Origin of the sequence: Leucobacter musarum subsp. musarum (assembly GCF_001273845.1) — a bacterium.
In the GTDB taxonomy this organism is placed as follows: Bacteria; Actinomycetota; Actinomycetes; order Actinomycetales; family Microbacteriaceae; genus Leucobacter; species Leucobacter musarum.
Window position 1 is genome coordinate 1 of record NZ_JHBW01000110.1, and the last position, 57671, is coordinate 57671.

The 57671-nt window shown below is 67.6% G+C and carries 46 protein-coding genes (1 of these 46 running past the window's edge); 28 read left to right on the plus strand and 18 right to left on the minus strand.

The window, feature by feature from the left end:
- Window positions 1–138 precede the first annotated feature (138 nt).
- Window positions 139–1389: a glutamyl-tRNA reductase gene (locus CH42_RS14810; protein WP_053353981.1), complete on the minus strand. Its 1251-nt coding sequence runs from the start codon at window positions 1387–1389 to the stop codon at window positions 139–141.
- A 114-nt stretch (window positions 1390–1503) separates the two neighbouring features.
- Here CH42_RS14810 and hemE point away from each other — a divergent pair, with 114 nt between their 5' ends.
- The 7 genes from hemE to CH42_RS14845 all read left to right on the plus strand — a co-directional run bounded on the left by hemE (window position 1504) and on the right by CH42_RS14845 (window position 8973).
- A complete protein-coding gene (gene hemE / locus CH42_RS14815; RefSeq protein WP_053353982.1) occupies window positions 1504–2616 on the plus strand; it encodes a uroporphyrinogen decarboxylase in 1113 nt (370 codons plus the stop codon).
- Window positions 2606–4075, plus strand: a complete 1470-nt coding sequence (locus tag CH42_RS14820; protein ID WP_053353983.1) for a protoporphyrinogen/coproporphyrinogen oxidase — start codon at window positions 2606–2608, stop codon at window positions 4073–4075. The genes hemE and CH42_RS14820 overlap by 11 nt, the downstream gene beginning before the upstream one ends.
- A 68-nt stretch (window positions 4076–4143) precedes the next feature.
- Window positions 4144–5148: a hydroxymethylbilane synthase gene (hemC, locus tag CH42_RS14825; protein ID WP_082309476.1), complete on the plus strand. Its 1005-nt coding sequence runs from the start codon at window positions 4144–4146 to the stop codon at window positions 5146–5148.
- Complete coding sequence (locus CH42_RS14830) at window positions 5145–6074, plus strand: uroporphyrinogen-III synthase (protein ID WP_053353984.1); 930 nt, start codon at window positions 5145–5147, stop codon at window positions 6072–6074. Before hemC ends, CH42_RS14830 begins: the two co-directional genes overlap by 4 nt.
- A complete protein-coding gene (gene hemB, locus CH42_RS14835) occupies window positions 6071–7060 on the plus strand; it encodes a porphobilinogen synthase (RefSeq protein WP_075205422.1) in 990 nt (329 codons plus the stop codon). The genes CH42_RS14830 and hemB overlap by 4 nt, the downstream gene beginning before the upstream one ends.
- Window positions 7057–8403, plus strand: coding sequence for a glutamate-1-semialdehyde 2,1-aminomutase (gene hemL / locus CH42_RS14840; RefSeq protein WP_053353985.1), 1347 nt, complete (start codon window positions 7057–7059; stop codon window positions 8401–8403). Before hemB ends, hemL begins: the two co-directional genes overlap by 4 nt.
- Window positions 8404–8448: 45 nt before the next feature.
- Window positions 8449–8973, plus strand: a complete 525-nt coding sequence (locus CH42_RS14845) for a GNAT family N-acetyltransferase (RefSeq protein WP_053353986.1) — start codon at window positions 8449–8451, stop codon at window positions 8971–8973.
- Between the two features lie 198 nt (window positions 8974–9171).
- Here CH42_RS14845 and purQ read toward each other — a convergent pair whose 3' ends face one another.
- The 5 genes from purQ to CH42_RS14870 all read right to left on the minus strand — a co-directional run bounded on the left by purQ (window position 9172) and on the right by CH42_RS14870 (window position 13192).
- Window positions 9172–9879, minus strand: a complete 708-nt coding sequence (gene purQ / locus CH42_RS14850) for a phosphoribosylformylglycinamidine synthase subunit PurQ (RefSeq protein WP_156316569.1) — start codon at window positions 9877–9879, stop codon at window positions 9172–9174.
- Complete coding sequence (gene purS / locus CH42_RS14855; RefSeq protein WP_053353988.1) at window positions 9876–10154, minus strand: phosphoribosylformylglycinamidine synthase subunit PurS; 279 nt, start codon at window positions 10152–10154, stop codon at window positions 9876–9878. The genes purQ and purS overlap by 4 nt, the downstream gene beginning before the upstream one ends.
- Before the next feature lie 85 nt (window positions 10155–10239).
- Window positions 10240–11160, minus strand: a complete 921-nt coding sequence (locus tag CH42_RS14860) for a phosphoribosylaminoimidazolesuccinocarboxamide synthase (RefSeq protein ID WP_053353989.1) — start codon at window positions 11158–11160, stop codon at window positions 10240–10242.
- Between the two features lie 39 nt (window positions 11161–11199).
- Window positions 11200–11910: a metal-dependent transcriptional regulator gene (locus tag CH42_RS14865; protein ID WP_053353990.1), complete on the minus strand. Its 711-nt coding sequence runs from the start codon at window positions 11908–11910 to the stop codon at window positions 11200–11202.
- Window position 11911: 1 nt separating this feature from the next.
- Window positions 11912–13192 (minus strand): sodium:proton exchanger, encoded by a 1281-nt coding sequence (locus CH42_RS14870; protein ID WP_053353991.1) that lies wholly within the window; start codon window positions 13190–13192, stop codon window positions 11912–11914.
- Between the two features lie 428 nt (window positions 13193–13620).
- Between CH42_RS14870 and CH42_RS14875 the strand changes: the two genes are divergently transcribed.
- Entirely contained in the window at window positions 13621–14607 is a 987-nt protein-coding gene (locus CH42_RS14875) for an SRPBCC family protein (protein WP_082309478.1), read from the plus strand.
- Window positions 14608–14766: 159 nt separating this feature from the next.
- Here the strand turns inward: CH42_RS14875 and purD are convergent, their stop codons facing one another.
- Entirely contained in the window at window positions 14767–16023 is a 1257-nt protein-coding gene (purD, locus tag CH42_RS14880; protein WP_053353993.1) for a phosphoribosylamine--glycine ligase, read from the minus strand.
- A gap of 37 nt (window positions 16024–16060) precedes the next feature.
- Here purD and CH42_RS14885 point away from each other — a divergent pair, with 37 nt between their 5' ends.
- From CH42_RS14885 to CH42_RS17045, 4 genes are read left to right on the plus strand one after another with little or no spacing between them, the layout of a single operon-like run.
- Window positions 16061–16450, plus strand: a complete 390-nt coding sequence (locus tag CH42_RS14885) for a sterol carrier family protein (RefSeq protein WP_053353994.1) — start codon at window positions 16061–16063, stop codon at window positions 16448–16450.
- The gene (locus CH42_RS14890; RefSeq protein WP_053353995.1) at window positions 16447–16872 is read left to right on the plus strand and encodes a hypothetical protein; all 426 of its coding nucleotides are present in this window, start codon (window positions 16447–16449) and stop codon (window positions 16870–16872) included. Before CH42_RS14885 ends, CH42_RS14890 begins: the two co-directional genes overlap by 4 nt.
- 31 nt (window positions 16873–16903) lie before the next feature.
- Window positions 16904–17131: a twin-arginine translocase TatA/TatE family subunit gene (locus CH42_RS14895; RefSeq protein WP_053353996.1), complete on the plus strand. Its 228-nt coding sequence runs from the start codon at window positions 16904–16906 to the stop codon at window positions 17129–17131.
- A gap of 33 nt (window positions 17132–17164) precedes the next feature.
- Window positions 17165–17608, plus strand: coding sequence for a Sec-independent protein translocase subunit TatA/TatB (locus CH42_RS17045; RefSeq protein ID WP_053353997.1), 444 nt, complete (start codon window positions 17165–17167; stop codon window positions 17606–17608).
- An 85-nt stretch (window positions 17609–17693) separates the two neighbouring features.
- On the opposite strand, the gene CH42_RS14905 is transcribed toward CH42_RS17045, so the two are convergent.
- Window positions 17694–18143 carry a MepB family protein gene (locus CH42_RS14905; protein WP_053353998.1) on the minus strand — a complete coding sequence of 150 codons (450 nt, stop codon included), beginning with the start codon at window positions 18141–18143 and terminating at the stop codon, window positions 17694–17696.
- A 34-nt stretch (window positions 18144–18177) separates the two neighbouring features.
- Window positions 18178–19638 carry an amidophosphoribosyltransferase gene (purF, locus tag CH42_RS14910; protein WP_053353999.1) on the minus strand — a complete coding sequence of 487 codons (1461 nt, stop codon included), beginning with the start codon at window positions 19636–19638 and terminating at the stop codon, window positions 18178–18180.
- A 127-nt stretch (window positions 19639–19765) separates the two neighbouring features.
- Between purF and purM the strand changes: the two genes are divergently transcribed.
- Window positions 19766–20875: a phosphoribosylformylglycinamidine cyclo-ligase gene (gene purM, locus CH42_RS14915; protein WP_053354000.1), complete on the plus strand. Its 1110-nt coding sequence runs from the start codon at window positions 19766–19768 to the stop codon at window positions 20873–20875.
- A gap of 49 nt (window positions 20876–20924) precedes the next feature.
- Here the strand turns inward: purM and ispF are convergent, their stop codons facing one another.
- Genes ispF through CH42_RS14930 form a run of 3 tightly spaced genes read right to left on the minus strand, consistent with a single transcriptional unit; the run spans window position 20925 to window position 22731 of the window.
- Window positions 20925–21443 (minus strand): 2-C-methyl-D-erythritol 2,4-cyclodiphosphate synthase, encoded by a 519-nt coding sequence (gene ispF, locus CH42_RS16670; RefSeq protein ID WP_075205423.1) that lies wholly within the window; start codon window positions 21441–21443, stop codon window positions 20925–20927.
- Entirely contained in the window at window positions 21440–22213 is a 774-nt protein-coding gene (gene ispD / locus CH42_RS16675; RefSeq protein WP_053354001.1) for a 2-C-methyl-D-erythritol 4-phosphate cytidylyltransferase, read from the minus strand. Before ispD ends, ispF begins: the two co-directional genes overlap by 4 nt.
- On the minus strand, window positions 22210–22731 hold the full coding sequence (locus CH42_RS14930) for a CarD family transcriptional regulator (RefSeq protein ID WP_053354002.1): 522 nt from the start codon (window positions 22729–22731) through the stop codon (window positions 22210–22212). Before CH42_RS14930 ends, ispD begins: the two co-directional genes overlap by 4 nt.
- Before the next feature lie 167 nt (window positions 22732–22898).
- Between CH42_RS14930 and CH42_RS14935 the strand changes: the two genes are divergently transcribed.
- Window positions 22899–23504: a hypothetical protein gene (locus tag CH42_RS14935; protein ID WP_053354091.1), complete on the plus strand. Its 606-nt coding sequence runs from the start codon at window positions 22899–22901 to the stop codon at window positions 23502–23504.
- Window positions 23505–23621: 117 nt separating this feature from the next.
- Here CH42_RS14935 and CH42_RS14940 read toward each other — a convergent pair whose 3' ends face one another.
- Window positions 23622–24317, minus strand: coding sequence for a response regulator transcription factor (locus tag CH42_RS14940; protein WP_053354003.1), 696 nt, complete (start codon window positions 24315–24317; stop codon window positions 23622–23624).
- Window positions 24317–25588 carry a sensor histidine kinase gene (locus CH42_RS14945; RefSeq protein ID WP_053354004.1) on the minus strand — a complete coding sequence of 424 codons (1272 nt, stop codon included), beginning with the start codon at window positions 25586–25588 and terminating at the stop codon, window positions 24317–24319. Before CH42_RS14945 ends, CH42_RS14940 begins: the two co-directional genes overlap by 1 nt.
- Window positions 25589–25727: 139 nt before the next feature.
- Between CH42_RS14945 and phoU the strand changes: the two genes are divergently transcribed.
- From phoU to rlmB, 3 genes are all read left to right on the plus strand, one after another.
- On the plus strand, window positions 25728–26369 hold the full coding sequence (phoU, locus tag CH42_RS14950; protein ID WP_053354005.1) for a phosphate signaling complex protein PhoU: 642 nt from the start codon (window positions 25728–25730) through the stop codon (window positions 26367–26369).
- A 158-nt stretch (window positions 26370–26527) separates the two neighbouring features.
- On the plus strand, window positions 26528–27979 hold the full coding sequence (gene cysS, locus CH42_RS14955; protein WP_053354092.1) for a cysteine--tRNA ligase: 1452 nt from the start codon (window positions 26528–26530) through the stop codon (window positions 27977–27979).
- Entirely contained in the window at window positions 27976–29004 is a 1029-nt protein-coding gene (rlmB, locus tag CH42_RS14960; protein WP_053354006.1) for a 23S rRNA (guanosine(2251)-2'-O)-methyltransferase RlmB, read from the plus strand. The genes cysS and rlmB overlap by 4 nt, the downstream gene beginning before the upstream one ends.
- A 132-nt stretch (window positions 29005–29136) precedes the next feature.
- Here the strand turns inward: rlmB and CH42_RS14965 are convergent, their stop codons facing one another.
- Window positions 29137–30120, minus strand: a complete 984-nt coding sequence (locus tag CH42_RS14965) for a hypothetical protein (protein ID WP_053354007.1) — start codon at window positions 30118–30120, stop codon at window positions 29137–29139.
- 116 nt (window positions 30121–30236) lie between these two features.
- On the opposite strand from CH42_RS14965, the gene CH42_RS14970 reads away from it, so the two are divergent.
- The 3 genes from CH42_RS14970 to CH42_RS14980 all read left to right on the plus strand — a co-directional run bounded on the left by CH42_RS14970 (window position 30237) and on the right by CH42_RS14980 (window position 36841).
- Complete coding sequence (locus CH42_RS14970) at window positions 30237–31079, plus strand: glycosyltransferase (protein WP_053354008.1); 843 nt, start codon at window positions 30237–30239, stop codon at window positions 31077–31079.
- 151 nt (window positions 31080–31230) lie between these two features.
- Entirely contained in the window at window positions 31231–34881 is a 3651-nt protein-coding gene (locus CH42_RS14975) for an FG-GAP-like repeat-containing protein (protein ID WP_162231101.1), read from the plus strand.
- A gap of 139 nt (window positions 34882–35020) precedes the next feature.
- On the plus strand, window positions 35021–36841 hold the full coding sequence (locus CH42_RS14980; RefSeq protein ID WP_162231102.1) for an S-layer homology domain-containing protein: 1821 nt from the start codon (window positions 35021–35023) through the stop codon (window positions 36839–36841).
- Between the two features lie 65 nt (window positions 36842–36906).
- Here the strand turns inward: CH42_RS14980 and CH42_RS14985 are convergent, their stop codons facing one another.
- Window positions 36907–39018, minus strand: a complete 2112-nt coding sequence (locus CH42_RS14985) for an acyltransferase family protein (RefSeq protein ID WP_075205425.1) — start codon at window positions 39016–39018, stop codon at window positions 36907–36909.
- Window positions 39019–39169: 151 nt separating this feature from the next.
- Here CH42_RS14985 and CH42_RS14990 point away from each other — a divergent pair, with 151 nt between their 5' ends.
- Window positions 39170–41014 (plus strand): S-layer homology domain-containing protein, encoded by a 1845-nt coding sequence (locus CH42_RS14990; RefSeq protein WP_082309481.1) that lies wholly within the window; start codon window positions 39170–39172, stop codon window positions 41012–41014.
- 27 nt (window positions 41015–41041) lie between these two features.
- Here the strand turns inward: CH42_RS14990 and CH42_RS14995 are convergent, their stop codons facing one another.
- On the minus strand, window positions 41042–43729 hold the full coding sequence (locus tag CH42_RS14995; protein ID WP_075205424.1) for a bifunctional glycosyltransferase/CDP-glycerol:glycerophosphate glycerophosphotransferase: 2688 nt from the start codon (window positions 43727–43729) through the stop codon (window positions 41042–41044).
- 203 nt (window positions 43730–43932) lie between these two features.
- Here CH42_RS14995 and CH42_RS15000 point away from each other — a divergent pair, with 203 nt between their 5' ends.
- The 6 genes from CH42_RS15000 to CH42_RS15025 all read left to right on the plus strand — a co-directional run bounded on the left by CH42_RS15000 (window position 43933) and on the right by CH42_RS15025 (window position 55851).
- Window positions 43933–47154 carry a polysaccharide pyruvyl transferase family protein gene (locus CH42_RS15000; RefSeq protein ID WP_053354014.1) on the plus strand — a complete coding sequence of 1074 codons (3222 nt, stop codon included), beginning with the start codon at window positions 43933–43935 and terminating at the stop codon, window positions 47152–47154.
- Window positions 47155–47297: 143 nt separating this feature from the next.
- Complete coding sequence (locus tag CH42_RS15005; RefSeq protein WP_053354015.1) at window positions 47298–49154, plus strand: glycosyltransferase family 2 protein; 1857 nt, start codon at window positions 47298–47300, stop codon at window positions 49152–49154.
- 1 nt (window position 49155) lies between these two features.
- Complete coding sequence (locus CH42_RS15010; protein WP_053354016.1) at window positions 49156–49989, plus strand: hypothetical protein; 834 nt, start codon at window positions 49156–49158, stop codon at window positions 49987–49989.
- A gap of 5 nt (window positions 49990–49994) precedes the next feature.
- The gene (locus CH42_RS15015; protein WP_156322609.1) at window positions 49995–52199 is read left to right on the plus strand and encodes a glycosyltransferase family protein; all 2205 of its coding nucleotides are present in this window, start codon (window positions 49995–49997) and stop codon (window positions 52197–52199) included.
- A gap of 11 nt (window positions 52200–52210) precedes the next feature.
- Window positions 52211–53296 carry a non-hydrolyzing UDP-N-acetylglucosamine 2-epimerase gene (gene wecB / locus CH42_RS15020; protein WP_053354018.1) on the plus strand — a complete coding sequence of 362 codons (1086 nt, stop codon included), beginning with the start codon at window positions 52211–52213 and terminating at the stop codon, window positions 53294–53296.
- Window positions 53293–55851, plus strand: coding sequence for a glycosyltransferase family 2 protein (locus CH42_RS15025; protein WP_053354019.1), 2559 nt, complete (start codon window positions 53293–53295; stop codon window positions 55849–55851). The genes wecB and CH42_RS15025 overlap by 4 nt, the downstream gene beginning before the upstream one ends.
- 91 nt (window positions 55852–55942) lie before the next feature.
- Here CH42_RS15025 and CH42_RS15030 read toward each other — a convergent pair whose 3' ends face one another.
- Window positions 55943–57214 carry a nucleotide sugar dehydrogenase gene (locus CH42_RS15030; RefSeq protein ID WP_053354020.1) on the minus strand — a complete coding sequence of 424 codons (1272 nt, stop codon included), beginning with the start codon at window positions 57212–57214 and terminating at the stop codon, window positions 55943–55945.
- 110 nt (window positions 57215–57324) lie between these two features.
- On the opposite strand from CH42_RS15030, the gene CH42_RS15035 reads away from it, so the two are divergent.
- Window positions 57325–57671, plus strand: partial view of a glycosyltransferase family 2 protein gene (locus CH42_RS15035; RefSeq protein WP_053354021.1) — the 5' end (the start) only. Its footprint extends 1537 nt past the window's final position; only the first 347 of its 1884 coding nucleotides appear in the window; it begins with the start codon at window positions 57325–57327; its stop codon lies off the right edge, out of view.

The following is a 57671-nucleotide window of genomic DNA, read 5'->3' on the forward strand; positions in this document are numbered from 1 at the left end:
CAACGACCACCTGAAACCGCCTCGAGATCGGTCCGCGATCTGGTGAATCTCCGCTCACAGGTTCGTGGTGCGCCAGAGTGCGTGCGCAGGGTGCCGCGTGCGGTGCTCAGCTCGCGCAGTCAACCCGCGCGGCTCCGCCTACGCCCGCTCGGCGGATTCGAGCCCGAAGAGCGCCGACAGCGCCTCCGAGGCCTCGTTCGCGCGGCCCTCGCGCCCGAGCGAGCGGATGCGCGTGGTCGGGGCGTGCAGCAGGCGGCCGGTGAGGCGACGCAGGGCAGCCTCGACGTCGGCGACGGAATCGGCGTCTGCGAGTTCGCCGTCGGTGCGGCGCGCGCGGCAGAGCTCCTCTTCGAGGATCGCGTTGACGTGACCGCGCAGCGCGAGCAGCACCGGCAGTGTGTCTCTCTCGGCCTGGGAAGCACCGAATTCGACGGCGGCGTCGTGCACGATTTCGAGGGCCTCGTGTTCGGCTCCGAGTTCGGTGACCGGGGCGTGCTTCGCGATGGTCTCGAGGTCGAGCAGTTCGATGCCGTCGATCTGTGTGACCCCGGGGTCGATGTTGCGCGGCATGCCGAGGTCGATGAGTAGTCGGGGGCCTCGCGGAGCCGCACCCGTGAGCGGGGTGACGTCGGCCGCGGTGAGTAGCGGCTCTTCCGTGCGGCTGCAGGCGATGATGACGTCGGCGGCGTCGAGGGCGTCGCGCAGCGAGGCGGGGTCGATCGCGATGAGGTCGTGGCTTGCGGCGTAGGCGGCAGCGCGGCCCGAGGGGGAGTGGACGCTGATGTGCTCGGCGCCGCGCGACCGGAGGGCCGCAACGGTCGCGCCCGCGTAGGCGCCGGTGCCGATGAGGAGCACGCGGGTGCCCTCCCACGACGGCACGCGGTGCTCGGCGAGGCGCAGCGCGAGGCGCACCAGGGAGCGGCCCTGCGAGTGGATTTCGGTGCGGTGCTTGACGGTGCGCGAAGTGCGGGTAGCGGTCTGGAAGAGACGCTCAAGGTCGTTCGTGATGGTGCCGCGTTCGACGGCGTCGCTGTGCGCTCGACGCACCTGGCCTGCGATCTCCTCTTCGCCGACCACGGCTGACTTGAGTCCTGAGGCAACGGCGAAAAGGTGCTCGGCGGCGCGGTGCTCGGTTTCGACGTCGACGGCGGTCGAGAGTGACGAGACGGGTACGCCGGCGGTTTCTGATATCTGCTCGATGACCGCGTCGGCGATATCGTGCGGCGACTGCAGGTAGACCTCGAATCGGTTGCAGGTGGAGAGCACGACGGCCCCATCGACCCCTGCATCTTTAGTCAACGCCTCAGTGATTTCCGTGGTGCGAGCGGTCAGTCGCTCGAGCAGCGGGAAAGAACACCCTCGGTGGTCGAAGGAGAGGCACAGCAGCATAGTTTCTCGATACGTTTTCTGATCGGGATTTTGTGGAGAAATCGAGCAGGGTTTCGCCCGAACCTGAGCACATCAGATGTGTCACATCAGATCTATAAGCTAGCATCTCGACCGATGAACTTCCTCCCAGCTTCGCATCCGCTGATCGACGGTCGAACGGTCGATTCGCCATTCGTCCGTGCTCTGCGCGGAGACCGCCCCCAGTTTACGCCTGTTTGGTTCATGCGGCAGGCCGGGCGTTCGCTGCCCGAGTACCGCGAGATCCGGGCAGATCACCGCATGCTCGACGCCTGCCTGAACCCCGAGCTCGCGAGTGAGATCACGCTGCAGCCGGTGCGGCGCCACGGCGTCGACGCGGCGGTGTTCTTCAGCGACATCGTGGTGCCGATGAAGCTGGTCGGCATCGATGTCGATCTCGTCGCCGGCCGCGGGCCAGTGTTCGCGAACCCCGTGCGTACGGCCGAAGACGTGGCGCGCGTGCGCGCCGAGTTCACGCCCGAGCGTCTGCATGCCGCGCTCGACCCGGTGCGCGAGGGCGTGCGACTCACGACGGAAGCGCTCGGCTCGACGCCGCTCATCGGGTTCACCGGAGCTCCGTTCACGCTCGCCGCATACCTGGTCGAGGGCGGCCCGTCGCGCGATCACCTGCGGGCGCGCACGCTGATGCACTCCGACCCTGAGACGTGGGCATCACTGCTCGAATGGGTCGCGGATCTCTGCGGCGTCTTCCTGGAAGCCCAGGTCGAAGCGGGCGCGAGTGCCGTGCAGCTCTTCGATTCGTGGGCCGGATCCCTCTCCGTCGCCGATTATCGCGCCCACGTCGCGCCCGCGTCGCGGCGCACTCTCGAGCGCGTGCGCGACCTGAGCTACACCGTCGGCGAAGGGTACTCGTCTGAGACCCGCTCGGTGCCGGTCATCCACTTCGCCGTCGGGTCGGGTCACCTGCTCGAGGCACTGGTCGACGTCGGAATCGACACGCTCGGTGTCGACTGGCGCACCCCGCTCGACGACGCGAGCCGCCGATTCGACAACGCGATCCCGCTGCAGGGCAACCTCGACCCGGCCTACCTGGGCGCGTCCCCCGAGGTGCTCGAAGCGCACCTGCACGACGTGCTGAAGCGCGGACAGCAGGCGCCCGCGCACGTGCTCAATCTCGGCCACGGCGTACCGCCTGAGACCGACCCCGAGGTGCTCACCCGCATCGTCTCGCTCGCCCATGCCTACTGATCGCCCGCGGCCGCGCTTCGCGGTCGTCGGCGGCGGGGTCTCGGGGCTGACGGCGGCGCGCGAACTTGCGCTCGCGGGCGCCCGAGTCGAGGTCATCGAGGGCGCCGCGCAGCTGGGCGGGCGCATCCGCGGTGCCGAGCTCGGGGGCGTCACCATCGACATTGGCGCGGAGTCTTTTGCGACGCGCGGTGGCACGGTTGCCGAGCTGATTCGCGAGATCGGGATGAGCGGCGAGATCGTGCGCCCGTCGGGCCTCGGCTCATGGGTGATCGACGGCCCGCGCGCCCTGCCGCTGCCCGCCGCGGGCACGCTGGGCATTCCGGCAACCCCGCTCTCGACCGCAACCGTTCGCGCCCTCGGCATCACCGGCGCTGTGCGCGCCGCGATAGAGCCCGCGCTGCCGCGCTCGGTCGGGCGCGACGCCGACTCGCTCGCCGCGCTGGTGCGCAGCCGCCTGGGCTCACGCGTGCTCGATCGTCTGGTGCGGCCAGTTTCACTGGGCGTGCACTCCGCCGACCCGGCGCGACTCGGCGTCGCCTCGGTGCCCGGCCTGGCCGCGGCATTCGCCGAGCGCGGATCGCTGATTGCGGCCGCGAAGCCGCTGCGCGACAGCCAGGCTGCGGCCGGCGGCGCGGTCGCCGGGCTGCGCGACGGCATGACGTCGCTCATCGCGGGTCTCGCTCGCGAACTCGATCGGCTCGGGGTCACGGTGCGCACGGGCGAGAAAGTGCGCCGGATCGCCCCCGCGCCCGCAGACACCGCCGCAACGGACACCGGTAGCGCCTGGCAGATCTTCGACGCCGAGGGCGCGACGATCGCGACGGTCGACGGAGTCATTCTCGCGGTGCCGGAGGGTGTGGCGCGACGGCTCCTTGCCGACGACGCGACGGGCACGCCGACCGACCGCGTCGAGGTCGTCGCTCTCGCGATCGACGACGCGCGCTTGGACGCCGCGCCGCGCGGCACCGGTGCGCTCGTGTCGCGCGACGCAGTGGGGTCGGGCGGTGCCGACGGCGGCGCGGGATCGCGACGCGCACCCAGCCAGACCGGTGCGGCGCCGATCCTCGCCAAAGCACTCACGCACGTCACCGCGAAGTGGCCGGAGCGTGCCCGCGATGCCGGCCCGGGTCGCCACCTCATCAGACTGTCGTACGGCCGCGCGGGATCGGCGCCCGAGACGGTCGGGCTCGACGACGCTGAGGTCCGCAGCATCGCCCGCTACGACGCGTCGCGCATTCTCGGCATCGACCTGCGGGCTGACGCGATCGTCGACCTCGCCCGATGCACCTGGCGCATGGGTCGCCCGCCCGGGTCTCGCGACTCGCGTCCGCTCTCGCCCCCGCCCGGGGTGACGCTCGCCGGCGACTGGGTCAGCGGCACCGGCTTGGCCGCGATCGTGCAGGGTGCCCGTACGGCGGCGGCCGAGGCGCTCGCCGCTGCGCCCGGCTCGTCGCAGTAGTTCGACACCCACCGCCTCCGCATCCGTATCATCAGCTTCACCCGCACCACCCCGAAAGGTCCACCGACATGAACGCCATCCTTCCCGCCAGCTCCGGCCGAGTCTTCCGCTCGGACGCGCCGCTCGCCGCCGCCCCCGGGCTGCTGCGCGTGGGCACGCGGGGCAGCGCGCTGGCGGTGTCTCAGACCACGACGGTCGCCGAGCAGATCGCCGAGGCGACCGGCCTCGACGTCGCGCTCGTCATCATCACCACGCACGGCGACGTGAGTCGCGCACCGCTGTCGCAGCTCGGCGGCACCGGCGTCTTCGTCAGCGCGCTGCGCGATGCACTGCTCGGCGGGGAATGCGATCTCGCGGTGCACTCGCTCAAAGATCTGCCCACGGGGGCGTGCCCCGGCATCGCCCTGGGCGCCGTTCCCGTGCGCGCCGATGCGCGCGACGCGTTCTGCGCACGAGACGGCCTCACCCTCGCGGAGTTGCCGGCTGGAGCCCGCGTCGGCACCGGATCGCCGCGCCGCGTCGCCCAGATCCGCTCGCGCCGGCCCGACCTCGAGGTCCAAGATCTGCGTGGCAACGTCGACACCCGACTCGGCCGGGTCGGCGTCGACCTGGACGCCGTCGTGCTCGCCGCCGCCGGCCTCGACCGCATCGGCCGTGCCGAGGCCATCACCGAGCGCTTCCCACTCACCGACGCGCCGGCGGCTCCGGGCCAGGGCGCCCTCGCCATCGAAGTGCGAGAGAGCGATGTGCACTCCGAGCCTTACGTCGCCGCGCTCGCCGCACTCGACCACGCCGAGTCGCGCGCCACGGCCATCGCCGAGCGCGCGCTACTCGCCACGCTGGAAGCCGGCTGCGCGGCGCCGATCGGTGCGTGCGCTGAGCTCGTGGGCGAGACCCTGCGATTGCGCGCCGTCGTCTACCGTGTCGATGGCACCGAGCAGCTCGCGGCGGAGGCAGAACTGCCGTGGAGCGCTGCCGACCCCAACGCCGCGACGGGGCTGGGGCGGCTGGTCGCGGGCGAGCTGCTCGCCGGCGGTGCCGCTCGGCTCGCCCCGCTCGGGAGCCCGGCGTGACGGAGCGCGAAGCGCCTGAGCGCGGTGTGACCGCGACCGGCATCACCGACCCCAGCGCGACCTCGTCGGCCGCCGACGCCGCGTACCGCGGGTCGCTCGCGGGCGCGCGGGTGCTCGTGACTCGCGGCGGTGCCGCGGCAGAGCGCGACGCTGAAGTGATCGCGGAGTTCGGCGGTGTGGCGATTGCAGTGCCCCTGACCGAGATCGTGCCGCCGACCGACCCCGAGGCGCTCGCCGAGGCGGCGGCAGCCTGGAACCGCGGCGACTACGACTGGCTGATCGTGACGAGCGCGAACGCCGCCGACGCGTTCGCGGCGGCCGGTGCGACGGTGTCAGGCAGCGCCGGTCTCATCGCGGCGGTCGGCCCCGCGACGGCGGAGGCGCTCGCGGCGCACGGCCTCGATCCCGCGCTCGTCCCGGCGACCGATTACTCCGGAGCCGGTGTCGCGGCCGCCGTCATCGATCGCATCGCCGCCGAGACGCACACCAGCTCCGCAGCACCTCACGGTGCACGCGTATTGCTGCCGGTCTCGGAGATCGCCGATCGCACCGTTGAGTCTGCGCTCGAAACGGCCGGGCACTCGGTGACGCGAGTGACGGCCTACCGCAGTGTTGCCGCTGCCGCCGGCGAGGTGATCCCGCAGCTCATCGCCGACGGAAAGGTCGACGTCGTGCTCGTGCTCAGCGGCGCCGCGGCGCGCGAGCTGGCGCGGCGGGTGCCCGAACTCGCGGACCCTGTCGACACCACCGCGACGGCGCCCCGGCCGCTCATTGCCGCAATCGGCGGACCGACCGCACGCGCTCTCGCCGAGCTCGGACTCGCCGCAGACGTTGTCGCCGACCCCCACACCGTTGCGAATCTGCTCGCCCGCGTTGCTCACGCCCGCGAATTCCCCCTGCCCCACCTCGGAGGTGCCCCCGCATGATCCCCACCGTTCGCCCGCGCCGATTGCGCACCAGCGCCGCGATGCGCCGGCTGACCGCAGAAACCCGCATTCACCCCGCCGAGCTGGTGCTGCCGCTCTTCGTGCGCGAGGGCATCTCGGAACCGCAGGCCATCACCTCGATGCCCGGCGTGTACCAGCACACCGTCGACTCGCTGCGACGCGCCGCGACCGAGGCCGCGGAACTCGGCATCGGCGGCGTGATGCTGTTCGGCGTACCCGAGGTACGTGACGCGGTCGGCAGCGCCGCAGACGACCCGCAGGGCATCCTCAACGTCGCCACGCGTGCGCTGGCCGACGAAGTCGGCGACGCGCTGGTCGTGCAGACCGACCTGTGCCTCGACGAGTTCACCGATCACGGCCACTGCGGCGTACTCCGCGTGAACGCCGATCGCAGCGACGACCTCGTGGTCGACAACGACGCGACGCTTGAACGGTACCGGGCCATGGCGTTGGCGCAGGCCTCCGCGGGCTCCGCACTGCTGGGGCTCTCGGGCATGATGGACGGCCAGGTCGCCTCCGTGCGCGACGCCCTCGACGCGGAGGGGTTCCAAGACACCGCGATCCTCGCCTACTCCGCGAAGTATGCGTCAGCGTTCTACGGGCCGTTCCGCGAGGCCGTCGACTCGCAGCTCGTCGGCGATCGCCGCACCTACCAGCAAGATCCGGCGAACCGCCGCGAGGGGCTGCGCGAGGCCGAACTCGATCTCGCCGAGGGTGCCGACATCGTGATGGTGAAGCCGGCCATGAGCTACCTCGACGTGCTCGCCGACGTCGCCGCAGTGAGCCCCGTGCCCGTGTGGGCCTACCAGGTGTCGGGGGAGGCTGCGATGATCGAAGCGGCCGCCGGCAACGGGTGGATCGACCGCGAGCGTGCCATCGAAGAGTCGGTGGTCAGCATTAAGCGTGCGGGCGCCGACGCCGTACTCACCTACTTCGCCACCGAGATCGCAGGATGGAACCGATGACCGCACCGCTGATTCCCCACCCCGAGGCCGCCGGTAGCGCGGCCCTCTCCGAGCGCGCCTCACGCGTGATTCCCGGTGGCGTGAATTCGCCGGTTCGGGCTTACGGCTCGGTCGGGGGCACCCCCCGGTTCCTCGTCTCGGGTCGCGGCCCGTTCGTCACTGACGTCGACGGCAACGAGTACGTCGACCTCGTCGCCTCGTGGGGGCCCGCGCTGCTCGGTCACGCGCACCCTGCGGTCGTGCAGGCCGTGCAAGAGGCGGCGGCGCGCGGCCTCGGCTTCGGCGCCTCCGTGCCGCAGGAGGCCGAGCTTGCCGAAGAGATCATCGCGCGCGTGCCGCTCATCGAGCGCCTGCGTCTCGTCTCGACCGGCACCGAGGCGACGATGACGGCGATTCGCATCGCCCGCGGCGCCACCCAGCGCCCGCTGATCATCAAGTTCGCGGGGCACTACCACGGGCACTCCGATGGGTTGCTCGCGGAGGCCGGCTCCGGGCTCGCCACGCTCGCGATGCCCGGATCGGCCGGCGTGACCGCCGAGACTGCCGGGCAGACGCTCGTGCTGCCCTACAACGACGTCGCCGCGCTCGAGGCAGCGTTCGCCGAGCACGGCGACCGCATCGCTGCGGTGATCGCCGAGGCCGCCGCCGCGAATATGGGCGTGCTGCCCCCGCTGCCCGGCTTCACCGAGGCGCTCATCGAGATCGCGCATCGCCACGGCGCGCTGGTCATTCTTGACGAGGTGCTCACCGGGTTCCGTGCGGGCCCGTCAGGGTTCTGGGGCATTGAGCAGTCGCGCGTCTCAGCGGGCGTCGCACCCGACCTGCTGACGTTCGGCAAGGTCGTCGGCGGCGGGCTGCCGCTCGCGGCACTGGGAGGCCGCGCCGAGCTCATGGACCTGCTCGCGCCCCTCGGCCCCGTGTACCAGGCAGGCACGCTGTCGGGCAATCCGCTCGCCGTTGCGGCCGGGCTCACCACCCTGCGTCACGCCGATGCCGCCGCCTACGAGCGTCTCGGCCACGCGGCCGACGTGCTTACGGGTGCGGTCTCGGCCGCGCTGACCGAAGCCGGTGTCGCGCACCGCGTGCAGCGCGCCGGTACCCTCTTCAGCGTGCTGTTCGGCGACTTCCCCGAAGCGCCGCGCGGGTACGCGGAGGTGCAGCAGCAGAATGTCGCAGCGCACCGCGCCTTCTTCCACGCGATGCTCGATCGCGGAGTCAACCTGCCGCCGAGCGCGTTTGAAGCGTGGTTCGTGACGGCCGCGCACGACGACGCGGCGCTCGCCCGCATCGTGGAGGCGCTGCCCGACGCGGCTCGCGCCGCCGCCGCTGTTACGGCAGGTTGAGTGCCCGACTGTCGGGCACGCGCCGGGCAGGAGTAAGCTTCCGGGGTGCATGAAACGATCGATATCCGTCGCGTGCGCCCCGAGGAGTACCCCGCCGTGGGTGCGCTCGTGCGGGCGGCGTATGAGGGGGATTACACGCTGAGCCCGGAGTACCTTGCCGAGATCGAAGACGTCGCCGCGCGCGATGTCGACTCCGAGGTGCTCGTCGCCGCTGACCGCGCAACCGGAGACGTGCTCGGCACGATCACCATTCCGCTCGCCGGTCGTGCACTCATGGACGACACCGTCGACGGAGAATTCGACGTCCGCCTGCTTGGCGTCGCGCACGCGGCTCGGGGTCGCGGCGTCGGCGAAGCGATCATGCAGCATTCGGCTGGCATCGCGCGGTCGCGCGGTCTCGGTCGAATTGTGCTGCACACCGGTGAGCAGATGCGCGCGGCGCAGCGCCTCTACGAGCGCCTCGGGTACACGCGCATCCCTGACCGCGAGTTCGACATTCTGACCCCCACGGGGTCGCGCCGCATCTTCGCGTACGGCCTCGACCTGGAGCCCGCGCCCGCGATGCCGTGAGTGTGAGGGTTACCGACGAGTCTGCGCCGAGATAACCCTCACACTCGTCGGTAACCCTCACATTCACGCTGATGCGCGCGGCGGGCAGGTGCGCTGATGCGCGTGCGGCTGCGGGGCCCCAGCCGCTACCGCACCCCGAACGCACGAGTGGCGGGCAACCCGAAGGTCGCCCGCCGCTCTGCTGTGCAGCAGTGCCGGTTACGCGGCGCGCGCCACGAGAGCTTCGACGGCGCTCTCGAAGAAGCGCAGGCCGTCGATGCCCGACCGCATGGCCTCGGTCGTATCGGGGCCGAACCCGGCCTCGACCGCGTGCTCGGGGTGCGGCATGAGGCCGACCACGTTGCCGCGCTCATTGGTGAGGCCGGCGATGTCGTTGAGCGAACCGTTCGGGTTGACCTCCGCGTAGCGGAACGCCACGAGACCTTCGCCCTCGAGGTACTTGAGGGTCTCGTCGTTCGCGATGTAGCCGCCGTCGCCGTTCTTCAACGGGATGACGATCTCTTCGCCGGGGGCGAAGCGGTGCGTCCACGCGGTGTCGGCGTTCTCGACGATCAGCTTCTGATCGCGGCGAATGAACTGCTGGTGCGCGTTGCGAATGAGCCCGCCGGGCAGCAGGTGCGACTCGACGAGCACCTGGAAGCCGTTGCAGATGCCGAGCACGGGCAGCCCCTGGTTCGCTGCGGCCACGACCTCGGTCATGATCGGCGAGACCGCGGCGATCGCGCCGGGGCGCAGGTAGTCGCCGTAGCTGAAGCCGCCGGGCAGCACGATCGCGTCGACTCCCTGGAGGTCGTGATCCGCGTGCCACAGCGCCACGGGCTCGGCCCCGGCGATGCGGATCGCGCGCTGCGCGTCGCGGTCGTCGAGCGACCCGGGGAAGGTGACGACCCCGATCTTCGGCATCAGCGAGCCTCGCCGACGACCACGTCGACGGGTGCGCCGTCGACGCTGATCGCGACGACGTCTTCGATCACATCGTTCGACAGGATGTCGGCAGCGACCTGACGCACCTCGTCGAGCACCTCAGCGGTGGCCTCGGCGACCTGGAACTCGAAGCGCTTGCCGATGCGCACGTTCTCGAACTTCTCGTGGCCGAGACGAGCGAGCGCCCCCGTGGTGGCCTTACCCTGCGGGTCGAGCAGCTCGGCCTTGGGCATGACATCAACGACAATCGTGGGCACCCGGTCTCCAATTTCTCGTGGTGAAGCTCTGAATATTCTCGCACGGATCGCGCAGGGGCCCGGCACGCTGTCCGGGCGCCCGGCGTCAGACCGCGACGGGGGCGTAGGGCGGCTCGCCGCCGGTGAGGCGCACGTACAGCTCGCGGTACCGCTCGTAGGTCTGTGTGACGATCTCCTCGGGCAGCACCGGGGGCTCACCGGTCTTGTCCCAGTTCGCAGACAGCCAGTTGCGCACGATCTGCTTGTCGAAGGAGGCGAGGCGATCCTGCGCGGCCAGTGACTCGTCGTGGTACACCGCGGCGTCCCAGTACCGCGAGGAGTCGCTCGTGAGTACTTCGTCGGCGAGCACGAGCTCGCCCGTCTCGCGGTCGCGACCGAACTCGAACTTGGTGTCGGCGAGCACCACGCCGCGGGCGGCGGCGAGTTCGCGCGCGGCGGTGAAGATCTGCAGCGAGGCGTCACGCAGTGCCGTGGCGATCTCGAGGCCGACGAGCTCGACGCTGCGCTCGAACGTGATGTTCTCGTCGTGCTCGCCGAGCGGGGCCTTGTAGGCCGGCGTGTAGATCGGCTCGTCGAGCAGGTCGCCGTCGCTGAGCCCGGCGGGCAGCTCAATGCCGCACACGGCTCCCGTGCGCTGGTACTCGGCGAACCCCGAGCCGGTGAGCGCCCCGCGCACCACGCACTCGATCGGATACATCTCGAGCTTGCGCGTCAGCATCGCCCGGTCGCGCACCTCCGCAGGAACCTCGGGGGCGGTGCGCGCGTCGGCGACGAGATGGTTGGGCAGCTCGATGCGCTCGAACCACCAGTTCGACAGCGCGGTCAGCAGCGCCCCCTTGCCCGGGATCGGCGGCTCGAGCACGTGGTCGAACGCGCTCACCCGATTGCTCGCGACGACGAGCAGCGTCGCGTCCGAGCCATCGGCGGGGGTGTACAGGTCGCGAACCTTGCCCGAGTAGATGTGGGTCCAACCGTCGAGCTGCGTGGGTGCGGGGAGATGGGTCACCCGATCATTCTCGCATTTTGTGCGGGATCGCCGCGCTGCTCACGCCTCGCGCGCCCGCAGGCGGATCGCCGCCGCGGCGACCAGGCTGAGCTCGACCCGCTCGCCGCCCGAAGCGGCCCCATCGGTACCGCCCCACAGGAGTACCTCGACGGCGCCCGCGGCCGGTGCCACCGACACGACGCGCAGGGGAGCGCCGACGACGATCCTTCGGCTCTCGAGGTGCCGCAGCAGCTCGGGCGAGCGATCCGACACCCGTGCGACCGACGCGAGGGCACCGGCCTCCGCATCCACGAGCGACACCGTGTCGTCGGCGGGCACGCTGCCGTCGGGTGCGGGGATGGGGTCGCCGTGCGGATCCGCCACCGGATGCCCGAGCACCGCGTCCATGCGCGCCAGCACGAGATCGGAGACCGCGTGCTCCAGGCTGTCGGCCTCGTCGTGCACTTCGTCCCACCCCAGCCCGAGCTGCTGCACGAGGTAGGTCTCGACGAGGCGATGCCGACGCACGATTGCGACGGCGACCTCTCGCCCCGCTTCCGTGAGCTCGATACGACCGTAGGGCTCGTAGGCGAGGAATCCATCGCGAGCGAGCTTCTTGAGGTTCGCCGAGACGGTCGAGGGGGTCACTCCGAGCTGTTCGGCGAGATCGGTGGTCGACGGCTCGCCGCCGGGCCACTCGTACGCCTTCCAGACGAGCGTGAGGTAATCCTCGACCATGCGGGTGACGACGGGGCGGGGCACGCGCCCCATTCTAGGAGTTCGCTCCGACCGGCTCGCGGGAGACCGGGTCGTCGTCCGAGTCGTGCTTCACGGAATTCGATGGCTGCGTTCTGCGGAACGGGGCCGCGAGCGTGGGCAGGATCGCACGGCGGTGCATCACGAGGAACGCGATAGCCAGCACGGCCTGGATCGCGCTCAGCACGTAGCGTCCGGAGGTGTCGGTGATGACGAACTGCAGGGCGAAGAGCGCCGCGAGCCCGATCGCCGAGAACCAGTGGAATCGCAGCGCCAGAATGATCGCGACACCGAGCAGGGTCTGCGTCGCCGTCAGGGTGAACTCCTCGACCTGGCGCGCATCGAGGGCGAGCGCTGCGGGGCCACCGCCGGTGAAGTGGGCGATCGGCAGCGATCCGACGAGCAGGCTCCACTGGTTCACCTTCGACGCGATCAGGGTGCCGATGGCGGCCGCACCCATGCCGCGCAGCGCGAACATGACAGCGATGATGAACTCTGGGGCCTCCGAGGCGAGCGGCGCGAGCCACTGCACGAGGAAGTAGCTGTCGATGCCGAGCGCGGTGCCCGACTCGACGAGTGCTTCAGCGAAGGGCTCGGCGGAGAGCAGGATGATCGCCGCCGACACCACGAACAGCGAGACGACCGTGATGCGGCGGGGGCGCTGCGGCATGTCCGCGATGATCGCGGCGGCACCGACGAACTCTTCCTCCGCGTCATCGGAGTGCGTCTGCCCGGCGCGCCACAGGTACAGGCCGAAGATGACGATCAGTACGACGCCGAACCAGATCGGAATGCTCCCCATCAGTGGAATCGCGAAGGCGATCACGGCGAGGATCGCCAAGAACCCGATATCGAGGCGATTCTCCTTCGGCAGGGTCAGGAAGCCGGCCGCACGACCGCCCGAGCGCTTCGCGATGCGACGGGCGACGAACAGCGCCACGATGACGACGAGCGGCCAACCGAAGCCGAGCAGCAGCCGGTTGGAACCGGTCATGTTCGCAGCGGCGTAGTGGAGGTACTCGGCGTCGGATCCCGAACGGAACGCGTAGTAGAGATCGACGGCGTACTCGGGCAGCACCGCAATGAGGGCGAGGAGCGCGATGGCGAGCGCCCCCGAAATGTCTTTCTGCGCGGCCTCAGCGGCCCACGCCAGGATGAAGGCGGCGGCGACCACCGCGGCCCCGTAGATCAGTAGTTCGAGCACGGCGGGAAGATGGATCCCGCTGAGTCGAAGCACGAGGGCTGGGGTGGCAATGGTGAGGCACAGCACGAGTCTGCGAACCAGTGCGGCTGGCATGTGAGCTCCTGACGACACGCCGTGCCGGAGAGTCTCCGGCCACGGCAAACGGCCGAAGGTCTCGTTCGCCTCAACTCAATCGAGTGAGGTGCCACGCCGGGCGCATCTCCGTGATGGCCAGTATGTCGACGTGCCGCTCGGGCCGAGCCGCGAGGGCTGGGCCGCGAGGAACTACTCCCCTTCGCTCTCCACCCTCCCGGGCGGCCATCGGGTGTGTCTACGCACATCCCCGTGTGTGGCATGCCACACATTGCGACTCGCGCATCATTCCGGGGAGAAATGCCTGAAAAGCTCCGAAATTCCACGTGTTGGGAACCCGGATGTCAGGGGAGCCGGTTACGCTCGTCTCAAGAGGCCGATGCCGCGCGTCTGTGCGCTGCAACGGAAGCCCGATCGAGGCGGTCGGTGCGTGAGTTCGGAGGAGAGCTATGATCCCGCTGGGTCCGGTAGTGGCGCGTAGTCGAGTGGGCGTCGCCCGAGCTGCAGCCTGGTCGTATCTCGTGGAACCCGAGCGTCGTGCCGAGTGGTGGCCCGAGCTGCGGCTTGATGCGCGCGTCGGCGGTGAAGTCGCCGAGCGGTGGTCTGAGGGCGAGGGCGATGATGCCGTAAGCCGCGATGCGTCGGGCACGGTCGACGTTTGGGTCGAGGGGCACGCGGTGGGGTTCACCTGGCGCGAAGCCGGCGACGAGCGCGACACGGCCGTGCTGGTGACGCTGCGCACGCAGGGCCTCGATACGGGCATCACGGTGACCGAGACCGGCTTCGACGCGCTGCCGGCTCCGGCCGAGCGAGCGGCGGCCTCGCAAGAGGGCTGGCAGGTGCTGTTGCGCGACCTCACGTCGGCGCTCGAAGCGGCTCAGGCGGCTGGTGCGTTCGGCGATCGAGAGACCCTGAGCTTCGCTGCGGCCGTCGCCGGGAGCGGCGCGGGTGCCGCGCTCGAAGCGGAAGGTGACGACGATGCCGAGGAGCCCGGTGCTGAACTTGAGCCCGGTGCCGAATTGGAGCTCGCCGAACCCGAGATCGACGGCGAGATCGATGCCGCGAACGACGCCGAGTCAGTCGCCGAGATCGAGGTCGAAGCCGAACCGCAGGTGGGGGATCACCCCGAGCTCGAGACCGGCCCGATCGAGCTTGTGAGCGACGATGAGGCCGAGACGGATGCGGCGGATACTGATGCGGCGGATACCGATGCGGCGGATACCGCAGAGGTGAGTCTCGACCAGACGATTCGTATCGATCGTTCAGAGCTTGACGCGGCGCTCGCCGCAGGAGAAGCGGAAGAGGCCGCTGACCCCACCGAGACCGCTGACGCGGCTGCGAACGAGCACGACGCTGACGCGCACGACGGTGCTGACGAGCAAGACGATGACTCGACGGGTGACCCCGACTTCGACGCGCTGATTCGCGGCAACTAGCCCCGGGCGACGGCCCCGGGCGACGGGCCCAGCGTCCGCCCCGCGACCGCTCGCCCCGCGAACGCCCCTGAAATCGCCGAACGCCCCTCACCTGCGCGTGCAGATGAAGGGCGTTCGGCGATGTTCGTCGCTTTCGGCGCTGATGCGACCCGCGCCGGGCTACTCCGCGACGCGTGCGGCGATGTCGGTGCGCGACTGCCCGCCGGCGAGACCGATCTGCGCGACACCGGCGTAGGCGCGTGAGCGGGCCTCGGTGAAATCGCCCCCGCGTGCCACGACGCCGAGCACACGACCGCCGGTGGCGATCCACCCGCCGTCTTCGGTGCGCGCGGTTGCCGCGTGCACCACGTGTACACCCTCGAGTGCTTCGGCGTCGGCGATGCCGGTGATCTCACGGCCCGTCACGACGTCGCCGGGGTACCCCTCACTCGCCACGACCACGATCACGGCAGGCTCGGGCGAGAACACGGGCTCGGGCTGCGCCGCGAGTTCGCCGTTCGCCGCCGCGAGCAGATACTGGCTGAGCGGTGATTCGAGCCGCGCGAGCACGACCTGCGTCTCGGGGTCGCCGAATCGCGCATTGAACTCGATGACCCGCACGCCCTTCGAGGTGACGATCAATCCGCAGTAGAGCAGGCCGATGAACGGCGTGCCCTCGGACTCGAGCTGGCGCACGGTCGGCAGCGCGACGGTGCGGGTGATCTCGTCGACAAAGTCATCGGCGACCCAGGGGAGCGGTGAGTAGGCGCCCATGCCGCCCGTGTTCGGGCCGGCATCGCCGTCGAAGATGCGCTTGTAATCCTGCGCCGGGCTGAGCGGCAGCACATCGTGCCCGTCGGCGAAGAAGAAGAGCGAGACCTCCTGGCCGTCCAAGAACTCCTCGACGAGCACCTCGCCGTGCGGGGCCCAGGTGGCGACGTGAGCGATCGCTGCGTCGCGATCCTCGGTGACGAGCACCCCCTTACCGGCGGCGAGGCCGTCGGCCTTCACGACGTACGGGGCTCCGAACTCGTCGAGCACTGCGCCGGCTTCTTCCACCGACGTGACCCGCGCGGCGCGTCCGGTCGGGACCTCAGCGGCATCCATGACGCGCTTCGCGAAGGCCTTCGACCCCTCCAGCTGCGCGGCGGCCTGATCGGGGCCGAACACTGCAATTCCCGCCGCACGCAGCGGGTCGGCGACCCCGGCGACGAGCGGAGCCTCTGGCCCGATAACCACGAGGTCGAAGCCGCGCTGCTGCACGAACTCGGCAACCGCAGCCGGGTCGGAGTAGGCGAGCTCGGGCGTCTCGACGCCGCTGGCGGCGATGCCCGCATTGCCCGGTGCGCAGACGATCTCATGTGCACCGCTCTCGGCGAGCAGGGCGAGGACGATGGCGTGTTCGCGGGCGCCGGGGCCCAAGACGAGGATCTTCACGCGGTCCAGACTACCGAAGCACGGATAGGCTGCAGACGTGGCGAAACGGAAGATCTCGATCGAAGACGGGCGTGCAGCTCTTGCGGCGGTGCGCGCGGGCAGCACGGCGCGCAGTGACCTCGCGACGACGGTGCGATATCTCCTCGAAGAACTTGCCGAGCGGGCACCCGGCAACTCGGTAGAGGTGCGCGTGCCCCCCTACGGCGCAACGCAGTGCGTCGCCGGCCCGAGGCACACGCGCGGTACGCCGCCAAACGTTATCGAAACCGATGCGCAGACCTGGATCGGCCTCGCCTGCGGTGACCTTGACTGGGAGACCGCGATCGCCGAGGCGCTCGTCATCGCATCGGGATCGCGCGCCGCGCTGCACGGGCTGCTGCCGCTCGTGCGCTCGCACCCAGCCGGGGCTGAGACAATGGAGGCATGAGTCAGTCCGATCCGTCGTCGGGGCCTGCCGCACAGCAGCCCGTCGAACCCGCCGCCCCTGCGGCGACACCCGCTTCACCCGCAGACGTCGAGGCCGCTGCTATGGCCGCACCTGCCGACCCCACCGCGCACGAGCCGGTCGTGCACGAGGTGCAGCAAGAGGTCACGCTGCAGCGCTCGGTGCGCGTGACGCGCCTGCTGATCGCGGGTCTCGTGATCGGAGCGGTCGTCGCGATGATCGCATGCTTCTTCTTCCCGATCGTCGAGGGCGCGGAGTACACCCTGGCTCAGGTGGTCGGCTTCATGGCCCTCATCGGCGCCGCGCTCGGAGCGGGGGTCGGTGGCATCGTTGCGCTGGTGTTGGGGCTGATCGTGAGGCGCCAGCAGGGCACCGGTGTCGCCATCCAGCACGACGTGCGATAATCCAGACACCTACGAATCGAAAGAAGCAGTCATGCTCGGAAACCTCAGCGGCTGGCACCTCATCGCCATCCTCTTCGTCATTCTTCTCATGTTCGGTGCGCCGAAGCTTCCCGCGCTCGCCAAGAGCCTGGGCCAGTCGATGAAGATTCTCCGCAAGGAGGTCAGCGGCGATTCAGATGCGACGACGCCCGCTGCGACGACGCCCGCTGCAAACACTGAGGTGCAGCAGCCTGCGCCGCAGAAGCCCGACGCGTCCTGATTCTTTCGCGGTAACGAACGGAGACACCACCCAATGCTCGGAAATCTCTCGGGACCGACGTTGATCGTCATCCTGTTCATCGTGCTGCTGTTGTTCGGTGCGCCGAAGCTGCCGGCTCTGGCGAAGAGCCTGGGTCAGTCGATGAAGATTCTGCGCAAGGAAGTGAGCTCCAGCGGCGATTCCGATGCGGCAGCGTCTCAGGCAGCGTCGAACCTCGCGCAGTCGCAGGCGGCCGAACCGCAGTCGCCTGCGGTGCCGGCGAGTCCGGTCGCACCCGAGCAGCCCGCGACGCCTCCTGCTGCCCCGGCGGTCCCCGCGTCGCCGGCCGAGCCGGCAGCGCCCGCTCCAGCGTCACCCGCGGTGCCGCAGAGTCCCGTGCACCCCGACGAACCCGCCACACCGCAGGCGCCGCCCGCGGTGCCGCAGAGCCCGGTCGATCCCCAGGATCCCAGCACCAGCGAGAAGCCCGGCGCGTAGGCAGTCGCTCACGCAGCAGAAGCCCCCGACGTGCTCGGGGGCTTCCGCGTGCCGTCGAGGCGCGGCGGTCGGCCCGGCGACCGACTCAGACGAGCTCGGTGAACGCTGAGGCCTGCGCGGTTTGGCTCGCGGTGGCCCGAGCATTGAGATCGTCGCACCAGGCCGGGTACACGCGAAACCCTCGCTTGCCCGGTCGTCGTTCCGATGAGGTGACGCCGAGCCCGTGCAGATGCTCGGCGGTGAAGCGAAAGACCCCACGGCGCTCGCCCTCTGTGACGAAAATCAGCGCTCCTTGGGCGTCGTCGTCGTGCGGCAGCGGCACGGTGTCGCCGGCAGCGTCGCGGCGCCAGAGCGCCACGAACGCGCCCGGCTTCGTCGGGGTGATGCGCGCGGTGCGAATGTGCCAGCGCTCCCCATCGATCACGGCGAGCCCGGCTTCGTACTCGCTGTTCTGCTCTTCGGGCACGACAGATGCCACTCGCGCGGTCGGTGCGAGTGCGTGCGTGACGTAGTGGTCGAATGCGGTGTGCGGCATGATGCGCGCGGGGAGGGCGGCGAACCGCCGATCCTCAGCTCTCCTGTGTCGCTTCGACCCAGGAGAGGTACTCGTCGTCGACGTTGCCGGCGATGTACTCGCCCGTGAAGCAGCTCTGCTCGAGCGACGTGACGCGATCCTGCCCCGCGAGAATGGCGCGATTCATGCCGTCGACGCTCATGTAGACGAGATGATCGGCCCCGAGCTCTTCCGCGATCTCTGCCGGCGTGCGCCCGTGCGCGATGAGTTCCTTGCGCGAGGGCATGTTGATGCCGTAGACGTGCGGGAAGAGCACCGGGGGCGCAGCCGAGGCGAAGATCACCGATTTCGCGCCGGCGGCACGGGCCATTTCGACGATCTCGCGCGAGGTCGTGCCGCGCACGATCGAGTCGTCGACGAGCAGCACGTTCTTGCCCTTGAACTCCGAGCTCATCGCATTGAGCTTCTGGCGCACGCTGCGCTTGCGCACCGCCTGCCCGGGCATGATGAACGTGCGACCCACGTAGTGGTTCTTGAAGAACCCCTCGCGGTACTGCACGCCCAGTTTCTGGGCGAGCTGCATGGCGCTCGGGCGGCCGGAGTCGGGAATCGGCATCACGACGTCGATCTCGACGTCGGGGAGTTCGGCCCGCACCTGCTCGGCGAGCACGTCGCCGAGGCGCAGACGGGCTTCGTACACCGAGATGCCGCTCAGCACGGAGTCGGGGCGGGCCAGGTAGATGTACTCGAACGCGCAGGGCACGAGCTCGGTCTCGGCGGCGCACTGTTGCGACTGCATCGTGCCGTCGGGGGAGATGAGGATCGCTTCGCCCGGTTCGACGTCGCGCACGAACTCGTAGCCGCCCGATTCGAGTACGAGCGACTCGGAGGCGACGACCCACTCGTCGCTGCCGCCGGCGCTGGTGCGACGACCGAGCACGAGCGGACGGATGCCGAACGGATCGCGAAAAGCGAGCAGGCCGTAGCCCGCGATCATCGCGATGGTGGCGTACGAGCCCTCCACGCGCTCGTGCACCCGGGCGACGGCGGCGAAGACCTGTTCGGCCGTGAGCGACAGGCTGGTGATGCCGGCCTGCAGCTCGTTCGCGAGCACGTTGAGCAGCAGCTCGGTATCCGAGTGGGTGTTGAGGTGACGGCGATCGACGTTGTAGAGATCGGCGGTGAGCTCACGCGTGTTCGTCAGGTTGCCGTTGTGCACCAGGATGATGCCGTACGGGGCGCCCACGTAGAAGGGCTGCGCCTCGTCTTCGGCGGCGGCCGACCCGCGGGTCGCGTACCGCACATGGCCGAGGCCCACGTTGCCGGTGAGGCTGCGCATGTCGCGGGTGCGGTACGCCTCGCGCACCTGGCCCTTCGCCTTCACCATATGGAAGAAGTCGCCGTCGAGCGTGGCGATGCCCGTGGAATCCTGACCACGGTGCTGGAGCAGGAGCAGGCTGTCATAGACCTGCTGGTTGACGGGTTCGGACGAGACGATACCGACGATGCCGCACATGCTGTAGTGAATACTCCCTGCGAGGTGGGTGGTGCGTCGGAGGGACGCACCGTCTAGTGTCCCACACGCGAACGGGTGGTGATCACCGCGTGGCCGAGCCCGTGCACGCGCAGGGTACGCTTGTCGGGTGAGCGAAAACGCGTCGATCTATGCCCAGTCCGGAGTCGACACCGCAGCCGGTGACCTGGCCGTCGAACTGATGAAGTCCGCTGTCTCGCGGACGCACGGCCCCGAGGTGGTCGGCGGGGTCGGCGGCTTCGCCGGGCTGTTCGACGTGTCGGCGCTCAAGGAGTACCGCCGTCCGCTGCTCGCGAGTGCGACAGACGGGGTGGGCACCAAGGTCGCGATTGCGCAGGCCATGGACATTCACCACACGATCGGGCAAGACCTGGTCGCGATGATCGTCGACGACATCGTCGTGGTCGGTGCCAAGCCGCTGGCCATGACCGATTACATCGCTTGCGGCAAGGTCGTGCCGCAGCGCATCGCCGATATCGTGCGCGGGATCGCCGAGGCGTGTGAAGCCACCGGTACCGCGCTGGTCGGCGGCGAGACCGCAGAGCACCCGGGTCTGCTCGGCGTCGACGACTACGACGTCGCGGGCGCCGCGGTGGGTGTGGTCGAGGCTGACCGCGTGCTCGGGCCGGAGCGCGTCGCCGACGGCGACGTCGTGCTCGCGCTGGGCGCTTCGGGTCTGCACTCCAACGGATTCTCGCTGGTGCGCCACATCCTCGCCGATGCCGGTGTCTCGTTCACCGACGCGAGCGCCGATCTCGGCACCAGCTACGGCGAGGCGCTGCTCGTGCCGACCGCGCTCTACACTTCGCCGCTGCTGCGCGTCATCGACGACCCTGCACTTGACGGTGCGATCCACGCGCTCTCGCACGTCACCGGCGGTGGTATCGCCGCGAATCTCGCCCGCGTGTTGCCTGTCGGCACCTGGGTCGAGGTCGACCGCAGCACATGGTCGCCGCTGCCCGTGTTCCGCCACCTCGCCGAGCTCGGCGGGCACTCGCTCGAGTCGGTCGAGGGCGCCTGGAACCTGGGTGTTGGTATGTTCGCGGTGGTCGGCGGTGCGCAGGCGCATCAGGTCGCCGCAGCGCTGACCGCGGAGGGGCTCGACACCTGGGTCACCGGCACGGTGCAGTCGACCGCGCGCGACTTCACCGGCTTCGAGCAGGGCGCCAAGGGTGTGCAGGGCGGGGCCGTTCGGCTCGTCGGCGAATTCGCGAACTGAAACTGGCGGGCGTGCAGGCGCGGGCTGCGGCTCGCGCGGGCAGATGCCCTCAGCTCGCGGTGCGCTCGATCAGTGCGGTCGCAATCGCCGCGAGCCCCTCGCCGCGACCCGTGAAGCCGAGGTGATCCGTGGTCGTCGCCGCGAGCGAGACGGGTGCACCGACGAGCTCGGACATCACCCGTTGAGCCTCATCTCGGCGCGCTGAGAACCGCGGGCGGTTGCCCACGATCTGCACCGACACGTTCACGGGGGCCCAGCCCTCGTCCGTGAGACGCTCAAGCGCCTCGCGGACGAATCCGGTGCTCGCCGCGTCGGCGGTCTCGGGGCGGTCGACGCCGACAAGCTCACCGATGTCGCCCAGACCGGCCGCCGAGAGCAAAGCATCGACCACCGCGTGGCAGACGGCGTCGCCGTCACTGTGCCCGGAGAGGGCGGGCTCGCCGGGCCAATCGATGCCGGCGAGACGCAGGGGACGTTCGGGCAACGCGTTTTCGGGCCGCGCATCATTGGACCGCGCCGGGGGAGCCGAGTACGCATGCACGTCGAAGCCGGTGCCGATGCGGATCACTGCGCCGCCTCCAACCCGGCGGCGTTCGCCGCGAGGAAGTACTCGAGCACCGGCAGGTCGTCGGGGGTCGTGAGCTTGTGGGCGCGCAGCTCGCCGGTGACGGTGCGCACGCGCCCGCCGGCGCGCTGCACCACCTCGGCGTCATCGGTCGGGGGCCTGGCGGCGAGCTCTGCGTCATCGTAGGCGGCGGCCAGCAGCTCACGGGGAAACCCCTGTGGGGTCTGCACCCCGACGAGCGGTGCACGATCGACGGTTTCGTGCACGAGCCCGTCGATATCGACTCGCTTCAATGTGTCTGCGACGCGCAGCGCGGGGACGACGCCGTCCCCGGTGCGATGCACCTCGGCGAGCACGCGCTCGAAGAGCTCCGCGCTCGCGAACGGGCGGGCGGCGTCGTGCACGAGCACGGTGTCGATCGAGGCGGGGAGCGCAGCGATCCCGAACCGCACCGACTCGTGCCGTTCGCGCCCGCCAGGTACCACGGACACCTCCCAGCGCGACCGCTCGGGCAAGACGGCATCGACAATGTCGAGCGCCTGTGCGGCGCGATCTTCGGGTACGACGAGCACGAGGTGCCCGGCATGCGGAAGCGAGGTGACGACGCCGATGCCAAACTCGATGAGCGGCCGCCCGTGCAGTTCGACGAAGGCCTTCGGAGCGTCGGCGCCGAGGCGCTCGCCGCGGCCGGCCCCGACGAGCACCACTCCGATCTCGGCGAGGGGGTGCGGTGCGGCGTCGTATGCGCCCGAGACGAAGGCTGAGCTGCTCATGGGCTCAGGCTACTCGCACCCGACGGGGGCGCATCGGAAGCGAGCACGCCGTCGAGTAGCATTCCGGCCTGCTCCTCGTCGGTTTGCTCGGCGAGCGCGAGTTCCGAGATCAGCACCTGGCGGGCCTTCGCGAGCATGCGCTTCTCGCCCGCGGACAACGCTTTGATCTCTTGGTCTCGACGCCACAGGTCGCGCACGACCTCGGAGACCTTGATGACGTCGCCTGAGGCGAGCTTCTCGAGATTGGCTTTGTAGCGCCGTGACCAGTTCGTCGGTTCCTCGGTGAATGGGGCGCGCAGCACGTCGAACACCTGCTCGAGGCCGTCGTGCCCGATCACGTCGCGCACTCCGACGAGGTCGACGTTCTCGGCGGGCACCTCGATGACGAGGTCGCCGTCGGTGACGTGCAGTTTCAGGAAGAGCTTCTCTGCTCCACCGATCTTGCGCTGCTTGACCTCGATGATCTTCGCCGCACCGTGATGGGGAAAGACGACTGTTTCTCCGACCTCAAATTGCATCGAACGACTCCTTCGCGATCTTATCCAGAATACCACGGCGTCGCGCGCTGACTTAGGATCACCTAAGCTGCAAGTGGCCTGTGCTGGCGGCTATTATGGAGGCACGTATGTGCGTGCACCTCGGTGCTGCGCGCTTCTCGGATCACCCACCGACTCGGAGGACCACCTTGAAGATTCGGATCGCATCGTCCGTCGCGATTGCGGCGGCTCTCGCGCTCGGCGCCACCGGCTGCACCCTGATCGCGCCGCAGGCCACGCTGATTCGGTATGCGCCGAGCGACGGCGTCGATGTGAACGTCGGCAGCATCGATGTGCGCAACATCATGCTGATTGCCGATGAGTCGGGCGAGAACTTCAACGTGGTCTTCGGTGCGGCGAACCGCTCAGGCGAGGAACAGGACCTGACGATCACCTTCACCGGTACCGAGTCGCAGTCGGCCAGCGCCGAGTTCACGATTCCGACGGGCAACACGCTCTTCGGCGACCCCGAAGGCGATGAGACCCCCGTGCTCGTCACGCTCGAGAACCTCCGGGTCGGGTCGACGGTCGACGCATACTTCCAGTTGCCCGGCGAACCCGAGGTGCCCTACAACATTCCCGTGCTCGACGGCACGCTGAAGGAGTACCGCGACTACGTGCTCCCCGCCGACTTCAGCAAGTCTGCCGACACCTCGAAGTCGGGCGACGCCACGACCGCCGAAGACGAAGCAGCAGACCAGTCGAAGATCGGCGACGACGTCACCGATCAGGAAGCCACCGAGGCTGCCGAGTAGCGCGACGCTACACACGCCTCGCGCTGACAAAGCCCCCGCATCTGATTCTGGATCGCGGGGGCTTCGTCGTTCAGTGCGATTGCCGGCGCCGACGCGCGCGACGCGCAGACGCTCGGACTACCCGAAGCGGTAGCCGACGCCGCGCACGGTCGAGATGAGCTTCGGCTTCGACGGCTCCTCCTCGATGCGCGCGCGGATGCGCTTGATGTGCACATCGAGGGTTTTGGTGTCGCCGTAGTAATTGCTGCCCCAGACGCGGTCGATCAGCTGGCCGCGGGTGAGTACGCGCCCAGCGTGACGCATCAGCATTTCGAGGAGCTCGAACTCGCGCAGCGGCATGGCGATCTCGTCGCCGCGGACGGCGACGGCATGGCGCTCGGAGTCCAGGCGGATCCCGAGCTCGTCGAGCACGAGCGCATCGAAATCGTCGACGCGCTCCTCTTCGGTCGACCCCGAGCGGCGCAGGGCAGCGCGCACGCGGGCGAGCAGCTCGCGCGTCGAATAGGGCTTCGTGATGTAGTCGTCGGCGCCGAGTTCGAGGCCCACGACGATGTCGATTTCGCTGTCTTTGGCGGTCAACATGATGACGGGAATCTGCGAGGTCTGGCGAATCGCACGGCAGACCTCCGTGCCCGGCAGGCTCGGCAGCATAAGGTCGAGCAGTACCAGATCGGGTTGTACGCCGGCGAACGTCGTCACCGCTTCAGCGCCGTCGTCGACCACGGTCACCCGGTAGCCCTCGCGCTCGAGCAGGAACGACAACGGCCGGGAGATCGACTCCTCGTCCTCGACAAGCAGAATGTGCTGTGCCACTAGTGGGATCCCTTCTGGTGGTCCGACGTCTGCGACGTCGGGAGTTTCGTGGGCGCGGTGATCGGCGAGCGTGACGCACGCGTCGAGCGCTCGGCGGCCTGCATCGCGCGCTTGGCCTTCTTCACGCGTTTCGCGCTCTTGCCGGGCTCGTTCTCCAGCTGCAGCGGAAAGGTCAGGGTGAAGCTCGAACCGACACCCTGCTGGGACCACACGTCAACGTCGCCGCCGTGGGCGCGCATGGTGTGGCGGGCGATGCTGAGCCCGAGCCCCGTGCCGCCCTCGACGCGGGTACGCGCGCCGTCGACGCGGTAGAAGCGCTCGAAGATGCGCGGCAGGTGTTCGGGAGCAATGCCTTCGCCCTGATCGGTGACCGTGACGACGAAGCGGTTCTTCTCGCGTTGCATGCCGACGCCGACGCGGCCGCCCTCGGGCGAGTGCCGAATGGCGTTGCTCAACAGGTTCGCGATCGCAGAGCTCAAGGAGGTCGGTCGGCCCAGAATGGTGGTCTCCCGCTCCTTGCCGGCGTCGGCGGTGACGACGAGGTCGACCTGGTGCTGTTCGGCGAAGGCGCGGTGCGTTTCGACCTCGGCGCGCACGAGGTCGCGCAGATCGACGGATTCGCGATCCTCCGGCCGTAACGTCGACTGCGCCTCAGAGAGCTGGATGATGTCGCGTGAGAGCTCACCGAGGCGACGCGACTCCTTCACCAGGCTCTTCGCGAAGTCGCGCACGAGCGGCGGCTCGTCGGAGGCCTCCTGCACGGCCTCCGAGAGCAGGCCGATCGCCGCGATCGGTGTCTTGAGTTCGTGGCTGACGTTCGCAATGAAGTCGCGGCGCATCGCGTTGACGCGCTGCTCCTCGCCCAGATCCTCCGCCAGAATCACCACGAAGCGCTGCTGCAGTCGCACGATGTGAATGCGTACGGTGTCAGTCGGATCGGTAGGATCCGGCTCATGCGTATCGGGAATGCCCGACGACATCACGCGGCGCACGCGAGCGAGAAAATCGGTGTCTTGCAGCTCTTCGTCGCTCAAGTGGCGCTCGTGCCGTGCGACCGGGTTTACGTAGACCGGGGCGAGCGCCGAGTCGAGGATCACCGCAAAGGTGTCCACTTCATCGAGAATCGACGTTGCGACCTCTGGCAGCTCGGGCCGCATCTCTTTCGAGCGGCGCACCCCTGCCGCGCGGGCCCCGACGATTGCTATCGTGGTGCCTACGCCGATGAGTATGCCGAGTGCTGTCGCTGCGAGAACGAGCAGAGTCGGGTCCATGTCTCTCATCGTAGAGCCGCGCCATCACTCGGGACCCCAGAGTTCAACTGTTGTTTACCTATTGGTGCGACGCGGTTCATTGGCCGCGCCCAAACTGGTTGAGGTTGCGCGTCGGCGCAGACAGAGGAGAGGAAACCCCATGCGTGAGGTCTTTCAGCAGTCGCTTCGCGATGTGCAGGATCGGTTGGTACTGATCGCCGAGTTGGTCGAGCAGGCCATCACCGAGGCGACGACCGCATTCGGCACGTCAGATGTGTCGATCGCGGAGAAAGTCATCGACCGCGTCGATGAGATCGAAGTACTGGCTGCAGAGCTGGATCAGCTCACCATCGACATCCTGGCCCGTCAGCAGCCGGTCGCGTCCGACCTGCGCCTGATGGTCGGTTCGCTGCGCATGAGCGCGTCGCTCGAGCGCATGGCCGATCTTGCGCAGCACATCGCTCAGCTCGCGCGCTACCGCTACCCCGAGAGCGCGATCCCGGCCGGACTCACCAAGACGTTCGCCCGCATGGGTGCGCTCGACGTCGAGATGGCGAAGAAGATCGTCGAGCTGCTGCGCACGCAGGAGCCCCGTCTCATCGCCGAGGTGCGCGACCTCGACGAAGACCTCGATGAGCTGCACGCCAAGGTGTTTGAGAAGGTGCTCAGCGACAACCTCGCCGAGACCCCCGCGAACGTCGTCGATTCGACGCTCGCGAGCCGCTACCACGAGCGTTTCGGCGATCACGCGGTCGGCATCGCCCGCCAGATCCAGTACTTCATCAGCGGCTCGCTCGACTAGTCCCTGATCACTTGCGGCTTCGGTCGCGCACAGCACCCCGTTCGGCTTCTCGCCAGGCGGGGCGCTGTGCTGCGTGCGATGCCGTCGCCGTTCGCACCCGATTTCCTGGCGGATCACCCCATCAGCCCGCCCCGCTCGCCGACGGTAGGCTGGTGCCCGTGAACCAACGCATCTACGACTCGCGCGCGCAAGAGGTCGTCGACTTCCGTCCCCTCGAACCGGGCAAGGTCGGCCTCTACGTGTGCGGGCCGACGGTGCAGTCGGCCCCGCACATCGGGCACCTGCGCAGCGCGCTGGTCTACGACCAGATGCGACGCTGGTTCGACGCGACCGGTTACGACGTCACGCTGATCCGCAACGTGACCGACATCGACGACAAGATTCTCGACAATGCGCGCGTCGCTCGCGAGTCGGCAGGATCGACCGAAGAGTGGTGGGCGCTGGCGTACCGGGTCGAACGCGACTTCACCGCCGCGTACGACGCGATCGGCGTGCAGGCGCCGACCTACGAACCCCGGGCCACGGCGAACATTCGCGAAATGGTCGAGCTTATCGAGCTGCTCATTTCGCGCGGGCACGCGTACCCCGCGGCCGACGGATCGGCGAGCGTGTACTTCGACACCGCGAGCTGGCCCGAATACGGCGCACTGACGCGGCAGCAGCGCGACCAGATGGAAGACGCCGCCGATTCCGAGCCGGTCGGCAAGCGCGACCCCCGCGACTTCGCGCTCTGGAAGGCGCACCGCGCGGGCGAACCCGCGACCGCCGCCTGGCCGTCGCCCTGGGGCCTCGGCCGGCCCGGCTGGCACATCGAGTGCTCGGCCATGGCCACGCGCTACCTCGGCACCGAGTTTGACATCCACGGTGGCGGTCTCGACCTGCGCTTTCCGCACCACGAGAACGAGCTGGCGCAGTCGCAGGCCGCGGGTCACCCCTTCGCGCGGCACTGGATCCACAACGGCCTCGTGAACACGGGAGGCCAGAAGATGTCGAAGTCGCTCGGCAACTCGCTCTTCGCGCACGACCTGCTCGCGCAGGCGCGGCCGATCGTGCTCCGCTACTTCCTCGGGTCAGCGCACTACCGCTCCGTACTCGAATTCTCCGAGACCTCGCTCGCCGAGGCCGAGGCCGCGTTCTCGCGGATCGAGGGGTTTTTGGAGCGTGCGGGGGAGCGTGCGCTGCCGGTCGTGATCTCGTACGACTGGCACGAACGCCTGCAGCAGCTCCCCGCTGCCTTCGTGGCTGCGATGCACGACGACTTCGCGATCCCGCAGGCGCTCGCCGTGCTGCACAGCACCGTACGCGCGGGCAACGCGCTGCTCGACGGTGGTGCTGATGAGTTCGAAACGGCGCGCGTCGTCGCTGAGGTATCCTTGATGCTTGACGTTCTCGGCCTGAACCCCCGCGACCCGCACTGGGCCGCGAGCGGCGCAGACTCGAGTGCTGCGGATGCGGCACTCGGTTCCCTGGTCGACGACCTCCTCGCGCAGCGCACCCAAGCGCGCGCAGACAAAGACTTCGCTACGAGCGACGCGATCCGCGACCGACTGCTGGCAGCCGGCATCGCGCTCGAAGACACCCCAACTGGACCCCGCTGGAGCCTGACATGACGAACAAGAAGAGCCGCACCGGCGCCGTACGCAAGAAGGGCCTCGGCAAGGCCGTCGGCTCGGGCGGTCAGGGGCGCCAGGCGCTCGAGGGCCGCGGCCCGACGCCCAAGGCGGAAGACCGCGAGTACCACGCCAAGTACAAGGAGAAGAAGGCCCGCGAGCGCTACGACGCCGCGAAGGCTCGATACGCCGAGCGCACCGGTGGTGCCGGCGGCGGTCGCCCCGCAGGCGGACGGCCGGCAGGCGGACGGCCGGCGAAGAAAGACGAGTCGGAGCTCGTGACCGGCCGCAACGCCGTGCTCGAGGCGCTGCGTGCGAAGATCCCCGCGACCACGCTGTACATCGCGGCGCGCGTCGAGATGGACGATCGCATGCGCGAGATTCTGCGCATCGCCACCAACCGTCGCGTGCCGGTGCTCGAGATCATGCGCCCCGAGATGGACCGCATGCTCGAGCGCGACACCGTGCACCAGGGCATCGTGCTCAAGGTGCCGCCGATGGAATACGCGCACCCGCTTGAGATGCTCGACGAGGTCATCGCTCGCGGCGACAACCCGCTGATCGTTGCCCTCGACGGCGTCACCGATCCCCGCAACCTGGGCGCGATCATCCGCTCGGTCGCGGCGTTCGGCGGCCAGGCCGTCATCGTGCCCCAGCGTCGTTCGGCCGGCCTGAACTCGGCCGCCTGGAAGACGTCAGCCGGCGCGGCCGCGCGCATCCCCGTCGCCATGGCCTCGAACCTGACGAGCACGCTCAAGGAGTTCAAGAAGCAGGGCGTCTTCGTGGTCGGTCTCGACGGCGACGGCGACGTCTCGCTGCCCGGGCTCGACCTCGCGGATCGCCCGCTGCTCGTCGTGGTCGGCAGCGAGGGCAAGGGGCTCTCGCGCCTCGTCACCGAGACTTGCGACGCGGTCGTGTCGATCCCGATCTCGTCGGCCACCGAGTCGCTGAACGCGGGTATCGCGGCGAGTGTCTCGCTCTACGAGATCGCGCGCCTCCGCGCTGAGCGCGCCGCGGCCAAGTAGCGCCCGCGCCCTGCCCGTGGGTCCACGCCCCGGGCTCCACATTTTGGTGACGCGTGTGGTGTCGCATCCGCCGGGTTACGACACCACACGCGTCACCAAATTCGGATGGGCGAGGCAGACGGGGCTGCGCGTTCAGGTGCCCGGCCGCCAGCCGCGCTGACGCAGCGCCGAGACGAGGCTCGCCCGCAGTGGCGATTCTCGGTGGTACAAGAGCGCTGCAGTCACTCGGATCGGGTGCCAGCCTGCCCGTGCATACGCCTCGTACTTGGCGATGTCACGGTTCCACTGGCGTGTCTCGACCCGATGATGGTCTCCCTCGTATTCGAGCGCGACTCTGTACTGCGGAAACGCGATCTCGCTCGCTCCGAGCAGCACTCCCTCCGAGTCGTAAACGTCGTGGTCGAGAGCGGGGTTTGGAAGACCCCACTCGGCCACCTTGAGTCGAAGATGAGTCTCGGGCGGCGAAGCGCTCCCGGTGACGAGCAACGGCAATGCGCGTCGGAGTGCCGATACGCCGTGCCGTCGGCCGGCCTCAACGAGCCTCGTCAGATCGTCGATTTCGGCGAGTGGCGATCGCTCGAGACGTTGCGTGCCGGGGAAACGTGGCCGATGGATCACCGCATCTCCCAACGCCACCAGTTGAGGAAGGGTGAGCTCGAGTCCCAGCATGGCCCACACACTCGCGGCAGACGCGACTGGAATGGTGCGCAATGACTCCACCGTGACCTGATCGGGCGTAAACCGGTGGCCGTGCGTGCCCACCCGACGCGGGGCGCGCAAGGGTGCCAGCGTTGAGACATCGAGATCGATGGACTCACGCATCGGAACCGGCAATCGCCACAGCACAGCCGCAGTACGGTGGCTAAAGAACTGCCCCTCCGGGAGCGCGGGGGCCAGTGCATGTGCCCGCGCGACCTGATCGAGACGCCACCTCTCAGCCGGGTGGGTCGCGGGCGTTGCGTCATAGCCTGGAACCACGCGCCGGTACACCCCGCGCAGCACGCGCTCCACGTCGGGCGCCTGCAGTCGCCGTGAGCCGACCCCAGCGGCTCGCGCCTCGGCTGCCGTGAACGTTGCTCCGAGCACGTCTGGAAGCGGCGCGAACGGGCGAGACATGCTCCCATGCTGCGGGTGCGTGAGCACCGAGCCAGACCGAACGACGTGATCTGTGGAGAGCCGTCGAAACGTTGCGCACGGGGGCTGCTGTGCGCGCACAACGCTAGGCTGGCTCCGTGACGACCCCCGAATTCTCATTGCTGCTGCCGGTCTACGCGGGTGATGATCCCGCATTCTTGCGCGCCGCGTTCGAGAGCTCGGTCGACCGCCAGACGCTGCGCCCGACCGAGGCCGTGATCGTGCAAGACGGCCCGGTGCCCGACGCGCTCGCGGCCGAATTCGCGCGGATCGTGATCGAGAGCCCGATCCCGGTGCGGCTCGTGCAGCTCCCCGAGAATCGTGGCCTCACCGAAGCGCTGAACCGGGGGCTTGACGTCGTGAGCACCCCCGTCGTGGCGCGCATGGACGCCGACGACGTCTCGGTTCCCGAGCGCTTCGAACGGCAGTGGGCGCGCATCGAGGCCGGCCTCGACCTGGTGGGGACGGGCATGGCAGAGTTCGAGTCCGATCCGGATCGCCCCATCTCCGTGCGCACCCCGCCAGTGGGCAGCGAGCGCATTCGCGAGCATGCCCGCACGCACAATCCGTTCAACCATCCGACGATGATGTACCGGGTTGACGCCCTAGACCGGGTCGGCCGCTACCAGCCGTTCGGCAAGATGGAAGATTACTGGCTCGGGGTACGGCTCATCGCCGCGGGGGCGAAGGTCGACAATATTCCGGAGCCGCTGCTGCGCTATCGGGTCGGCGCGGGCGCGTTCGCTCGTCGCGGCGGCTGGACCGAGGCTCGCACTGAGTGGCGTCTGCAGCGTGAACTGCTGCGCATGGGGTTCGTGACTCGCGGGCAGTACCTGCGCAACGTCGTGATCAAGGGGGTGTACCGGCTGCTGCCGGCCGGCGTGAAGCGGGTGCTCTTCCGGGGGCTCATCAGCGGCGGTTTGCCGGGCGACCGGGCGTAGCACGGCGCGCGGTGCACGCCGCGGAATCCTGGGATGTTACATTAGCCCTGCCGGGTGGGGGCCCGGTGTTCGGGCGACCCTTCACGGTGCGTCCGCGTCAGGAGGGACGATGGGGAGTGCAGGCCGCACTGCACGGGGTACGCGACGTTTCGTGCACCTTCGTCGCGCCTGCGTGCTGGGCATCGCTGCGGCTCTCGCGCTGTCGCTGCCGTCGCTGACGCCCACGGTGTCCGCGACTCCGGCCGCTGCCGTCGGCCCGAGCGTTGTGCGCGCCGAGGCCGACGCGACCGCCAACGCCGACCCGACGACCCCGGTGACGCCGACGACGCCCACGGCCGATGCGACTGCTGATGCCGCAGGCACCGCGAGCGCGGAGTCAGCCGCAGATGCTGGTGCGACGGCCGACGCTTCGAGCTCCGCGCAGTCATCGAGCGGCGCCGACGCTTCGGCAACTGCTGACGGTGGCGCGGCAGATGCGACGGCCGCGGCCGGCAGCGACGCGGCGGCGAACGGTGCAGATGCCGGCACGGCAGATGCGGGATCAGCGGGCGCCGACAGCGGGGCCGGTGCGGCTGGTGGGGGCCCGGTGACGCCGAGCGATGCCGAAGCCAGCACTGACGCCGCTGCGCAGGGTGAACCCAACGATGGTGCGCCGCGCGGCCCGAATGGCGGCCTCGCGTCGAATTCGCCGGGACCCGACAACCAGCAGACGCCCGACGGTACGGAGCAGCAGGGGATGCGCGCGTTCGCTGCTGCGACGACGGCACTGATCGGCGACAACTATCCGGCGAAGTACAAGAACCTGCCATGGCCGTATCAGACGAACAACATCTGGGACGAGTGGAACTTCGCCTACCGTCAGTGCACCTCGTTCGTCTCGTGGCGGTTGAACTCGGCGAACGGAATTCCGTTCTCGAATCAGTACGGCGGCGTCACGCGCTGGGGCGATGCGGGGCAGTGGGCGGCGACCGCGCGGAGTCTGGGCATTCGTGTCGACACCACGCCCGAAGTCGGAGCGGTCGCGTGGAGCGGACCCTACTACGGCGATGCTTCGCAGTTCGGGCATGTCGCCTGGGTCGCCGACGTGCTGAGCGACGGTCGCGTCGTGATCGAGGAGTACAACGCGGGCTGGGCCGGCGCCTACAGCACCCGAACGGTATCGAGCACGCAGTTCCAGGGATACATTCACATCGCCGACATCATGCAGCCGTTCACGAAGACCGGCAAGGCGACGATCAGCGGCGTGCCCATGGTCAACGGCACTCTGACTGCGTCAGGCTCCGGCTGGTCACCGGCCGCGACGAGCTACTCGTACCGCTGGATGCGCAACGGCACGGTGATTACCGGTGCGAAGAGCAAAACCTACCAGCCGACGCTCGCCGACCTGGGAACCAAGATCACCGTTGAAGTGACGGGCAACCGATCGAAGTATCGTGCGACTTCGGCAGTATCGAGCGCGACCGCCGCGGTACTCATGAGCGATGCGAACGGCGACGGCATCGATGACTCGCAGCAGATGCTGCCCTGGAATTCGGACGTCAACGGCGACGGTTTGCCCGACGCGGTCGGGTTCGGGTCGAATGGCATCACGGTGGCGCTGCGTTCGAAGTCGGGATTCGGCGCGGCGAAGTCTTGGGGGAGCGGTTTCGGCACCTCGACGGGGTGGTCGGTCGCCGAGTATCCGCGCACGCTCGTCGACGTGAACGGCGATGGACGGGCCGATGTGGTCGGTTTCGGCACCGACGGGGTCTATGTGTCGACGAGCACGGGCTCGGGGTTCACCACGCCCAAACTCTGGGTCTCGGGCTTCGGATACGGTTCGGGGTGGTCGGCGAAGTACCACCCCCGCACGCTCGCCGATGTCAATGGCGACGGGCTTCCGGATGTCGTGGGGATCGCGTCTGACGGCGTGTACGTGGCCATCAACACGGGCAAGAGTTTCAAGGCGATGAGTCGGTGGACGACGAGCTATACGACTGCATGGGGCTGGAGCGTGGCCGACACCCCTCGCTGGCTCGAAGATGTGAACGGCGATGGCAAAGACGACATCGTCGGCATCACGAAGGAGGGCGTCTACGTCTCGCTGAGCACGGGCACGGGATTCTCGGGCGCAAAACTGTGGAACGCGGGTTTCGGTGCCAACGCCGGCTGGTCGGGGAAGAGTCACCCGCGCATGCTCGCCGATGTCAACGGCGACGGCCGCCCCGATGTTGTCGGGTTCGCCTCAGACGGCGCGTATGTCGCGTTGAACACGGGCAGTTCTTTCTCCGCGATGACACGGTGGGCCGCCGGTTTCGGTACGGCTTCGGGCTGGCTCGTGGGCAAGCACCCGCGCACGCTGGCCGACATCAACGGCGATGGGCGGGCTGACGTCGTCGGGTTCGACGAATCCGGGGTGACTGTTGCACTGAGCACGGGTGCGAAGTTCGCGGCCCCCGTGCGCTGGTCGAGCGAGTTCGGGTCGTCGAGTTGGCGGTTGGATCGCCAACCCCGCATGGTCACCGACGTGAACGGCGATGGGAAGGCCGACATCGTGGCGTTCGACACCGGGGGCGTGCGTGTGGCGTTGAGTACCGGATCGCGCTTCTCGGGTTCGCAACTACAAGTCTCGACGATGGGATACTCGGCGGGTGGCTGGAACGTCGCGTCGCACCCGCGCATGGTGGGCGTGCAGTCGCTCTCGGTCACGCCGGCGCCGAGCGTCGGCGGCCAGGTGCGCGTGGGCGAGCAACTGACTGCGACGGTCGCGACGTGGCAGCCGAAGCCGATCAAGGTCACCTATCAGTGGCTGCGCAACGGAAAAGCGATCTCGGGAGCGACATCGCGCACCTACACGTTGACTGCGGCAGACCTCGGGGCATCGGTTACGTTCCGTGTCAGCGGCGCCAAGCTCGGCTATGCGCCGGTGGCGCGGAGCTCGCAGGCATACACCGTCGCGCGGGGCGTACTCGCTCCGGCGAACCCGTCGATCGCGGGTACGGCCGCTGAGGGATCGACACTGCAGGCGCGCACGGGCACCTGGGGCCCGAGTGCCGTGCAGCTGAGTTACCAGTGGCTGCGCAACGGCAGCCCGATCTCTGGGGCGACCCAATCGAGCTATCGACTTACCGCCAATGATGTCGCTCGACGCATCTCGGTCGTGGTCACCGGCACCAAAGCGGGGTACACGACTCAGTCGCGCACCTCGGCGACGACGAAGGTGCCGGGCACGCCGGCACTGCCGAAGTCGCCGCCGTTCGTCGACGTGCAGACTTCGCACAAGTTCTCTCGCGAGATCTCGTGGATGTACACGTCGGGCATGTCGAAGGGGGTGAAGCAGCCGACGGGCAAGCCGCAGTACCAGCCGGCGTCCGAGGTTTCACGTGAAGCCATGGCGGCCTTCCTGTATCGTCTGGCGGCTGAGAAGACATACGTCGCACCGCAGGCCTCACCGTTCGTTGACGTGCCGGTGACGCACAAGTTCTATCGCGAGATCGCCTGGATGCGAGCGACCGGGTTGTCGACGGGAATCAACACCGCTTCGGGCCGCGCCTACGATCCGAGCGCCTCGGTGTCCCGTGAAGCCATGGCGGCCTTCCTGTATCGACTCGAAGCGCCGAAGGGGTACACGCCCCCGAAGACATCGCCGTTCGCCGATGTGCCGACGACGCACAAGTTCTATCGCGAGATCGCCTGGATGTACGACTCCGGGCTCTCGACCGGCACGCGTCAGGCCAGCGGCAAGCCCCTCTACAAGCCTCAAGATGGGGTGTCGCGCGAGGCGATGGCTGCCTTCCTCTACCGCCTCGAGACGCAGGGATAGGCGAGCAACTCTGCACCCCGTACACTGAGTGCGTTCGTACTGTCAGGGGAAGGGCACCATGAACGTTGCATTGACGCATTCAGAAATCAAGCGGCCGACGCCGCATCACCGGGGAATCGCGCGAGTGTTCGCGCTGATCATGACGTTCGCACTCATGTGCGCGGGTCTCGTCGCCGGCGGCACTGCCGCGCAGGCGGATGATGATCCGTGGGGTACCGGCGTACTGCGCGGGCACATCACCATGCCAGCAGGGGTGAACATTGCGGATTACCGTTTCCAGACTGAAACTGCCGACGGAATAAGCTCAATAAGTTTGGATGTTGATGCATCCGGCAACTACGAGTCCACCGTGTTGAAGACCAATACCTATCGCGTGACAGCGTTCCGCGAGGACGCCGACATGAACACTCTTGGGTATTCAATCCTCCGTCTCGACGGCGGAAACGGTGCCACGACGGTGAACGTAACCGAAGGTGCGGCAGCGACCCAGGCAAACTTCACCGTGCTTCCGATGACCGCGCATATCGGCGGCACGGTCACGAATGGCGGTTTCGACCGCACGGTTGTCAGCCTCGAAGAGCAGCTCGATGGAGCTTGGGTGCGTCACGTGCCCAACATCATCGACGACCATTCGGGTGACGCAGCAATTGATTTCACCAGTTATGACCTGACAGCAGGAACGTACCGGGTGCGGTATTACCTTGAAGATGCGGAGAAGGGGCCGCGGTGGCAGTGGTGGGATCACGTCGGGGTCGAAGCCGATGCAAAGCTGATCACGCTCTCCGCGGGGCAGCAGCTTACGGGTATCGATGCCGACATCGACCAGCCGCTGGTCTGGACGAAAGATCCGAAGCTCACCGGAACCGCGCAGGTTGGAGCGACGCTCACCGCTGATCCGGGTACGGTGTCGCCCGAGCCTGAAGGTGTGTTCTTCACCTGGACCAGTGACGGTAACGCCATCATGGATGCGTCGGGGCCGACGTACGTCGTGCGTCCCCAGGATCGCGGGCACAAGATCGGCGTGACCGTTAACCCGTGGAAGAACACGTACCTGACAGAGGTGCGACGCACGAACACCTTCGATATTCCGTTGGGAACGCTCACTACCGCAACACCCACCATCTCGGGCACCCCGCAGGTCGGCCAGAAGCTCACGGCGAAGCCGGGCACTTGGGGCCCCTCGGGCGTGAAGCTCGCGTATCAGTGGCTGCGCGACGGCGTGGCGATCTCGGGTGCGACGGCGAGCACCTACACCGCGGTTGCTGCAGACCAGGGCAAGAAGTTGTCGGTGAAGGTCAGCGGCTCGGCTACCGGGTACACGAACGCTGCGAAGACCTCTGCGGCAACGGCTGCCGTGACGGCAGCTGATCCGGGCACCCCCGCCGCACCCCCGTTCACCGACATCGCCCAGGGCGACAAGTTCTACAAAGAAATCGCCTGGATGTACCAGTCGGGTCTCACGACCGGTGTGAAGGTCGGCGATCACCGCGAGTACCAGCCGAAGAACAGCGTCTCGCGTGAAGCGATGGCGGCGTTCCTGTTCCGCATGGACCCCAGCAGCAAGACGTACACCGCTCCAACTTCGTCACCATTCGCCGACGTGCCCACGTCGCACCAGTTTTACAAGGAAATCGCCTGGATGTATGACCAGAAGATCTCGACCGGTGTGAAGCAGCCGAGCGGCAAGCCGAAGTACGACGCCAAGGCCCAGGTCTCGCGCGAGGCAATGGCAGCGTTCCTGTTCCGTCTCGACGACCGCGGGTACCCGGCTCCCCAGACGTCGCGGTTCTCCGACATCGCGCCGGGTGACAAGTTCTACCGTGAGATGTCGTGGATGTACGACGCGAACATCTCCACGGGGGTGAAGCAGCCGACGGGTAAGCCCGCCTACCAGGCAAAGTCGAGCGTGACGCGCGAGGCGATGGCCGCGTTCCTGTACCGCATCGATCAGGCGAGCTGACGACTGGCTGATCGCGTCAGTTGATCACGATGAGGGTGGGTTGCTCCGAATGGAGCAGCCCACTCTCACTCGGTGAAGCCGGCGAATGCGGCGTCGAGTTCTCGACCGAGCACCGGTGACAGCGACTTCGTGTAGACGAGGCTGAGATGGTTTTCGTCGATGTAGACGCTGACGTTGCCGATGACCGCGGGGCAGATGCCATCGGGGCAGTAGTAGCGGCTCAGGTCGATCGTGGCGACACTGTCGCTGACGAGGGCTGCGGCCGGATTCTCCGCAGCGAGCGCCTGGCCCTCAGCGACCGAGCACCCGGAGTCGATGTCGGTGGAGCGTTCCGCGCACTGATACGCGTTGAACGTGAATCTCGGGTTGTCGCGGATCAGCACGACCGGAATGTCTGATTCGCTGAGCCGCTCGACCGCCGTGTCGACGCCCTCGAGCACCTGCTCGCTCTCGCCGGCGTCGGCATCGGCATCGCGATCCGTCGGCATCGTCTCGGTGCCGATCGTGATCACCGCATCGGGCTGAATCTCTTCGATCAGTCCCAGCACCTCGTCGTTCCAGTCGTGGCACTGCTGGCTGTAGAAGATGCCACGATCTTCGTCGACCTCGCGCACTCCGAATGCGCAGGCGGCGTAGAGAAATGAAATCGCTCGCCAACCTCGTGCATCGGCCGCAACCTCCAACGGCACTTGCATCTGCTGCGCGTGCGAATTGCCGACGATGACCACGGTCTTCTTCGCATCGTCGGGGTCCATGCCGTTGTCCCAGCACAGCTCGACGGGGTCGGGCAGCTCGATCACGCTGCCGTCGCGGCAGTCGTGACGCATGCTGCCCCACTGCGTTGCGACCTCGGAGGCGAGTGGGCGTCGGGGGGCATCGGGATCCTCACCGCCGGCCCAATCGTCGAACAGTATGGCGGCGCCGGGGTTGCGCAGATCGAGCACATCGGCCGAAGCCGCCTCGATCGCCGCGAGGTCGGCTGCCGCCTGCTGTTGGGCTTGGCGTTGCAGCCCGAACACCGGCCCGACGACGAGCGCCATCGAGAGCACAATGATGCCGAAGCCGCGCCAACTCGAACGGTCGATCCAGGGGCTGCGGTGCAGCGGGGCGTCGACGAGTCGGGTGAGGATCATCGCCGCGGTAATCGCGATCGCGATGATGATGAGTCCCTCGACGAAGTTCAGCGGTTCGCCGTCGCGCGCGACGAGCACGTAGACGAGCAGCGGCCAGTGCACGAGGTACAGGGCGTATGAGCTCTTGCCGAGGGCGAGTACGGGCCGCTGTTCGAGGAGCATGGCTGGGCCGAAGCGCCGATCCTCACCCGCTCCTGACACGATGACCGCAGCCACGCTGAGCACGGGCCACAGGGCGAGGTAACCGGGGAACCCTCCGCGCACGTCGAGCACCAGCCCGCAGGCGACGAGCGCGACCAACCCGACCCATCCGATGACGGCGCGCGGGATCGCCGGGAGTGTGAGCCGGTGCAGCCCGATGGCGAGGAGCGACCCGGCGGCGAACTCCCACAGACGCGCTGCAGTGTTGAAGTAGGCGAACGCCTGTTCCGTCGAAGTCGTGTACACGGAGTAGGCGAGTGACACGGCGAAGACGAGGCCGAACACGACGGCACCGATGCGTCGCGGGCTCACTCGGCCGCGCAGCGCCTTCGCGGTCAGCGCGATCACGAGGAAGAGCAGCGGCCACAGAATGAACACTTGACCCTGCACCGAGAGTGACCAGAAATGCTGCAGGGGGCTCGCGAGTGAGGAGTTCGCGTAGTAGTCGACGGCCTCGGCGGCGAGCAACCAGTTCTCGACGTAGAAGACCGCGGCCCAAGCGTGGTTCCAGAGCGCGGCATGCACCGAGGCGGGGAGCACCCAGAGCCCCACCAGCACCGTCGCCAGAATGGTGATCGCTGCCGCCGGCAGCATGCGCTTGAAATTGCGGATCCACTGGTAGACGACTCGTACGCGACCCTGCGTTTCGAGGCGCCGCATGAGCGAACCGGTCAGCAGGAACGCGGAAATCATGAGGAAGGCGTCGACGCCACCAGAGACGCGGCCGAACCAGACGTGATAGACCACGACGAGCAGCACCGCGATCGCGCGCAACCCGTCGATGTCATACCGGTATCGGGCGACGTCAGTGGCTTGGGGTGAAGCGGCGGTCTCAGTCTGCATTCGCATCGTTTGTTCGTGCATTCTTCTCGGCTGTGACGGGCGATCGCCCCGGTCACACCCTAGCGGAAGGGGCAAATCGGCGTCGGGTGGATCGGAGCCGCGCACGCGAGGCGCGTAGCGATATCGCGAAGTTCAACCTACTGTTGAAGTCATGTCGGGGGGAATGAAAACGGGAGTGCGCGCAGCACTGCTCGTCACACTATCGTTTGCGCTGCTCTTTCAGGGCGGTGCGGCGTTCGCCGACCCTGCCCCGAGCCCGGTGACCCCCGAGCCCACGGTATCCGTCGATGCCGCGGCAGATACAGACGATGCGGGATCAGCCGACGCCTCGGGATCCTCAACTGCTGCTGACGATTCAGCGAATGCCGACAGCTCCGCAACGAGTGGTGCCGAGACCTCGTCTGAAGCCGATGCGAGTGCCGGGTCTGAGGCGAATACCGACGCCTCCGGGGCCGACTCCGAGGGCGGCACGACAGCAGACGGCTCGAGTTCAGCCGCAGAGGCCGACGCCGGAGCCGACGGAGACGACGCCGCGGCGCAGACAGATTCTGACGCCGACGCACAAGCTGACCCGACCCCGTCGCCGACCGAGCAGAGCACGCCGACCCCATCAGATCTGCCCGACGAAGCGATCGATGAGAGCTTGGGGAACGAACGCTCGCTGCGCTCTCTCGCGGCATCGACGTCACTCTCGAACGGCTTCAACGCCGGCTACATTGTCTCCGATCAGAACTTCTACAACGGTTCCGGGATGTCGACATCTCAGATCCAGACCTTCCTGAACCAGAAGGTCGGCCGCTGCACAATTGGCGACCCAGGTCGTGCACCAGGTTCTGCTTGGGGAAATACGACGATCGCCTGGTCATGCCTGAACGGAGCCAAGTGGACGACGTCGAATCGCGCCTCGAACTCGTATTGCAAAGCTGTTTCCGGTGGGTCGCAGCAGTCGTCTGCAGCGATCATCTCGAAGATCGCCAGTGCGTGCGGCATTAGCCCGCAGGTGCTGCTGATCACCCTCGAGAAAGAGCAGAGCCTCATCTCGGATACGTGGCCCACGGCACGCCAGTTCGATGTGGCGACCGGGTACGGTTGCCCCGACACCGGGCCCAACTACTCAGCGAACTGTAACCCGGCTTATCTCGGGTTCCCGAGCCAGGTGTATTACGCCGCTTGGCAGCTGAAGGTCTATAAGGCCAACCCTGGCAACTACAACTACGCGCCCTACCGCACGAATACGATTCAGTGGCACCCGAACCCGGGCTGCGGCACGTCGCAGGTCTACATCGAGAATTACGCAACCGCGGCGCTGTACATCTACACGCCGTACCGCCCGAATCAGGCCGCGCTCAACGCGGGTTGGGGCACGGGTGACGCATGCTCGAGCTACGGTAACCGCAACTTCTATCAGTTCTACAAAGCGTGGTTCGGTACGCCGAATTCGGCCTTCCCGGATGTGCCTCCCAGTCACCAGTTCTTCACGGAGATCCAGTGGATGGCCTCTACGGGTCTATCAACTGGCATCAAGACGTCTGACGGCCGCGTCATCTACCAACCCAAGGGCGCGGTGACGCGTGAGGCGATGGCGGCGTTCCTCTACCGCATGGAGGGTGCGAGCTACACCGCGCCGAAGAAATCGCCGTTTGCTGATGTGCAGCCGGGTGACAAGTTCTACCGCGAGATCACATGGATGTACGCGAAGGGCTACTCGACGGGCATCAAGCAGAACGGTGTGCTCGTCTACGCTCCGAAGAATTCGGTCAGTCGTGAGGCGATGGCGGCCTTCATTTACCGCATCCAGGGCGGCAAGTACACAGGCCCCGCCAAGTCGCCCTTTGCCGACATGCAGCGCGGAGACAAGTTCTACAACGAGGTCACCTGGATGTACGCGCGCGGCTACGCAACTGGAATCAACCAGGGCGGTACCCGGGTGTACGCCCCGAAGAACTCGGTCAGCCGTGAGGCAATGGCAGCGTTTATCTACCGTCTCAGTCGCTGAGTGCACGCCGCGGCGTGCACTCAGCGTTCAGTGGCTGAGCGCGTGCGCGGAACGTCCTTCAGTCGCAGTGATCGGCTGGAGGCGCTCTTCGATCGCCGCGACGACACGGGCGCTTGCGCCTGAGTCGTGGAAGGCGTAGAGGCGTTCGATTCGATCTCGATAGTCGGGGAGCTCCGGGAGGGAGTCGTCGACCAACTGCTGGAGCGCGGTGACGGCGCTGTCGAGCGTCTCGCGAACCGGGCCGAAGCCATCGCGCTCGTAATCGAAGTATCCCGGCGAACCGATGTGGTTGCCCGCAAAGAACGTGTCACGGTCGAACTGGAAGTACAGGGTCGGTGCGCCGCAAAAGGCTCCCTCGAACGCCTGCGATGAATAGTCCGTCACGACAACATCGGCTCCCGCGAGCAATTCCTGCACATCGTCGCCGAGATACGACAGACGACGCATGCCGTCGGGTAGCTGGAGATCGGTCCAATGCTTGTCAATTCCCGGGTGCGGCAGCAATACAACATCGACATCTGTGCGTTGCGAGAGCGCTACGACGGTGTCGCTGTGTAGAAAGCGAAGCCAGTTCTGCACGAAATCCGATTCGTAGAAGCCGGCCGTAAGTGCATTTTCGGCGCCCTCGGTGAGCCCCGCAAGATAGTTGCGCCATGTGGGCATGATGACCACTCGACGCGGCGCACCACTGCCCGTGCGCTCCTGCGAAAGCCTGAAGAGCCGGTCATGACGTGGCATGCCGGTGAGGGTGACCTCACGATCTGAGAGATCGTAGGGGCTGCCATCGGCCACAATCGATTGATGCTCGGCCAGGGTGGAGGTGACCAGATGGTCAATATTCTTGATGTTCCACCACCGGTGGAGTCGAACCTGGGTGACGCCATGCTGCAAGAACGAATACGTCCAGGTCTTTGGCAAGAACTCTTTCGGGAACGGACGCACGATGTACTGGTCAATCATGGACGAAGTGAGCACCCGAGCCTCTTTCATGAGGCAGAAGTGTCGCCAACTGCCATGGGCGACGAGGCGAAATCCATCCGCACGGAGCCGAGCGAAATCAGGTGAGGATCGGTCAATGACGAACCAGGCGTTAATGTCTGGACGTTCGCTCGCAATGAAGCGGTAGAGTGCTTCCGCGTTATCGTTGGCCTGCGTGTTGCGATCGATAAGTACCCAGGCATCTGCAAACTTTTTCCGGAGCCCGATGTACCCGCCGACGCGGTACGCCAGCGCGAGACGGCGCCGCTGATTTCTAGAGTCTCGCTTCGTCTTCTCAATCTGAAGTGCCGCACGATGCGCGTGCTCGTCTCGTAGCGTCATCGATTGAGTACCTGGCTTGGGGAGCGAAGGCGGTACTTTTTTCAGGAGTCGGCCAGCTTTCCGAGCCGTGAGTGCTTTCTCACCGAAAGCAAATGTCAATCCGGGACTCGTGCCTCGAACGTTCAGATTCTCCAGACGATGCGCGATGCCTGAGGTGCGTATCCAGAGAATATGTTCGTAGATCCATATCTGGTCGAAGAACAGGACCGCTCGCGTTTTCGCGAAGCCCACCTGAACAGGTTTGCCATCGTCGAAGACTTCGGCTGTTGCCTTGGCGTCAGCTGAGTGGAACACGATCTTCTGGAGCCCGCGAACCTCGTCATGTTCGCGGAGGATTGCGACGTGGGTAACACCTTCCGGCGATGCCGCGTATTCCCAAGCAGTCCGAATGTCTACGGGAACGTTGATAACTCGGAAGGTCTGCACGTTGCGCAAGCCAACTCGGCGAAGTGCTTCGCGAGTGAGGTCGTGTAGTTGGTGCTGCTGAGTATCCGAAATGCTGAAAACGGTCGATCGTATCTGCGTGTACTGAACGAAAAGCCACCACATGTCGTAAAGAATCAGACTTCCGAGCCAAGCTGGGCAGTCGTTATTGACGCGATCGAGCAGATCGAAGTACGCGACTTCGATGACATTGATGTACTTCGTGAAATTCAGTACCGACGTGAGTGAGCCTTCGCGAGCACGGTATCGATAGTGCGCGTTCGGCAGCAGCTGGTAACGAGGAGTCTCGAGAGTCAGGAGATAGCGAGCGATGAAATGGGCGTCTTCGAATCCCTGCCGTAGACGCTCGTCAAAGCTCAATGCATACTTGCGAATTCGAGATACTCGGAATGCTGCCATCCCGGCATGGAGGTGAATTTTCTCCGGGGTCTCAAGGAGATCGACAACCGAGTTGCTTTCAAGTTTTGCGAACCGGAAGTCGAGCGGGTGGTGGGTGAGCTCGCCATCGCTACGAAGACGCACCATACGCGTGACGTGCATGTCGATCTCCGGAGATGCGGCGATCGCCGCCAGAATCTCGGAGAAGTAGTTCGATGACAGTTCATCGTCGGGGCCGGAGTAACTCACCCAGTCGGCCCGAGCGAGGTCGGTGCCCTGGTTCAACGCACCGCTGACCCCACGGTTCGGCTGCACGGCGAGTACGACGGGGAAGTCGGTCGAACGCATCCACTCGGCAACGATGCGCTCCGAGTCATCTGGCGATCCGTCGTTCACGAAAATCAATTCGACCGCGCCGTGTTCGCAGTCTTGGGCATCGAGGCTGCGCAGCAGCACCGGAAGGTACGTCGCGACGTTGTAGCAAGGAACCACCAGAGAGAGGCTGGGGTGATCACCGTTCCCGAGGCCGTTGGTATGGATTTGTGCGGTTTCCTGTGGTGCGTGGTGCGTCACGTGCGTGTCCTTGGGTTGCTTGCTCGGCTGGGCGATCCTCAAAAATTCTAACTTGAACACAGAATGAACCGCGGGGAGTCGCCGAGCCTGGGCGCTCTCGACGGGTCGCCAGCTCGGGCGCACGAGTCAGCACTATCGTGGGTTTCAGGCGCCTGAGCAGTGCGCTGGGCGCGAGGGCGCCGACTCTGCAGAAAGGTCGCGCAATGAGCGAATCGGAGCAACCGGACATCTCGGTCATCGTCGTCACGTACAACGATGCGGTGCACCTCGCGGCAGCCGTGCAGTCGGTGCTCGATCAGTCGCTCGCCTCGATCGAGGTCATCATCTCGGACGACCACTCGGCCGATCACACCCCCATCGTTGCGGGTGAGCTCGCCGCATCGGATGCGCGCGTCGTGTCGCATCGCCGCAGCGAGAATGCCGGAGCCCCCGGCGCTCCGCTGAACGACGGGCTCGATCGCGCGCGCGGCCGCTACGTCATGTTCCTCGGTTCAGATGACGTGCTCGCTCCCGGCGCGTGCGCTGCACTGCTCGAGGCGGCGGCCCGCACCGGTTCCGAGATCGTGTCGGGTCAGCTGGTGCGCGTGATGCTCGGGGAGGGCGGCGAACGACGCCCGTGGTTCCCGGAGCTGTATCGTGCCGAGCGCACGGACGCGTCGCTCGCAGATTTTCCGGATCAGCTGCACGACACGTTGACAACGAACAAGCTCTACTCACGCGAGTTCCTCACGCGCATCGGCGCGCGTTTCCCCGAGGGGATGTTCTACGAGGATGTGGCGTTCTCCGCCGAGACGCTCGCGCAGGCGAACGGGATCACCCTCATACCGAACGAGGTGTACGAGTGGAACGTGTACCCCCGCGAGGAGCGGGAATCGATCACGAATCAGCGTGCGACGCCGAAGAATCTCGAAGACCGACTGCGGGCGCTCGACCTCGCCGAGCAGTCACTTGCCGCGAGCGGCCTGGCGGTGCTGCGCGAATTCCATCGAAAGACGCTCACTCACCATCTGCGGTTCTACCTCAACGACTTCCTCACGGCCGACGACGACTGGTGCGAGTGGGTGCTCGAGACCGTGCGCCCGCGACTCGAGCGCACGCCGCTCGACGCATTCCGCAGCGGATTCCTCGGAGATCGCGCGCTGTACGCCGCGGCCCTTGAAGGCGACATCTCCGCAGTGCGCGCAGTGCTGCGCGGCAAGCAGGCCGGCGCCCTCGCCGGGCACGTGTACACCAATGGCGGCGTCACGTTCTGGGCCCCTCGGGGCCCGGAATCGCGACCGCATCGCACCGAGCTCGCGCGCGAACTCTCGGATGTCACGGATCGCGCGGCGAGAATCGCCTCACACGCCACCCTCGTCTACGCAGCTGAAATCCTCGACGCAGAACTCGACGACACTGTTCACGAACCCACCCGCCTGCGCCTGCGCGGCACCGCGACCGATCTCCGTGGGGTGCTGGCAGATTCCCGCACGGTATTCCGGGTGATCGCTGAGTCGAACGCTGCGATCGCGCGTCTCGATGCAGCGGCACCAGAGGTGCTTGCGACCGATGTTGATATGACGGTTGTTCCTGAAGGCGTGACCTGGGAAGCCGCGATTGCGCTTCCGGAGCACGGCTCTGGAGCTCAGGCGGGCACCTGGAACCTGTCGCTCGTGGCAACCGACGCGGCCGGAACCGAGAACGTCATCGCACTGCGTCGACCGCACGCCGGTACCGATGCGGGTGCGGCGGCAGCGGTCATCACTGACGGGTGGACCATCGACCCGGACCCCGATGGTCGCGCGCGGCTCTCGCTCGCTCGCGCATCGCATCCGGGGCAGCACAATGTCATCGTGATCGGCGACGTGAGTTGGCGCGGGCGCTATCACCTGGGCGACGAGGCGATGACGGAAGCCGCCATCGACCAGCTGCGCGCCCAGGGGCTCGGAGTCACCCTCGTCGCGGGCGATCCCGAGCTCTCTGCAGCGTTTTACGGCGTGCCCACGGTGCCGGTGTTCGGATTCGCGAAGCTGCGCACGGATGCCGCGCGCGAGGAGCGCGCCGACGCCATCCTTGCGGGAGCTCACGGCGAAGCTCCGCTCGAAGACGCTGACGCCGCTTCGGTGAGGGCGGTGCTGCAGGCGTCTGCGGTGGTGATCGCCGGCGGGGGCAACATGAACTCGAGCGGCGCTCATCACATTTACGAGCGCCTGGTACTCACCCGGCTTGCGGCCCACGCGGGCATTCCCGTCTACGTCTCGAGCCAAACGGTGGGCCCGCATCTGCTGCCTGAGCACCGCGGGCTGGTGCAGGAGATCGTGCAGACCGCCGCGGTCTTCGGGTCTCGCGAACGCGCGACCACGGCGCTCATGCGCGAGCTGGCGGGGGATCGCGGCGTCGTCGTGCAGACGCTCGATGACGCGCTGCTGCTCACGCCTGCAGAGCTGACGTCGCCGGTGCAGGATCGCGTATCGCTGCCCGAACGCTACGTCGTCGGCAGCTTCACGTATCACGCGTTCTCCACGGGGCTTTCGCGTGAGGAGTACTACCGAGCACTCGCCGGCATGCTCGACGACGTGGTGGAGTCGAACGATGTCGACGTGATTCTCCTGCCGCACATGGGGGTGCTCGGCCCGGCCCGGCAGTCGGGTGAAGACAACGACGAGTTCGGCCACGACCGCATCGCCGCGTGGTCTCGCACTGGCCGGGTGCGGTCATTGCCGCTGGTCTCCGCGCGCGAGGTGTTCGGCATTACCGCGGGTGCGCGCTTCAGCATCTCGACCCGCTACCACCCGGTCGTGTTCGGTGCCGCGCTCGGAGTGCCCGCGATCGGCGTCGTCACGAGCTACTACTCGGCACTTCGCATGCGCGGTGCGCTCTCGCAGTTCGGCATGGAATCGTTCGCGATTCCCTTCGAGCACTGGGGTCTGTTCGGCCCGCGGGTGCTCGAGGCGCTGCGGGAACGTCGGGATGAGTTCGCCCAGCACAGCAGGCAGGTCGGTGAGTCGCAGCAGGCGTATCAGCGGTCATGGTGGGCGGGCATTGCAGCCAGCATCGTGGACGCCGGAGAACCGCTGCGCAGCGACGCATCACTTCCGGATGCCTTCGAGTGGAGCGATGCCGCCGACGCCGACCTCCTCGCGGTCGCCCGCGTCGCGCAAGAGGGCACCAACATGTACCGCATGAACAACCTGTTCACGGTGGATCGGCATGAGACGGGGCTGAACCAGCACACCCGAGATCTCGAGGCGGTTGCGAAGCGTCTGACCCAGCTCTCCGAGGGAGTGCGTCGCGCGGATGCGCTCGCGAAACGTGTGACTGCGTTGGAACGCGTGCAGAAGGATACGGAGGCGCTCATCGCCGACCTGCGGCACCGCATGCGCCCGCCAGGAGCGGCACTGCGCGATCGCGTGCGCGGTGCGTTGCGCCGGGGGCGAGAGCAGTAGCGTCACGTTCACCCGAAATTCACCCGCTGTTCTGGTGTACTCGCTGAACTCAGTCATCTCTGTGGAACCCCCGCGACATCTGCCAGCGATCCCGCAATAATCGTGACGGCGGTGGCAATTCGCACCGTGGAATCGGGGGAGACGTGCGGAGTGCGCAGCAACGGGACGACGAGCGTTCCGGCGAACGAGCGCTGCAATCGGGGCGTGGCCAGTCGCAGTCGGTCGACGCGTACGTGGCGCGTATTGAGCGCCCAGCACTCGACTGGGTGAGTCTCGGAGCAAAGGCACTCTCGAGCGATCTGCAGCACGCCGTCGAGCGCCGCGCTGAGGCGGCTGCGGATCCGACCTTGCGCACCGCTGCGGCTCTCCTGCGGTGCGTGATCGCCCAGACACCCGAAAGCTTCATCGCCGCAACGCGCACCCTCCACTCGTCACTCGGCACTGCGCCGATTGACGAGTGGCCGCCTGAGTTGCGGATGCTGGCCGCCCAGGCTGCAGTGATTGCGGGCGACGAGAGCCTGCTGGCCGAGCTCGAACCGTTTGCGCGGACGGTGTCGGGGGTGCTGTGGTCGGCTCGCGCGGATGCGGCACGGAACGAGTGGCGCGAGCTGCCCGAGGCGGCGACGGGTCTGCGCAGCGGCGCTATCACACGCTGGTGGCGCATCGTTAACGAACCGTTCATTCGCAACGGCCTCGAGCCCTGGACGCTCGATGCGGAGGCGCTCGGCGACGATGTGTTCTCGCGCATCCATGCGCCGCACGTGCTCGGCTGCAGCGTGCCGGCGCACGAGCAGCCCACGGTCACCGTCGTGGTTCCCACATTCAACCCAGACGTGGGGCTGATCGCCACGATCGAGTCCCTCGTGCGCCAGTCTTGGCAGCGCCTGGAGATCCTGATCGTAGATGACACCTCGACCGAGGGGATCGCGTACATCGCGGCTGCCGCCGAGCTCGACGACCGTATTCGGGTGATTCGGATGCCGGAGAACGGTGGCGCGTACGCCGCGCGCAACGCGGGGTTCGCGGAGGCTCGGGGCGAGTACGTGACGGTGCTCGACGCCGACGACCTGTCGCACCCCCGCCGCATCGAGCTGCAGGTGGTACCACTCATGGACCACCCTGAAGCGGTGGCCACCGGGATCGCTGGCATTCGCATGTTCGGCGACGGCGCACTCACGATGTACGGTTTCTACACTGCCCGCCGCAACTACTCGGCGTTCCTGTTTCGCCGCCGCCCGGTGCTCGAAGCGCTCGGCCGCTTCGATGACGTGCGCAAGAGTGGCGATGTCGAGTTTCTCGGGCGGCTCACCGCGCGCTTCGGTGCGAAGAGCGTGCTCCGGGTGAACAAGCACCTGAGCATCGTGCAACTCACCGCGAACTCGCTCTCGCGCAACGACATCCGCTACGTCTGGCTCGCGGGCGAGCGGGTCGCGTATCTGCATCAGTATCGCGGTTGGCACCGGGCACTCGAAGCGGGGCAGGATCCGGCGGCGTTCGTGCGCCCTGACCGTGCGGGGCGTGCATTCGCGGCCCCGGCGACCTACCTCGGTGCCGTTCCGAACTCGCGGTTCGAGGTGGCCGTACTGCAGGACTGGGCGGAGTCGGCTGCGGGGCTCGACCGCGAGTCACTCGTGCGACGCCTGCCCGGGCTCGCCGATGCCCATGTCGGGCTCATCGAGGGCGTGCATCCGCGAGCGAGCGGACCCGGACGCGATGACATTCGCACCTCCACGTGGCAGTGGGTCGAGTCGGGCGACGCCGAGTGGGTGCCGTGGGCGCGCGAGACCGAGATCGGGCACCTCCTGGTCACCGATCCGGCCTACCTCCTCGCGGTGCCCGATGCGGCATTCACGGGCGCGCGCGTGTCGAGGGTGAGCGTCATCTCGCCATCCGCGCACATGTCGGCGACCCCCGAGGCGGCACTGCACCGTGACGAGATCGACGCGCGCTGCCTGCAGCACTTCGGCGTCGCACCGAACTGGATCGAAGAAGAGGGCTAACGTGACGAAACGCAAGATAGCCGTGCTCGGCTTCATCGGCATCGAGGGGGCGCTGCTGCTCGCCGCGCTCATGCTGCACGCCGTCGGATGGGAATGGCTGGCACTGTTCGCCGCCGCCGCTGCAATCGGCGTGCTCGCACTCGCGCTCGCCGCAATCTGGAAGCGGCTCGAATCGAAGGATGCGGCTGCCATCGAGGCGGTGCGGCACCTGACGCATCGTGTCGATACCGGTGGGTTCCCGGCATCCGCCGAGGGCACTGATGCGCCCCAATTTTTGATCGGTCGTGCTGCCGGCGTGCGCCAGCCCGGATCGAGCACGCACCGTGAACAGGAGCAGACGCTCTTCGGGCCCGTGGCGCGCTGGAGCGCTGCGACTCCTGAGGCCGTGCGATCCGCCCGCATCGCGGTGATCGGTGCACGCGAGCGCGTCGATCAGGCCCTCCCCGAGCAGTGGGCGAGCGACCTGCAGCTGATCCCGGGCATGATGACGGCACAGGCCGACGACGCTACCGTGTCGGTGGTGCTCTGCGACTCCGCCGCATTCACCGAGGCCCCGTGGGACCGAGCGATCGATGCGAGCGGCACCTGGCTCGTGCAGGAACTCGAGCGCCTGAAACTCTGGGCCGACGCGAGCGGGGCACTGCTGGTGTACTTCGACCACGCCGATACTCCGGTGGGCGTGAACACCGAGACGATCCGCCGCTTCTTCCATCTCATCATCAGCGGAGACACCCCCGACACCATCGAGGGCGCGCCCGCGCCCGCCGCGCTGCGCGAACTCCACCGTCTGCACGGTCTGCTCGCCGCACATCGAACCGGAGCTGGAGCACAGTGAGTACCGTGAGCACCTCGACCGCACCGCAACCGCTCAAGGTGCTGCTCTGCAGCGCCGTCGACCCGAACTTCATCGACGGTGCCGTCGTGCAGCTTGTGTCGCTGGCGGAGGTACTCACGATCGCGGGGTTCGACGTCGCGGTGCAGCTGCGCGGGCGCATTCAGGATCGCGAATCCCGGCTGACCCAGGACCTCGTGCGCATACCAGGGCTCACGATCCTCGAACCCGAGATCGAAGAGGTCGAATCGCGCGGCGGCCTCCTGTCATACAAGCAGGTCGCCGAGCGGGCGCGGCGCTATGTGCGCGCGACCAAATGCGATCTCGTCATCGTGCGCGATCTGCAGCTGAACCTGGCGTTCCTCGACATCGAGGCGATGCGCGGACGGCTGTGCTCCTACCTCACAAACATCCCTGAGAACACCGCCGACCTCACGCCGCGCGTGCGCGAGCAGATCTCGGCGGTCGCCGAACAATCGCGCATCTTCTTCACCCAGACGGAGGAGGCGCGCTCGTTCCTCGAAGCGGAGTTCCCCGAGATCGCCGGCAAGACCGCGCTGATGCACCCGATGATTCCGGATTCGGCCTTCCTGCCGCTCGACCTGAAGCCGTACGCCGACCCGGAGGTGCCGCTGGAGCTGGTCTACTCGGGCAAATTCAAGTACGAGTGGAAGACGCTCGAGATGACCGAGCTGCCCGAGCGCGGCCGCGCGGTGGGCGCTCCCGTCGAAGTCGTGTTCATGGGCGACAAATTCATGAACGCTCCGGGCGAGGCCGACTGGGTCGACCGCATGCGCGCCGGGCTGGAGCACACCCCGGGCGTGCAATGGCTCGGCGCCGTGGGCCGCGAAGAGAGCGTGCAGCGGGTATCGCAGGCCGCGGCCGGCCTCAGCTGGCGCGACATCAGCGTCGATATGAGCAGTCAGCTCTCGACGAAGGTGCTCGAGTACGCCGCCGCGGGCACGCCACCGCTCTTGCGTCGCAACTCGTCGCACGAGGCCCTACTCGGCGCCGATTATCCGCTCTTCATCGAGGGCGTCGACGTGCTGCCGACGGTCGAGCGAATGCACGCGGATCGCGATCTCATCGAGCGGGCCCGACGGCAGGCGCAGGATGCCGTGCGGGCGTACAGCTTCTCGCGCCGCGCCGAAAAGCTGCGTGAATCGATTACCCGGGTGTTCGCGAAGCACACGGCATTCGGCGAGACGCGTGCGAAGACCAAGCTGCTCATCGCGGGCCACGACTTCAAGTTCCTCGGCGAACTCATCGACTTCTGGTCGCGCGACCCCGGCATCGAGCTGGTCTTCGACAAGTGGGACGGGCCGAAGGCCGGGCGCGGGGCGCTCGACCAGGAAGCCGCGGCGGAGGCCGACGTCATCTTCTGCGAGTGGGCCACGAACAACGCCGTCTGGTACTCGAAGCACAAGGCCGCACACCAGAAGCTCATCGTGCGCATGCACCGGTTCGAGATGTTCGGCGGCTGGCCGGAGCGGCTCGACGTCGATGCGATCGACGCGTTCGTCGTCATCGCACCGCACATCGGTGAGCGCTTCATCGCTGCCACCGACATCGCGCCCGAGCGGGTGCACCTGATCCCGAATTCGATCGATGCACTCGACTTCGACCGTCCGAAGGCCGGCGACGCGCAGTTCCACATCGGCATGGCGGGCATCGTGCCGATTCGCAAGCGTCCGGATCGCGCGATCGCGCTGCTGCGCGAACTGCGCACGCACGACGAGCGGTACACGCTGCACTTGCGCGGCCGGCTGCCGAGCTCGTATCGCGACTTCGATCAGAGCGGGTTCTTCCGCCTGTACTACCAAGACCTCTTCCAGCAGTTCACGCAGCCCGGCCCGCTCTTCGGCGCCGTGCTGCACGATCGCTTCGGCCCTGACATGGCCAACTGGTTCCGCCGCGTCGGGTGGGTGCTCTCGCCGTCGACCAACGAGGGATCACACCAGGCCGTCGCCGAGGGCATGGCCTCGGGCGCCGTCCCGATGATCTGGGACTGGGAGGGCGCGGCGGGCACCTATCCCGCCGAGCACGTCTTCCCGGACGACATCGGCCGCATCGCAGAGCACATCATCCAGACCGTCGAAAGTGGCACCTGGCAGGAACGGGCTGACGAGGCGCGGCAGTTCATCCAGCGCTACGACATCGAGGCCGTCCACACGCGCTGGACGCGACTCTTCCGATCGATCTCCGAGAGCTGAAAGGCGCACCTATGTCTGCACGAGTCATTCACATCACCGGCGCACGCCCCAACTTCCCGAAGGCCGCACCCGTGATGCGCGCGCTCGACGATCTCGGCGTCGATCAGTTGCTGGTGCACACCGGTCAGCACTACGACGACAAGCTCTCCGACGTGTTCTTCCGGCAGCTCAACCTGCGAAAGCCCGACCTGTCGCTCGGCGTCGGCTCGGGGTCGCACGCCACGCAGACGGCCGCCGTCATGGTGGCGCTCGAGGAGGTCTTCACCGAGCACCAGCCCGAGCTCGTCGTCGTGTACGGCGACGTGAACTCGACGCTGGCCGCGGCACTCGTCGCCTCGAAGCTCGGCATCGCGCTCGCCCACGTCGAAGCCGGACTGCGCAGCTTCGACCGGACCATGCCCGAGGAGATCAACCGGATTCTGACCGATTCGGTCTCGGACCTGCTCTTCACGACGAGCCCCGATGCCAACGTGCACCTCGGTCACGAGGGGGTGCCCGAGGAGAGGATCTTCTTCGTCGGCAACCCGATGATCGACACGCTCCTCTCGAGCGTCGACCGCTTCGATGCGAGCGCAGTGTTCGCGGAGCTGCCGTTCGAGGCGTCCGACCCCTACCTGGTCGCGACGCTGCATCGGCCGGCAAACGTCGATGACCCGACAGCGCTGCAGGATTTGGTGTCAGCGCTCATCGAGTGTGCCGCAAAGGCGCCCGTCGTGCTGCCGATGCACCCGCGCGGCGTGCGCGCCTTCACCGCGACGGGCATCTTCGAGCAGCCGAACATCCACATCATCGAGCCGCAGGGCTACCTGGAGTTCATGGGTCTCGTGCGCGGCGCTCGCGCCGTGGTCACCGATTCGGGCGGGGTGCAGGAGGAGACCACGATGCTCGGGGTGCCCTGTCTCACGCTGCGGCCGAACACGGAGCGCCCGGTGACGATCTCTGACGGCACGAACACGCTGGTGACGCCGCAGACCGTGGTGTCGGTGCTGCGGGATCGCCTTGCCGCCTCGGCCGACGCCGAGCACCGCACTCCGCCGCTCTGGGACGGAGCCGCCGGTCGCCGCATTGCGCGCATCATCGCTGAACGCGTGGCATGAGGGATCGCCTGCGCGTCATCGCGGCCCGACTGCCCAAGCGGCGACTCGGCATCGCGATGCTCGCCCTGCTCATCGTCGGCGCCGTGGTCGCAGTGTTCGCCCGCGCCTGGATCGTTGCCGGGTTCCTGGGCCTTGCCGCAGTGGCGGTCGGACTCGTCGGAGCCGCGTGGTGGCAGCGGCGGCGGCGTCAGCGGGCGGCGGAGCAAGCGCGTGACCTCGCGGTCTCGCTCACGCCGCGCGAGACGCGACCACCGCTCGATCGCTACGCCTATGCCGCGACCATTCGACGTTCGCCATGGGTGCTGCTGCGGCTTGGCGCACGATTTCGATCGACCGCCGCACTCGACCTGCTGGCACGCCGTGCGTCCCGCGGGCAGCTCGACTGGTCCGGGCTCTGCCGCGCGCTGATCGCCCGGCGACTCGACCCACTGCCCGACGGCTGGTGGGTGAAAGAGATCCTTGCGGCCGCGTACTTGGCGATGATGCTCGACGATTCGGCTGAGCGCATCGATGCCGCACGCGCGGCAACGCACCTGGCGCTCGATCTCGGCGAGGTCGACGCGTTTGGGCACCAGCCGCAGCTCTCGTGGGCGTTCCAGGCCGCCGTCGGGGCGGGAGATGCCGAGCTCGTCGAGCGACTCGCACCGTTCGAGAGCGTGTACCCGGAAGCGCTCTGGGCGGCCAGACTCGACCTCGCCGGCGCCCCGCTCTCGGCGCCCTGGCGAGAACGCTTCGCCGAGCTGACCCGCGTCGAGGGGCTGGAGGAGTGGGAGTTCGATTCCGCAGGAGCCGACACGGTCTTCGGGAGCCTGCGAGCGCCCGAGGTCGCTGACCGGGTCGTCGACGGGCCGACGGTCTCGGTGATCGTGCCCACGTTCAACCCCGACCGAACGTTCGCGCACACTATCAAGTCGCTCGTGCGTCAGACCTGGCGCAACCTCGAGATCCTGATCGTCGACGACGCGTCGACCTCCGGGCTCGACGCAATCGCTGACGCGGCGCGCTCGGACACGCGCGTGCGGGTGATCCGGCACGACACGAACGGCGGCGCGTACCGGGCCCGCAATACGGGCATCCTCGCGGCCTCCGGCGAGTACGTCACGGTGCTCGATGCCGACGACCTCGCGCACCCGCGTCGCATTGAGCGTCAGCTGGCGCCGCTGCTCGACTCCCGGCAGGTGGTGGCGACGCTGTGCCGTGCGGTGCGCGTCACTGTCGACGGGCGGGTCACCGTCACGGGGTTCACGCCCGAGCGCATGAACACCTCGTCGCTGCTCTTTCGGCGCGAGGTCGTGGTCGGCCGCATCGGGCTCTACGACCCCGTGCGCAAGGCGGGCGACACCGAGTTCATGGAGCGCATGCGCCGAGCGCTCCCGGAGCTCTCCATCGCGGAGCTTTCCGACCACCTCGGGCTCACCCAGCTCACCGCCGGATCGCTCTCGCGCGGCGACTTCAAGCCGGGCAACTGGCACTCCGGAGACCGCGTGGCGTATCGACGGCAGTTCCGCGGGTGGCACGCGCACGGCAACCCAGATCTGCCCTCGCTCCACCCCGACGAGCCGCGCAGGTTCCACGCGCCCGCGCGCATCGCCGGCGCGGAACCGCGGTCGCGATTCGCGGTCGCCGTGCTGCGCGACTGGGCCCCGGCGGTCGAGCGCTTCGATGATTGGGCCGGTGCGCTCGAGCACCTCTCTGACCGTGTGGAGGGGCCGGTCGCCCTGCTCAACGGCGCGCACCCGCGACACACCTCGCACAAGCACGAGCCGGTGCGCGAGTCGACCTGGCGGCTGGTCGAAAGCGGTCGGGCCGAGTGGCTGGCGTGGGCGGCGGCGACGCGCATCGACACGGTGATCGTCACTGATCCGGAGTATCTCTTGCTGCTGCCCGACGCCCACGAGATCGGTCTCGACGTCGGTCGGGTGCTCGTGGTGCAGGAGACCCGAGTGAATCTGGAAGATCGCGGGGCGGCCGCGATCGACGCCGGCCTCGTCGCTGCGGCGTGCGAGCGCGCATTCGGTGTCGCCCCCGAGTGGGTCGTTGGGATCGGCGGTGACGCCGCGCTCTCTGCCACGGGAAGTGCTGACGTCACGCGGGCGGTATTTCCGCGTGCCGGAGCTGCGCGCACCGTGCCTCAGGCGAGCCCCGGGCTGCGTCTCGGCCTCGTCAATCTCGGCCTGCCTCCGGAGGCTGGCGCCTACGAGCGGTGGCTCACCGAGCACCTCGGGGGAGCCGATGTCACGCTGCTCCGGGAGGCCGTCGGAGGTGACGCGACGGCGGTTCTCGACCGGGCCGATGTGCTGATCATCGACCCGTTCGACCGCCGCGCTTCGCTGCGGCACGACCTGGTCTGGCACGCGATGCGTTCAGGTGTGATCGTCTGCGCGCCCCAGCGCTATCGAGACGTGTACGGCCCGGCGATCCTGCCCGGCGGCAGCGCAGAGATCGTGGCGACCCTCGCCGACCTGCGTGCGCACCCCGAACGGATCGCCGAACAGCGCGAGATCGCCGCACACGTGCTCGCTGAGCACGACGCCGCAGTGCGCCTGTTCAGCTGACCGAGATTGTACCGCTGCCCACAGAACAGCGACGGGTGTGACTCTCCCGAGGGAGGGTCACACCCGTCGCTGGTGCGCGCGATCGCGAGGACTACAGTCGGTGGACGTTCTCGCCGCGGAGGCTATTGCGGGTGTCGAAGACCGGGATTCCCGAATCGACGAGCAGCGACAGATCGATGTCGGAGTGATCGGTGACGACGATCGCGATATCGGCCGAGGCGATCGTGTCGGCGTTCAGCTCGACGCGCTCGGCGCCGGCCGGCCAGCGGTGCTCCTCGACGTGGCTGTCGACTCCGAGTACCTCGGCGCCGTAGCTCTGCAGCAGTTCGATGACGCGCAGCGCCGGTGACTCCCTCGAGTCGCCCGAGTCCTTCTTGTAGGCCACACCGACGAGCAACACCCGTGAACCGCGCAGCGCCTTGCCGTCGTCGTTGAGCAGGTGCATGGCGCGTTGCACCACATGATCGGGCATGTGCTCGTTGACGTCGTTCGCAAGCTCGACGAAGCGGAAGTTGCGGCCGAGCTCGGTGCGCACCTTCCACGACAGGTAGCTCGGGTCGATCGGCAGGCAGTGCCCGCCGACGCCCGGGCCGGGGGTGAACTTCATGAACCCGAACGGCTTCGTCGCTGCGGCGTCGATGGACTCCCAGACGTTCACCCCGAGCTCGTGCGCGAACACCGCGAGCTCGTTGACGAGGGCGATGTTGACGTGGCGGAAGGTGTTCTCGAGCAGCTTCGCCATCTCGGCCTCACGCGGCGAACTCACCGGCACCGTCTGATCGACCAGGTCCGAGAACAGTCCGTTCACCTTCTCGAGCGATCGTTCATCGATGCCCGAGACGATCTTCGGCGTGGTTTGGAAGCTGAACTTCTGGTTGCCGGGATCGATGCGCTCGGGGCTGTACCCGACGTGGAAGTCGGTGCCGGCGCGGAGGCCCGAACCCTCCTCGAGAATCGGGATCAGCAGTTCCTGCGTCGTGCCCGGGTACGTGGTCGATTCGAGCACGATGGTGGCGCCCGGCGTGATGTGCGGGGCGAGCGATGCGCCCGAGCTCTCGATGAAGCTCAGATCAGGCGTCGAGTCTTTCAACGGCGTGGGCACGGTCACCACGGCGAAGTCGAACCCGGCCGCTTCGGCGTAGTCGTTCGTCGCGCGATAGCGACCCGTCGACCCGGCTGCCGTGAGTGCGGTGTTCGAGATGTCCTCGACGTACGACTCGCCACGGTTGAGCGCGTCGATACGACGCTGATCGAAGTCGATGCCGACCACGTCGTAGCCGGCTTCGACCGCGCGGACCGACAGTGGGAGACCGACGTAGCCCTGGCCGATAACGACGAGTTTGGGTGCCTCAGAGTTGCTCACGGGTGTCAGCCTAGGATTGCGAAAATAACGAGCGGTGAACGGAACGTGGCCGTTTGTTGCCCCTTGCTAGATTGATCGGGATCGAGGATTCCGGGGCGACAGGAGGTGCCGTGAGCGCGACCGTGCAGCGAGACTACGCGAACCATGCAGCGTCGACTCTGGAGTCGTGGGCGCCGCACACGACCCTGATCATGGCGTGCTTCCGGGTCGGTGAATACCTGCCAGTGTTCCTCGCGTCGCTCGACGCGCAGACGGCGGATCATCGTGACTACGAACTCGTATTCGTGATTGATGGGTGCCCGGAAGACTCCGAAGACGTCGTCGCACGGTGGGCCGAACGCACCGACTTTGTGGTGCGCATCATTGTCCAGGAAAACGGCGGCGTGGCCTCCGCGCGCAACACCGGGCTCCGGGCGGCGCGCGGACGCTGGGTATCGTCGCCCGACCCCGACGATCG

Excerpts from the sequence above, each read along its gene's own strand:
- CH42_RS17045 (WP_053353997.1), top strand. The coding sequence starts at position 17,165 with ATGCTCGGAAATCTCTCGGGACCGACGTTGATCGTCATCCTGTTCATC.
- CH42_RS14990 (WP_082309481.1), top strand. The coding sequence starts at position 39,170 with ATGTCGGGGGGAATGAAAACGGGAGTGCGCGCAGCACTGCTCGTCACA.
- CH42_RS14895 (WP_053353996.1), top strand. The coding sequence starts at position 16,904 with ATGCTCGGAAACCTCAGCGGCTGGCACCTCATCGCCATCCTCTTCGTC.
- CH42_RS14905 (WP_053353998.1), bottom strand. The coding sequence starts at position 18,143 with ATGCCGCACACCGCATTCGACCACTACGTCACGCACGCACTCGCACCG.
- phoU (WP_053354005.1), top strand. The coding sequence starts at position 25,728 with ATGCGTGAGGTCTTTCAGCAGTCGCTTCGCGATGTGCAGGATCGGTTG.
- CH42_RS14810 (WP_053353981.1), bottom strand. The coding sequence starts at position 1,389 with ATGCTGCTGTGCCTCTCCTTCGACCACCGAGGGTGTTCTTTCCCGCTG.
- CH42_RS14890 (WP_053353995.1), top strand. The coding sequence starts at position 16,447 with ATGAGTCAGTCCGATCCGTCGTCGGGGCCTGCCGCACAGCAGCCCGTC.
- CH42_RS14875 (WP_082309478.1), top strand. The coding sequence starts at position 13,621 with ATGATCCCGCTGGGTCCGGTAGTGGCGCGTAGTCGAGTGGGCGTCGCC.
- hemB (WP_075205422.1), top strand. The coding sequence starts at position 6,071 with ATGATCCCCACCGTTCGCCCGCGCCGATTGCGCACCAGCGCCGCGATG.
- hemE (WP_053353982.1), top strand. The coding sequence starts at position 1,504 with ATGAACTTCCTCCCAGCTTCGCATCCGCTGATCGACGGTCGAACGGTC.
- CH42_RS15025 (WP_053354019.1), top strand. The coding sequence starts at position 53,293 with ATGAGGGATCGCCTGCGCGTCATCGCGGCCCGACTGCCCAAGCGGCGA.
- hemL (WP_053353985.1), top strand. The coding sequence starts at position 7,057 with ATGACCGCACCGCTGATTCCCCACCCCGAGGCCGCCGGTAGCGCGGCC.
- wecB (WP_053354018.1), top strand. The coding sequence starts at position 52,211 with ATGTCTGCACGAGTCATTCACATCACCGGCGCACGCCCCAACTTCCCG.
- ispD (WP_053354001.1), bottom strand. The coding sequence starts at position 22,213 with ATGAGCAGCTCAGCCTTCGTCTCGGGCGCATACGACGCCGCACCGCAC.
- CH42_RS14985 (WP_075205425.1), bottom strand. The coding sequence starts at position 39,018 with ATGCAGACTGAGACCGCCGCTTCACCCCAAGCCACTGACGTCGCCCGA.
- purF (WP_053353999.1), bottom strand. The coding sequence starts at position 19,638 with ATGTGCGGCATCGTCGGTATCGTCTCGTCCGAACCCGTCAACCAGCAG.
- CH42_RS14945 (WP_053354004.1), bottom strand. The coding sequence starts at position 25,588 with ATGGACCCGACTCTGCTCGTTCTCGCAGCGACAGCACTCGGCATACTC.
- CH42_RS14865 (WP_053353990.1), bottom strand. The coding sequence starts at position 11,910 with ATGGGGCGCGTGCCCCGCCCCGTCGTCACCCGCATGGTCGAGGATTAC.
- CH42_RS14820 (WP_053353983.1), top strand. The coding sequence starts at position 2,606 with ATGCCTACTGATCGCCCGCGGCCGCGCTTCGCGGTCGTCGGCGGCGGG.
- CH42_RS14870 (WP_053353991.1), bottom strand. The coding sequence starts at position 13,192 with ATGCCAGCCGCACTGGTTCGCAGACTCGTGCTGTGCCTCACCATTGCC.
- rlmB (WP_053354006.1), top strand. The coding sequence starts at position 27,976 with ATGACGAACAAGAAGAGCCGCACCGGCGCCGTACGCAAGAAGGGCCTC.
- CH42_RS15000 (WP_053354014.1), top strand. The coding sequence starts at position 43,933 with ATGAGCGAATCGGAGCAACCGGACATCTCGGTCATCGTCGTCACGTAC.
- CH42_RS14930 (WP_053354002.1), bottom strand. The coding sequence starts at position 22,731 with ATGCAATTTGAGGTCGGAGAAACAGTCGTCTTTCCCCATCACGGTGCG.
- CH42_RS14965 (WP_053354007.1), bottom strand. The coding sequence starts at position 30,120 with ATGTCTCGCCCGTTCGCGCCGCTTCCAGACGTGCTCGGAGCAACGTTC.
- CH42_RS14980 (WP_162231102.1), top strand. The coding sequence starts at position 35,021 with ATGACGTTCGCACTCATGTGCGCGGGTCTCGTCGCCGGCGGCACTGCC.
- hemC (WP_082309476.1), top strand. The coding sequence starts at position 4,144 with ATGAACGCCATCCTTCCCGCCAGCTCCGGCCGAGTCTTCCGCTCGGAC.